Below are 55,705 nucleotides of genomic sequence, written 5' to 3'. Positions count from 1 at the left end.
GGAGGAAGGCATGAGCGCACTCGCACGGGTACTCGTCGTCGATGATTCCCCAACCATGCGCGGCCTGATTTCGGCCGTCCTCAAGGCTGATCCGGAGGTCGAGGTGGTGGGCCAGGCCGGCAACGCCATGGAGGCGCGCGCCGCCATCAAGCAGCTCAATCCCGATGTCGTGACGCTCGATATCGAGATGCCGGAGATGAACGGTCTCGAGTTTCTCGAAAAGATCATGCGACTGCGGCCAATGCCGGTCATCATGGTCTCGTCCTTGACACATCGCGGCGCGGATGCCTCGCTCGCAGCCCTTGAAATCGGCGCCTTTGACTGCGTCGGCAAACCGGCTCCGGGCGATGCCCGCCCCTTCGGTGACCTTGCCGACAAGGTAAAGGCGGCTGCCCGCTCGCAGCACGCGGCCTATCGCGCGGCGCGCCCCGAAACCGTTGCCGCCCCGCAGCCGACCCCGGTCAGCGATTACCGCGCCGGCCGCAAGGTCGTGGCCATCGGCTCCTCCACGGGCGGTGTCGAGGCGTTGATCGCCGTGCTCCAGAAGTTTCCGGCCAATTGCCCGCCGACCGTCATCACCCAGCACATGCCGCCGACCTTTACCAAGAGTTTCGCGGAAAGGCTGAACCGCATCTGCGCACCCGTCGTGGAAGAGGCGACGGACGGTGCACGCCTCCAGACCGGCAAGATCTACCTTGCGCCGGGCGGCGAACGTCATCTGCAGATCGCCAATCGCGCCGCACCCTGCTGCCGCCTGGTCGAGCGCGATCCGGTCAATGGCCATCGCCCCTCCGTCGATGTGCTGTTCGATTCGGTGGCCGAGCTTGCCGGCCGCAACGCCGTCGGCGTCATTCTCACAGGTATGGGCCGCGATGGTGCGGCCGGGCTGCTGAAAATGCGCCATGCCGGCGCACGCACGGTCGGCCAGAACGAAAAAACATGTGTCGTCTACGGCATGCCGCGTGTGGCCTATGAGCTTGGCGCCGTGGAACAGCAATTGCCGTTGGCCTCCATCGGCGAAGAAATCCTGAAACTAACCACTGCCCGTAAAGAAGGTGCTGACTAATGTCTCTCGCAGAAAAGATCAAAGTTCTGATCGTTGACGATCAGGTGACCAGCCGGCTGCTCCTCAGCGATGCGCTGACACAGCTTGGCTTCAAGCAGATCACTGCCGCTGGCGATGGCGAGCAGGGATTGAAGATCATGGAGCAGCAGCCCCATCATCTCGTCATCTCCGACTTCAACATGCCGAAGATGGACGGTCTTGGTTTCCTGCACGCCGTGCGGGCCAACCCGACCACCAAGAAGGCCGCCTTCATCATCCTCACCGCGCAGGGTGACCGCGCGCTGGTGCAGAAGGCAGCCCAGCTCGGCGCCAACAACGTGCTCGCCAAGCCCTTCACCATCGACAAGATGCGTGCAGCCATCGAGGCGGTTTTCGGATCGCTGAAATGATTGAAACTGCGGCCAAGCGCGTACATATCATTCAGGGCGAGTACAAGGTCATCAGCGATCCCGACGTGGTTCTGACGACGATACTCGGTTCGTGCGTGGCCGCCTGTCTGAGAGACCCCGTTGCCGGCCTCGGAGGAATGAACCACTTCCTGCTGCCGGGAACGGGCAATGTGACCGGTGGAGATGCGACGCGTTATGGCGTGCATCTCATGGAATTGCTGATCAACGGCCTTCTGAAGAAGGGCGCCCGCCGCGACCGGCTGGAGGCGAAGGTTTTCGGCGGCGCAAAGACGATCGCCAGCTTCTCCAATGTCGGCGAGCAGAATGCCATCTTCGCCATGCAGTTTCTGAAGGATGAAGGTATTCCGGTCATAAGCTCCTCCACGGGCGGGGAGCATGGCCGCAAGATCGAGTTCTGGCCGGTCTCCGGTCGTGCGCGACAGCATCCGCTGAGCGGCGCGGAAACCCAGAAGACGGTTGCGATGGAAACGCGTCCGGTGCCGGCGCCCAAACCCGTCGCCAACGACATCGAATTTTTCTAGTCACGGAGTTTCCAATGCAGATTGCAGACCACACCGGCACCACTCCGTTCGAAGAAGCCCTGCCGGATGTTCTCATGCGCGTGGTATCGGAGCTGCACGACGTCGCCTATCTCATCGAACGCATCGAGCCGCAATTGCTGGAAGCGACCAGCGGCCAGTTGTCCGGTGACGGCGTCAAGCTGCTGCAGGGCATCGACCTTGCCGTTCAAAAGACCCGCGGCCTTGCCGAGTTCATCGATACCATCACGGGCTCTATCCCCGGTGAGTGGATCGTGGACGTCTCGACCGCACTCAGCCTCGTCAAGCTTGCTGAGATGCAGAAGGCGCTGGGTGCGGCCTTCCGCCACGGCCATTCCCAGCCGCTCGACAAGGCCTCCGGCGACTTCGATCTGTTCTAGACCTCCCCGCATCCATTCACCCTCGCGTTTCCTTCCCCTTCGCGGATAACGGAGAAAGGCAACGCTCGCGCAAGCTTCGCACCCTATTGTCACCACGGGGCCAAAAGGTCTCGGACTCTATGAATGACGGTGCGGAACAGAATGAATCTGTTAAATCAAATCCCTCAGGTCTTGAAGAATGTCGCGGCTCTCGGTCAGACACGGCTTCTGATGCTGGGCGGCGTGGGCGTTCTGTCCATGGCCGTTATCCTTGCAGCGGCACTCTATGTGAACCGTCCCACCTATGAGACTCTCTATGTGGGACTTGAAAAGAGCGACCTCAACAAGATCAGCATTGCGCTTGCCGAATCGGGGCTGGACTTTCAGGTCGGAACCGATGGTTCGAGCCTTCAGGTTCCCGTCGGGCTTACCAGCAAGGCACGTCTGCTGCTGGCCGAGCGCGGCCTGCCCGACAGCGCCAATGCCGGTTATGAGCTTTTCGACAATGTCGGTTCTCTCGGCCTGACCTCCTTCATGCAGGAAGTGACGCGGGTTCGCGCCCTCGAAGGCGAGATCAGCCGCTCCATCCAGCAGATTGACGGGATTGCGGCCGCACGCGTCCATATCGTCATGCCGGATGTCGGCAATTTCCGCCGTGGCGAACAGAAGCCCACCGCATCGGTCATGATCCGCGCCAGTGCCACCGCCGGGCGCAAGGCGTCTGCCTCCATCCGTCACCTCGTCGCCTCGGCCGTTCCAGGTCTTGAAGTCGATGACGTGACGCTGCTCGATTCGACCGGCCAGCTTCTGGCTTCCGGCGACGATGTCACCAATGCCGCCATGAACCGCTCGCTGACGCTGGCGCAGAACGTCCAGCAGGAAATCACCACCAATATCGACAAGGCGCTGGCGCCTTTCCTCGGCATGGACAATTTCCGCTCGAGCGTGACTGCGCAGCTCAATACCGACAGCCGCCAGATTCAGGAAACCGTCTACGATCCGGAATCGCGCGTCGAGCGCTCCGTCCGCACGGTGAAGGAAGACCAGAAGTCCCAGGAAACGCAGCCCGACACGGCAGCGACCGTGGAGCAGAACGTGCCGCAGGCAGCGCCGCAGGGCGGTGCCGGTGGTCCACAGTCTTCCGACCAGTCCGCGAAGAAAGAAGAACAGACCAACTACGAGATCAATTCCAAGACGGTCGCCACGGTCAAGAACGGCTATACCGTTGAGAAAATTTCGGTCGCCGTGGTCGTCAACAAGGGTCGCATTGCCAAGATGGTCGGCGAACCCGCCGATCAGGCAAAGATCGACGCCTATCTCGCCGAAATGCAGAAGATCGTAACCTCGGCTGCGGGCATTTCTTCCGATCGCGGCGATATGGTCACGCTGACGGCCATGGACTTCCTCGAAACGCAGCTGCTCGATGAAGCCGCAAGCGGACCGGGCATCATGGAAGTGCTGAGCCGCAATTCGGCAGGCATCATCAACTCGCTCGCCTTCGTCGCTGTCGCCTTCCTCGTCATCTGGCTCGGTGTACGTCCCCTGGTCCGCTCGGTTGCCGGCAACGGTGCAGCGGCAGGCCAGCTCAGCCAGGAGGCCGCAGGTCTCGAACTGCCTGACTTCTCCCCGGGCATGGATGCCGGCGCAGGTGGTCTCATGGAAGGTTTCGGGGCGGATTTCGGCTTCGACAGCACCGACGACCTTCTGGCTGGCGGCGACAGCGAAGGCACCTTCAACCGCCGCGTTCGCGAAGGACCCGAGCGCAGGCTCTCCCGCATGGTGGAAATCAGCGAGGAAAGAGCAGCCAAGATTCTTCGCAAATGGGCGGTGGAAAAAGCCGCGTGATATTGAAAAAGGCCGGGTTTACCCGGCCTTTTGCGCATTTAGGGGCTTTTTGATATGCTGGCAGGCGCGCGATTGCATTCTCGTTTCAGGACACTGTTTACAAAAAATTCAGCAACGATACAGTTTGCTGGGAATAGGTTGAGAATGCCGTTTATGGATTGGCCAGCTTTTCAGTATGTTTTTTTAGCAATAGACGAGCAGGGAAATACGTGGAAAGGCTGTTGTCAGGTAATGGCAAATTCCGGTCGGTTCCATAAAATGAAGTGATTCGGTCTCCGGGGGTGCGCCATCCCGTTTTGGTAAGCTTCTCGAATGGAATGATTCCATCCCGATGTATAATCTCCCGCTGGGAGCAAGAGGGCGTAGGCGATTGAAAGTCGATGTTGATATCCGCAGGCTGTCTGCCAAGCCTATGGAGGGCATGGGTAAGCCCTTGCCGCGCGACCAGCTTGCCAAAAACGTCGCTGCCACGGCCGCTGCCGGTAACGTTTCAGGCGCGCTGGATCTGCTCGTAACCTACGCCGGCGCCTCGCATTATCTGCTGGCGCGGGATGATCTTCTCGAAGAAACCGGGCTGAAATTTATCGTCACGTCCGACTGGCCCTTCGATCTGGTGCGCAGGCTCGGTGTTGAACTGACGAACAGCCAGAACAGATCAAGCGAAATGGAAAAATGCCTTTCGCTTCTGCGACCGAAATTGCTTTTCCTTCCCGACGACGTTTCCGTTCCCTACGGTATCGACCGGCAATATTCGGCCCTGTCCTTCTGCGTGGGCCGCATCCGGCTTTCGCTGCTATTGCTGTTTCCGGAAAATGCGGTACCGTTACCCGAACGTTTGCGCGAAATCGCCCTGCTGACAGGGTATTGCGTCAGTTTCGGCATCGCCAGCGAAGCAAAAGCGGTGCGGGATATCGATCTTACCGAACGTGAGCTTGAGTGCCTGTTCTGGATCGCCGAAGGCAAGACCAGTGACGAAATTGCGATGATCCTTGGCATTTCTCGCAATACGATCAATAATTACATTACAAGCGTGATGCGTAAAACAGCGACGAAAACCCGCTCGGAGGCAATCGCCTACGCCGTGCGCAACAACCTTGTATAGGCATCGAACGATGGTACAGACGAAGGACAATGAGGGCTTTGGTCAAACGGGGATGTTTCACCGCAGCCCAGTCGTGACAACCCGGTCGGACCTGTTTCCGAAACTCGTCGCCATGCAGAAGGTGGTCGGCGCGCGGAATTTCGTGGTGACGAAGGCCGCCGCTTCCGGTTTCCCCAACAAGAAGAAGATGACCTGCGAGCTGGAAAACTGGGGCATGAATGCCGCAGAACAGAGCACGCAGTTCATCCGCGCTGTCGGCGATATTCTTCTCGATCATATCGAGACCTCGTTGCTTCCGGTCATCTGGCGCAACAAGAATGCCGGCGGCTTTGCCGATCTTCCCGACGTGCCGGCGCTGCTGCGCCGGATCGAGAATGACACATTGCCCTATGCGGGCTTGGCCCTGCCGGTGCGGCTCGGCACCATCGGCAACGGCTACATCGTTTTCTGCGGCAGCAATCTCGTTCTCGACAATGAAGTCGTCATCGAGCAGCACATTAAATGCTGCGAGATCATGGTCGACATGCTGGCGCTGGACGAGCGCAAGGCGGCACCTTCGGAAGCCTTGAGCGAGAGGGAGATCGCCTGCCTGCAACTGGCCGGTGATGGCCGTATCAGCGAAGAGATCGCGGTCAAGCTCGGGCTTTCCGTGCACACCGTCAATGCCTATCTCGGTTCGGCGACGATCAAGCTCGATTCCGTCAACCGCATTCAGGCGATCGCAAAGGCGATCCGTCTCGGTTACATCCATTGATCGCGGACGGGCTTGCCCCGTCCTCCTTGTCCGGCTCGCCTCGCGCAGACCGAGGGTAGTATTTCAGCTGCGGAACGCCTTATTTCGCCGGTCATTTCGCGTTTTTTAACAGTTGCCAACTAGAACTGTCACAGGTTTGGCTTTGGGGAACTGTTTCATGCACAACCGGCTCTTTAAGTCCGTTGCGGGTAAAGTCGTCGCGCTCACGCTTGGTCTGATCATGCTGAGTGTCGCAGCAGTCGGTGTTTCCACCTATATGCGGTTGAAAGACAATATTATCACGACCGCATTGCGCGATACGCACAGTGCAATGCGCGGCATGGCAATCCTCTACGAGATGAAGGTCGGCGGCGTTGCCCTCGACATGGGTGACGGCGAGCTGAAGAGCGTCGGCCGCGCCAGCATCGGAACCTTGCGCGATAACGACCTTGTCGACCGCACGGCGGCTGGAAACGGCGGCATCGCCACCGTCTTTGAAACCAAGGCCGGCGAATACGTTCGTGTCACCACCAATCTGAAAAATGAAAAGGGCGAAAGGGCAGCAGGCACGAAGCTCGCTACCGATCATCCTGCTTTCGAAAAAGTCACCAAGGGTGAAGCCTATTTCGGCCCGGCCACGCTTTTCGGCGTCAATTACATGACCGGTTACATGCCGGTCGTTAACAAGACCGGGGCAACCGTCGGCATCCTTTTTGTCGGCGTTCCGATGGAAGTCTATGAAGCCCAGATATACGGGCTGCGCGACTTGATGCTGATCTGCGGTGGCCTCGCCATGGTTGGTGTGGGGCTGCTCGCTTATTTCGTTATCAGGCGCACCCTGCAGCCGTTGAGCAGGCTTGCCGATGCCGTGAAGTCTCTTTCGGATGGCAATCTCGATACGCCGATCCCCTATGCCACCAACAGCAACGAGTTCGGCAACATTGCCCGTGCTCTTGTGATATTCCGCGAGAATGCGCTTGAGAAGCTCGCGATCGAGGGAAAAAGTGCCGAGGAACGCTCCATGGCGGAATCGGAACGTCACCGCAACGATACCGAGAAGCAGGAGCTGGACGGCCAGATCGAATTTGCAGTCGGGGAAATCGCCTCCGGTCTAGGCAGGCTTTCGCGCGGTGATCTGAGCCGCACCATCGAAACGCCGTTTGCCGGCCGTCTGGACCGGCTGCGCACGGATTTCAACGAATCCCTTCTCAACCTGCGCGATGCGCTGGGCCAGATCCGCGAGCGCACGCTCATCATCCAGCACAGCGGCTTTGAAATCGAGCAATCGTCGGTCGATCTGTCGAAGCGCACCGAAAATCAGGCCGCCTCGCTGGAAGAGACCGCCGCCGCCGTCGACGAAATCACGGTGACTGTCAGGTCCTCGGCCGAGCGTGCGCGGGAGGCCAATGAGGCCGTTCGCATCACCAAGCAGAGCGCCGACAGTTCCGGTTCGGTCGTCAGCAATGCCGTTGACGCCATGGGCCGTATCGAAGGCGCCTCGCGCAAGATCGAGCAGATCATCGAGGTCATTGACGACATCGCCTTCCAGACCAACCTTCTCGCTCTGAATGCCGGCATCGAGGCGGCGCGTGCGGGTGAAGCGGGCAAGGGTTTTGCCGTCGTCGCGCAGGAAGTACGCGAGCTTGCGCAACGTTCCGCCGACGCGGCGCGTGAAATCAAGCAGCTCATCAATCAGTCGACACAGGAGGTCAACTCGGGATCGAAGCTGGTTCAGGAGGCAGGCACCGTACTTTCCGCCATCAGCCGGCAGATCGTCACCGTCAGCCAGCACGTTGAAACCATTGCGACGGCAACGCAGGATCAGTCCTCGGCACTCCACAACGTCAACAGCTCAGTCAACCAGATGGATCAGATGACCCAGCAGAACGCAGCCCTTGCCGAACAGTCAAGCGCAGCGAGCAGGGTACTGTCCGGCGAGGTGGAGGCGCTGCTCGATCTGGTTCAGCGGTTCCAGATGGAGCAGGGCTCTGCGACTGGGAGGAATCGATTGAGCCGCGCGGCCTGACGGGTGCATTCGGAGCATTTCCAGTAAAAGTGCGTAGCGGTTTTACGTCCGGAAAATGCGCTAAAACAAACAGAGAGAACACGTTTAACGGTTCCGTTTAAACTAGACGTGCTCAAGAAAGCAAAAAGCTCCCGGATCGCAAGGTCCGGGAGTTTTTCATTCCGCCGCAGCGCGGGCCGTGCTGGATATCTGGTTGATATAGGCGCGCAGGGCCGCCGGCTTGACCGGCTTGTGCTGGACGGAAATCCCGTATTTCTCCGCATCGCTTCGCACTTCCGGGCTGCGGTCTGCCGTCAAAAGCAGGGCAGGGATCGCCTTGCCGTAAAAAGTCCTGATGAAGCGGATGGCGCTGATGCCGTCGCCATCGTCCAGATGGTAATCGGCGACGATAACGTCAGGTGCTGCGGTCAGGGTCAGGAAGGGTTCCTCCAGCGCCGCAACGGAGCCTGCGGGTAACACCTCGCAGCCCCAGCCCGAGAGCAGGAGGGTCATGCCCTCAAGGATTTTCGGCTCGTTGTCGATGCACAGGACCCTGATACCGTGAAGGCGATCGCTCGCCGCCGGATTGACGATTGCACCACCGGCTTTCGCGGGTGCGATCCGGTCCGCCTCGCGCGGCAGGTGGATGCGGAATGTCGTGCCCTTTCCGGGCGTTGAAATGAGCTGCACCGGATGGTGCAGCATGCGCGACAGCCGATCGACGATGGAAAGCCCGAGCCCGAGGCCGGACGCTGTTTTCGCACCTTCGTCCAGACGGGCGAATTCCTTGAAGACCGTACGGAATTTGGACGCCGGTATGCCGATGCCGGAATCGGTGACCTGAATGACAACCTCGCCGCCCCTGCGGCGCGCGCCGACGACGACCTTGCCCGTCAGCGTATATTTGATGGCATTCGAGACCAGATTCTGTATCAGCCGACGCAGGAGATTGGGGTCCGAGCGCACCGTGAGCGACGTGGGCATGACTACCAGGTCCAGGTTCTTTTCCTGCGCCATCGGCGCGAAGTCGGTGTCGATTCGTTTCAGCAATTCGTTCAGCGGCACCGATGTCATGCGCGCCTTCATCGACCCCGTGTCGAGGCGGGAAATGTCGAGCACTGCGCCGAGAATGGTCTCGACCGATTCGAGCGCTGAATCGATATTCTGCACGAGATCGCTTTCCCCCGACGCGCCAAGCCGCTCGACAAGCGAGGAGGAATAGAGGCGCGCTGCATTCAGCGGCTGGAGGATATCGTGACCGGCAGCGGCGAAAAAGCGTGTCTTGCCGATATTCGCTTCATCGGCGGATGCTCTCGCCTCCGCCAGTTCGCGGTTGACGCGGGTAAGCTCCACGGTGCGTTCCGCCACGCGCTGCTCCAGTGTTTCGTTCGCCTGTTTCAGTGCCTGGTCGCTCGCCACCCTCTGCGTAATGTCGGTGAATGTGGCGACGATGCCCTTGTCAGGCATGGTGTTGGAACGCACCTCGATAATCCGCTCGCCGCCCGCAAGCACCAGCGAAAAGGGCAGGTCCATGGTGAGGAAGCTGGTAATAAGCTCATTCGTATCGCCGGCCGGCATGTCACCGCGTTCCTGCAGCATGGCGACGATATCCGTGAGCGGCACGCCCACCTGACCGAACTGCTCGGGCAAATCCAGAAGGGTGCGGAAGCGCCGGTTCCAGATCGTCAGCTGCTGCGAACTATCGAAGACGGCGATGCCCTGATCCATCTGCGCAAGAGCGGTCTGCAGCATGTCCTGATTATATTGCAGGGCTTCGCTTGCCTGATCCAGCAGCCAGGCCGTGTCTGCGCTGGTATCCTCCGCCTTCTGGAGAATGATGGACAGCACAAGACGGGCGGAGGAGGAGCCGATGGCGCTGCCGAGCAATTGTTCGGAAAAATGGATGAGCGCCATATCCGCCGGCTGGTCGTCATTGAGCTTCCTGCCCGCCGTCTTTTCATAGGTCGCCAGGGAGCGCAGCATGCGCTCTTCGCCGAGATAACGGGCGATCGCGCTTTTGAGATCGCCGACGCTGACGCGGGTTTTCCAGCCGCGCGTGGCAAATTGCGATTTCGAATGGCGCTTGACGAAGATGCCGGACTGGATGCGCTCCACCGGCCGTGGATTGCGCGAGAGCGAGCCCAGCACAAAGGCCAGACTGTTGACGAGCAGGCTGAGAATGACCGCATTTACGAATGGGTCTGCCTCCGGACCGTTGAAGACCGTACTTCCGGAAAACAGGAAGCCGAGAATGTTCGCCGCGACCTCGGAATTGTCAGGCCCGCCGAAGCTTGGCAAAAACAGCAGATAGGCCCAGACAAAAAAGCCCGAGCTGAGACCCGCAATCGCGCCGCGCGCATTGGCCCGCCGCCAGAACAGGCCGCCGAAGAGGGCAGGGGCCATCTGGGCGATGGCGGCGAAGGCCAGAAGGCCGATAGAGGCAAGTCCCGTGGCGCTGTCGGCGGCGCGGTAATAACCGTATCCGAGAAGCATCACCGCAAAGATCGCCGTTCTTCGGATTTTCAAAAGCGTTTTGGCGAAGTTGTCCCGGTGCGGTGAACGGTTCAACAGTTTCTGCCGCAGAAAGATCGGCATGACGATGTCGTTGGAGATCATGATCGACAGCGCGACAGAGGCGACGATTACCATCGCTGTCGCCGCCGAAAACCCGCCGATGAAGGTGATCAGCGACACGACCGGCATCTGATGGGCGAGCGGCAGTTGCAAGACGTAAAGATCGGCATCGCCATTTGCGCCGAGCGTCAGAATGCCGGCAAGCGCGATCGGTAGAACGAAGATGTTGATGGCAATGAGGTAGAGCGGCAGCAGGAACCCCGCCATGCGCAGCTCTTCCGGCGTGCGGTTTTCCACCACGGTGACGTGGAACTGACGCGGCAGAAGGATGATGGCGAAGCCGGAAAGCAGGGTCATCACGATCCAGCGGCTGATGGGCGTATGGTAGGATATGGCCTTCATGGCCTGTTCATTGCCGGAGGCGAGCTGCCACAGATGCGAGGGACCGTTGAAAAGCACAAACAGGACGTAAAAGCCGACCGTGCACATGGCGACGAGTTTGACGAGCGACTCCATCGAAATCGCCAGGATCAGCCCATCCTGATGCTCGGTGGCATCGGTGTGGCGCGTGCCGAACATGACGGCGAAGCCCGCCATGACGATGGTGACGACCAGCGGCAGATCGAGGAAATAGAGATTGCCGCTGCCAATGCCGTAATCGCCGGGATCGACCATCGTCGCCACCGAGTTGGAAACGGCTTTCAATTGCAGGGCGATATAGGGAATGGCGCCGACGAGCGCGATGATGGCGACGATCATCGCCACGGTGGAGTTCTTGCCGTAGCGGGCGGCGATGAAATCCGCAACCGATGTCAGCTTTTCCGTTTTTGCCAGTTCGACGATGCGGCGAATGATCGGCATGCCGATGGTGAAGGCGAGGATCGGCCCGGTATAGATGCCAAGGAACTCCAACCCCCTGTCTGCGGCAAGCCCGACACCGCCGAAATAGGTCCATGAGGTACAGTAGATCGCCAGGCTAAGCGCATAGACGAACGGTCGCCCTTTTTCCGGGGCGTTTCTTTTGCGGCTGTTCCTGTCCCCGTAGCTTGCAACCGCAAACAGCAGCAGGACATAAGCGAAGGCCGAACCGAATATGATCCACCCAGGAAGCACGCATCCTCCCCATGCCAGAATTCCCGAAGAGGAGCATAGGCGAATTCCGGGCCGTTGAGAATGAGTGCGGTCTGATCATAAAGTTCAAGATGAGAGCATTTCCCACTAAAAGCGTGTAGCGGTTTTATGCCCGGAAAATGCGCAGAAACAGGGTGCTGGCGTACAAAAAAGCTAATAAATGCAATCTTGACGAATTCCAAATGGGGTAAGGAAGCTATATGGTTGAGCGTGTAGGGACAGTCACATAGCTTCAGCTCGCGAAGCAGGAGAGAGGGACAACTGAATGCTTAATGAATTTAAAACCTTCATTGCCCGCGGCAATGTCATGGATCTGGCCGTGGGTGTGATCATCGGAGCGGCTTTCAGCAAGATCGTCGATTCCGTCGTCAACGATCTCATCATGCCGATCGTCGGCGCGATTTTCGGCGGCTTCGACTTCTCGAACTACTTCCTGCCGCTGAGTTCCAGCGTCACCGCCCCCTCGCTCGCCGCCGCCCGCGATCAGGGCGCCGTTTTCGCCTATGGCAACTTTCTCACGGTTCTTATCAACTTCCTCATTCTGGCCTGGATCATTTTCCTGATGGTCAAGGGCGTCAACAAGCTGCGGGCCTCGGTCGAGACCAAGAAGGTCGAGGAGAAGGCGGAAGCAGCGCCGCCGCCGGAAGACGTCAAGCTTCTCACCGAAATCCGCGATCTGCTCAAGACGCGTTAAAATCGGAAGTATCCCCGGCCTGATTGCTGGCCCATGTGGGCGGCGATCTCCGGCCGGGGATCGATCCATAAAGAAAATCCATGACCGCCTCACGGAATATCATGCATATCGGCTGCTCCATGGGATAAGAAGACACCAAACGGAGTGTCTTTAATGTCCATTTTGAACAGTCTGAGTGCACGCTCTCTGGCGGCTCCCGAGAGCGGCATTGTCGAGGTCGTGAATTATGCCCGGGGACGGGACAATCTTCTGCCCCTTTGGGTCGGCGAAGGTGATCTGCCGAGCCCCGACTTCATCAACAAGGCTGCCATCGACGGGCTCAACAATGGCGAGACCTTCTATACCTGGCAACGCGGCATTCCAGAATTGCGACAGGCGCTCAGCAGCTATTACGAGCGTCACTTTGCAGCCTCTCTCTCCCCTGAACATTTTTACGTAACAGGTTCCGGCATGCAGGCGATTGCGCTTGCCGTGCAGGCGTTGACGTCGCCGGGCGACGAAATGGTCTATCTCACGCCGACCTGGCCGAATATCGTCGCTGCCATCGGCGTGGCGGGCGCAAAGGCCGTTCCTGTCGGCATCGATTTTCACGATGGCCGCTGGGATCTCGATATCGGCAAGCTGGAAAGCGCGATCACCGGCAAGACCAGGGCGTTGTTCATTAACACGCCGTCTAACCCGACCGGCTGGACAGCGACACGCGACAATCTGCGCGATGTTCTGGCGCTTGCCCGCAAACATGATCTGTGGATCGTGGCGGATGAGATTTATGCGCTTTATCACTATGCCGGCACCCGTGCGCCGTCGTTCCTCGACGTCATGGAACCGGATGACAAGATCGTCTTCGCCAACTCCTTCTCGAAGAACTGGTCCATGACCGGCTGGCGCGTCGGCTGGCTCGTGGCGCCGCCCGCCATCGGGCAGGTGATCGAGAACCTCATTCAATATTCCACCTCCGGCGTGGCGCAGTTCATGCAGCGTGGCGCAGTCGCCGCCCTCGATCATGGTGATGGTTTCGTCCGCGAAAACTATGAGCGCGCTTTGACCTCCCGCGACATACTCTGCGACGCCCTGATTGCAACGAACCGTGTCGAAACCCTGAAGCCGGACGGCGCCCTTTATGCCTTCCTCAAGATAGACGGCGTGACGGACAGCCGCGCCACGGCGCTGGATATCGTCGACAAGACCGGCGTCGGCCTCGCGCCTGGCACCGCCTTTGGCGAAGGCGGAGAACTGTTCCTGCGCGCCTGCTTTCTGCGCAACCCCAAGCAGATCGAAGACGCAGCCGATCGGCTGGCGTCTTACATTCTCGGCCGGTAAATCTTTGCCCTGCCGCGCCGCGCATCATGCTGCGCGGCAGGTGCAAATCTGCCCCAGAAATCACGATGAGCTGCGAAAACTACAACCCCACGGCGTAGCCATCGACGTGAGCGCATTTCTATGCTATGCGCTGATTGTTCCTTTTATGAGAACATTTTCATCTAATAAATAAAAAGCACTTTATTGCGCTAACCAATCGTAAGCCACCTTTTCAGAGGGCTGAGGGTTTGATGGCGTATTCGCTGTGCAAGTAATCAATGATGAAGAATTATTGGCTTTGATGGGATCAAGAAAAGCAAACAGGGAAGTAATGTCATGGCTGTTCTTGTTACCGGTGGGGCCGGTTATATTGGAAGCCACATGGTGTGGGCTCTGCTCGACGCCGGGGAGGAGGTCGTTGTTGTCGACCGGCTTTCGACGGGATCGCGCTGGGCGATAGCGCCGGCGGCGCGTTTCTATCTGGGCGACGCGGCGGATCGCACATTGCTTGGCCAGATTTTCGAAGAAAACCAGATCGAGACCATTTTCCATTTCGCCGGCTCCGTCAGCGTTCCTGAATCGATCAGCCGGCCACTCGAATATTACGAAAACAATACTGGCACGACCCGCGCCCTCGTTGCGGCAGCGGTCGGCCATGGCATTCGCAATTTCATCTTTTCCTCAACAGCAGCCGTCTACGGAAACCAGCCCTTTGATGGCCCGGTTCCCGAAACGGCGATCCTCAGCCCGGAAAATCCCTACGGCCTGTCGAAACTCGCCTCCGAAATCATGCTGCGCGATGTCGTGCAGGCGCATGATTTCAACTATGTGGCGCTGCGCTATTTCAACGTTGCGGGCGCTGACCCGCAGGGCAGGGCAGGGCCTTCCCCCACCGGTGTTGCGAACCTCATCAAGGTAGCGTGCGAAGCCGCGACCGGCCGACGCGACCAGGTCGAGGTTTACGGAACGGATTACCCGACCGCGGATGGCACGGGTGTTCGCGACTATATCCACGTCAGCGATCTGATTGACGCACATATGCTGGCCATGGCGCATCTGCGCGCCGGTGGCGGCACAAGAACGCTCAATTGCGGTTATGGTGTGGGTTATTCGGTGCTGGATGTGCTGCACACGGTGCAGCGGCAATCCGGGCATGATTTCCCGATCATCCATTGTCCGCGCCGTGCGGGTGATATTGCGACGATGGTGGCGGATTCCGCTCGCATCCAGTCGGAGCTGAACTGGCGTCCGCGCTTCAACGATCTGGAAACCATCGTTCGCACCGCGCTTCAATGGGAAGCCAAGCGCCAGGCACAGCAAAATGACAGAATCCCGCCGGTCCGCCGCAAACTGGCGGCGATAGGCTAAGCCATCTTGCACTGACAGGTGTGGTTATCCTACGGCCGATAGAGTGTCGGATTATCCGAAACGGTTGCGGCGGGAAGCCATTTCTCCGTGTCGAAAAAGCTGCGTGTCAGCTTCAGCCCCGGGGATTGTTCTGTTGCCAGCAAAATGATGTTCAGGCGATGCGGCGCAACCGGTTCCGGCTTTATGGAGACCGAAATACCAAAGTGCTGTGCCTGATAAGGCTGCCTGCTGCGTGCGGGTTCAAGGATGCTGGCTAGGTCGGCCCAGCGGGTTTGCCTGATGATCAGGGCCAGCGCCTCTTCAAGCTTTGTCAGAATAGCGCTGCCGTCCGGTGTCTCAGGCGCAACGGCCTTCATCCTGATGGAGCGAACCTCGCAGGAGGCCCCACCTCTGATGTCAAGGAAAAGCGATGCCCGTTCGGCAGACCCTGCCGTATTCTCCATCACGAGTTCGGCCATGCATTCGAAATTGCGGGTGTTCACCGTGCTGACGTGCCAGCCTTGCGGGGTGGAAAAACCCTGCGCGATAAAGCGGTCGCAGAGGTCTTTGCCGGAAAGAACGAAGTCGCGTGCAAAGGATGCCCTGCCGCCGGCTTGCTCGAATTTCAGCAGATGGGGTGGTAGATCGAGCTTCGGCGCGGCGAGCTTTTGCCGCTTGACGGGCTTCATCCGGGCAGGCTGCTCGACGGCACGAGTGGCAGGAACAAGGTTGAGATAGGTCAGCAGGTTTTTGAGGTGCTTTTTGTCATTGGCAAGCAGCACCGTCGCCGATATGGCGAGACAGACGGCCAGCACCGCAAACAGCAGCGCGCCATGGCTCACTCTTTTTTGCAAGCTCGCGTCCATCGGGGAACCTTAATGGCTGCCGGGGGAGGACGCCAGCCGGGTTTCAATATGGCTTTTCGGGCTATGAGTGGCCCTGTGAATATATTGCGGGCGAAAGCCCTGAAAATAATATGCAATTCACCGCCGGAACTTCCGGCGGCGCGTGATGTTATTCGGACGTATTCTTGCCGGTATCCTGTCCACCGGCGCTGCTCTCATCATCCGCGACGGGAATGGCATAGGAGCCGTTCAGCCAGCGGGAGAGATCGAGCGAACGGCAGCGATCGGAACAGAATGGATAATCGTCCCGGGTCGAGGGTCGCCCGCATTCCGGGCATGGCTGTGATTTCCGAAGCGGCGTGACATTTCCCACGCCTTCCTGGGATGGTTTTGCCATGGTCTATCCTTCGAGCCAGCCCGACGTCACCTCAAATCCTTCACCGGAAAGAAGCGACATGGTCTCGTAGAGCGGCAGGCCGACGACATTGGTGTAGGAGCCGGTCAGTTTCTGAACGAACGAACCGGCAATACCCTGGATGCCATAGGCACCCGCTTTGCCGCGCCATTGCCCGGAGGCGATATAGGCTTCGATCTCACGCGTGGAGAGGCGTTTGAAGCGCACCTTGGTTTCCACAACCTTCTGACGGATTTTGCCGCCGGGTGTCACAAGGCAAATGCCGGTATAGACCCAATGGCTGCGCCCGGAGAGAAGATGCAGCGCCGCCGAGGCTTCCTCGGTATATTCCGCCTTGCCCACAATGCGGCGCCCCACGGCTACAACCGTGTCGGAACCGAGAACGTAAGCGTCTTTCCAGGCCTGCTCGCTTTTCAGCGCCGCATGGGCCGCCTCGGCCTTCTGCTGCGACAGGCGACGACACAGCGTGCGCGGATGCTCAAGCTTCGCGGGCGTCTCATCGATGTCCATCGGCATCAGACGTGCCGGCTCGATGCCGATCTGATGCAGCAGTTCCAGCCGCCGCGGCGAGCCGGATGCCAGAACGAGCTTTTGTTTTGATATTGTCATTGCGCTGCCCGGGCGTCCGATGCTGAAACGGATTACTTGAAGCGGTAGGTGATGCGGCCCTTGCTCAGGTCGTAAGGCGTCATTTCGACCAGAACCTTGTCGCCCGCCAGAACGCGGATACGGTTCTTGCGCATGCGGCCCGCGGTGTGGGCAATGATTTCGTGCTCATTCTCAAGCTTCACGCGGAATGTTGCGTTCGGCAGCAATTCGGTTACGATGCCCGGGAATTCAAGGACTTCTTCTTTTGTCATGTAAGGGTTTTCTTCCTGTTGATAGTGCCGGACATATCGAGTCCGGGAAAATTGCGCGGAAACTACACAATCCCGGCACATTTGTGAACCTCTAAAGCATCGGCTTGAAAATCGCGATTGATTTTAACAGGCCGAGGCAGTTTTCAGTCTTTTGAAAGCGTATCCGCCACCGGCTGCTGCCGCCTCGGCAGTCGTTCCGAGATCAGCTTTGCCAGATGGTCCCGCACCTCGCGATAGGCGTCGAGAATCTGCTCGCGCGTGCCGGTGATCACCGTCGGGTCCATGGTCGGCCAATAGACCACATCGAGCGAATTCGAGCGGGTCAGTTCCAAGGCTGCGTGATGGGCTTCGGGTGTTAATGTAATGATCAGATCGAAAAAATCATCCTCGATCTCGTCCAGAGTGCGCGGCTTGTGCTTGCCGAGCGAGAAACCCTGTTCTTCCAGCACCGCATCCACGAAGGGATCGCGCTCTCCCGCCCTCACACCGGCCGACTGTATATAGATGCCGGGCGCCACCAGCCGTTTGGCGATGACCTCGGCCATGGGAGAACGGATGGAGTTCATGCCGCACATGAAGAGAACCGATTTGGGCGCTCTTCCTTCATTTGGCGCTGCGGCAGGATCGCTCATCTCTAACCCCGCCAATAAAGCACGCAGACAAGGGTGAAGAGGCGGCGCGCCGTGTCGAAGTCCACTTTGATCTTGCCGGAAAGCCGGTCCATCAGTGTCTGCGACCCGTCATTGTGAATACCCCGCCGGCCCATGTCGATCGCCTCGATCTGGCTGGGCGTGGAGGAGCGTATCGCCTCGTAGTAGCTTTCGCAGATCAGGAAATAATCCTTGATGATGCGGCGGAACGGCGTCAGCGACAGGATATGGGTCGAGACATCCTTTTCGTCTTCGGTTTTGATCGAGAAAACCAGCTTGGCGTCGACCAGCGATATATGCAGCCGGTATGGACCGCCTTCATGGCCGAACGGTTCGAACGTGTTTTCCTCGATCAGATCGAAGATGGCGACGGCGCGTTCATGCTCCACGTCGGGCGTGGACCGGCCGATGCTATCGTCCAGAACCACATCGCAGAGCCGGAAATCGCCTGAAGCCATCTCTTAACTTTCCGGGTTGAGGCGAATGGAGACGGACCGCGCATGCGCGTCCAGCCCTTCCGAACGGGCAAGGGTGATCGCTGCCGGCGCAAGCTGCCGCAGCTGCTCGGGACCGAGGCGCAGGATCGAGGTGCGCTTGACGAAATCCAGCACCGAAAGGCCGGAGGAGAAGCGCGCCGAGCGTGCCGTCGGCAGAACGTGGTTGGAACCGCCGACATAATCGCCGATCACCTCAGGCGTATGGCGTCCGACGAAGATCGCGCCTGCATTGCGGATGTGGGCCATCAGCGCATCCGGGTCATCGACGGCAAGTTCCAGATGCTCGGCGGCGATGCGGTTGGCCAGCGGGATCGCGTCGGTGAGCTTGTCGACCAGAATGATCGCGCCGAAATCGGCCCAGCTTGCCGCCGCCGTCTCGGCGCGTGACAGGCGTTTCAACTGACGCTCCACTGCCGCTTCCACCGCCTTGCCGAGTTCGGCATTGTCGGTGATCAGGATGGATTGCGCGCCACGGTCATGCTCCGCCTGCGCAAGAAGATCGGCGGCCAGCCAGTCGGGGTCATTGTCCCTGTCGGCGATGACAAGCACCTCGGAAGGCCCGGCGATCATGTCGATGCCGACGGTGCCGAAGACCTGCCGTTTTGCGGCCGCCACGTAGGCATTGCCGGGACCGACGATCTTGGCGACCGGCGCGATGCTTTCGGTGCCATAGGCAAGTGCGGCGACAGCCTGCGCGCCGCCGATGCGGTAGATTTCCTCAACGCCCGCGATGCGCGCAGCGGCAAGAACAGCAGGGTTTATCACGCCGCCATTTGCCGGCACGACCATGACGATGCGCTCGACACCGGCAACCTTGGCCGGCACGGCATTCATCAGCACTGAGCTTGGATAGCTGGCGGTGCCGCCGGGCACATAAAGGCCAACGGCTTCAATGGCGGTCCAGCGCGAGCCGAGACCCACGCCGATATCGTCCTCGTAGATATCGTCCTTCGGCATCTGCCGCGCATGGTGTTTTTCGATACGTCGGGCGGCGAGTTCAAGCGCCTCGATCACACTCTTGTCGACGGCGGCAAAGGCCGCATCGATCTCATCCGCCGTCACCCGCATCGAGACCTTGGAAAAATCGATGCCGTCGAATTTCAGGGAATAATGGGCAAGGGCCGCATCGCCGCGATGGCGGACATCGTTGATGATGTCGCGAACGGTCGCGTTGACGTCTTCGGAAACTTCTCTCTTGGTTGTCAGGAAGGCAGCGAATTTCTGTTCGAAATCAGCCGATGCCCGCTCCAGCCAGATTGCCACGCCATTACCCTTTCATTGTCCCCGCGGGTGATCCCCGCGAGGTGCACGAACTTACCGCAGCAATATTGCGGCTCTGGTATGTGGCATAGATCGAAACGGTGACGAAAGGCAACCGTTGCAGTGGCGTGGAGCGCTTATTCGCTATCCGGATGATGCGGTTTGGCGGCCGTTTCCCAGGCACCGCTCACATCGGTCAGCTGGGCCTCGATGCATTCCACGTCGAGCGCGATTGCGCCGCCGCCCGAAAGCGTCAGTTCGACAGCGCCATCCGGCCCTTCGCCATTCTGCACGAAGCGGATGGCGAGAAGCGAAAGCACCTGTTCCTTGTCGTCGCGGTTGATGCCGTGCGAACGCACCGCCGAAACCCGCTTCAGGAAAACCACGCTGCGGCAGCGCTCTGGCGGCAGGCTCTTTTTCTCGGTGCTTTCCCAGACGAAGCGGTTGGCGGACAGCGAAAATTGGCCGTGCTTCGGCTCGAAGGAGACATCCTTCAGCTTGAAGACGCTGTCCTGCATATGCGTCGAAATGACGGAGAGATCTTCATTATCCAGCGCGAGCAATTTCAGGCCGCTCATCGTTTCTTTCCTTTTCCGCGGGCCACGGCCCGCAATGTCTATTCCTTACTACTGGAAATAGGCAGTCGAGGCCCGTTCTGCAACGGGTAGAAACGGATGAGCGGCGATGAAGGGATTAATCGCTGACGCGTTCAACCAGTGCACCGCAGCGGGTGAGCTTTTCTTCGAGGCGTTCGAAGCCGCGATCGAGGTGGTAGACGCGCGAAACCATGGTCTCACCTTCCGCCACCAGACCAGCGATCACCAGCGACACCGAGGCGCGCAGATCGGTCGCCATGACAGGCGCACCCTTCAGGCGGGAAACGCCTTCGATCCGCGCCATCTGTCCGGAGAGCGAAATCTTCGCGCCGAGACGGGCCAGTTCCTGCACATGCATAAAGCGGTTTTCGAAGATCGTCTCGGTGATGTGGGAAACGCCCTGCGAACGGGTCATCAGCGCCATGAACTGCGCCTGCAGATCGGTTGGGAAGCCGGGGAAGGGCTCGGTGACGATATCGACCGGCTGAATGCCGTTGCCGTTGCGCACGACGCGCAGGCCGGTTTCCGTGTCGCTGATGCCAACGCCCGCAAGCCGCAGCGTGTCGAGCGCATTGTCGAGCAGCGAGGCGCGCGTGCCTTCCAGCACTACGTCGCCGCCGGCCATGGCAACGGCCATGGCATAGGTGCCGGTCTCGATACGGTCAGGCAGAACCCGGTGCCGTGCGCCGGAGAGCGAGGTGACGCCTTCAATGGTGATGGTGGAGGTGCCGGCACCCTCGATCTTCGCGCCCATGGCCGTCAGGCACTGCGCCAGATCGACCACTTCAGGTTCGCGGGCGGCGTTATGGATGACGGTGGTGCCCCGTGCAAGGCTCGCTGCCATCAGCATCACATGCGTCGCGCCGACAGAGACTTTCGGGAACGTGTAGACAGCGCCGATCAGGCCACCTTTTGGAGCACTGGCGTTGATGTAGCCGCCGTCGATCTCCATCGTCGCGCCGAGCGCCTCAAGACCCTCGATGAACAGGTCGACCGGGCGCGTGCCGATGGCGCAGCCGCCGGGCAGAGAAACGCGGGCGCGGCCTTCACGGGCCAGAAGCGGGCCGATGACCCAGAAGCTGGCGCGCATCTTGGAAACCAGCTCGTAAGGGGCGGTGGTGTCGACAATGGTGCGGCACGTGAAGTGCACGGTGCGGGAATAGGCCTCGCCTTGGCTTTCGCGGCGGCCATTGACGGAAATATCGACGCCATGATTGCCGAGGATGCGGATGAGCTGCTCCACATCAGCCAGATGCGGCACGTTTTCAAGCGTCAGCGTATCGCTTGTCAGAAGCGATGCGATCATCAACGGCAAGGCGGCGTTTTTCGCGCCGGAGATGGGAATGATGCCGTTGAGCTTGTTGCCACCCGTAATTCTGATGCGATCCATGCGTCCCTACGGGCCTGCGCCCGCCTTTCTTTATCTGCCTTGCGGAAAGGCGCGTCCTTAGACGAGTTTCCGCGGCGTTTCAATTTTATGCTCGTGAATTCTCTATGAGGATGATTCGTCCGTTTTTGCGGCAGGCAGGCCAATCGTTTCATCCGCATCGCCGGCGCGGCGCGCACGAACTTGCTGTTTGCGCTTCTGAAGGTTTTCACGCAGCTTCTTTGCCGCCCGCGCCTTGCGCTCCGCCTCGCGCTGGCGCGCCTTCTCGCCGGGACCAGCCTGCGCGTTGCCGTTTGCCGCAAAGGCGGATGGCTCTGCGGAAGCATCCGCGGAAACCGCTGCCTTTGCCTGTTTGTCATGATGTTCGTTCATAAATTCAGCAATATCCGAAAAATACCTTTTTCAACAGGGGGCACGCTTTTTTGCCCCGCTTGATCAAGAATATCGTTTTGCGACTTGCGCTCGTCAAAAACCTATGGCAATAGGCCGCCACGCTTGATGCTGAAGCAAACGCTTCGGCACCGGATGCTGCTATAGCTCAGGGGTAGAGCACTCCCTTGGTAAGGGAGAGGCCGAGAGTTCAAATCTCTCTAGCAGCACCATTTTATCCCAGTAAAATCAAATATTTACGTGCGAATTTATCTCCCGTGACCGACGCCATTCGCGGTAGCTGCGTGCCCTTGTGCGCACGCCGGACAGCTTTCGGCGAACGGGAAAACCGCGCCTCTTGCGAAGCGCGGTTTCCGTATCCGAATATTCTGTTGCTGCCAGAGCGGGACGAAACCGCCCGTAGCCAACGGGCGCCGCTTACTGACGGAATAGCGACAGGATATTTTCGGAGCTGGTATTGGCGATGGAAAGCGACTGGATACCCAGCTGCTGCTGTGTCTGCAATGCCTTGAGGCGGGTTGATTCCTCGTTCATGTCCGCATCCACCAGGCGGCCGATACCACTGTCGATGGAGTCGGTGAGTTTCGAGATGAAGTCTTCCTGCAGTCCGATGCGCATCTTGATGGAGCCGAGGGCGGAAGATGCGCTGCTCAACGCTTGAAATGCAGTTTCAACATCCGTCAACAGATTGCCAATCGTATAGGCTGGCGGTGTCGCGGAATCGAAGAGTTTAAGATCGATGTCCCATACCGAAATGCCCGAGGCTGTCCCGACCTGGCCAATGATGCCCTTTGTTGTGTCAACCGTTGCAGGTGCGCCGGTTAGCCCGAAAATCACGTTGGCCGTTTCTGTAGCGGTCGTCGTGTCAATCAGGGTGTAGTCGGTTTTGCTAACGCTGACGGAACCGCTACCGTCACGGACGAAGCCGGAGACGACGGTCTTGGCGCCTGTGCCCAGCAACCAGTTCTCTCCACTGAAAGAGGCGCCTTGCGCAATCGATTCCAGCTGCTTTTTCAGCTGGTCAATTTCTTCCTGGATTTTGGTCTTGTCGACACCCTCTTCGGTCGCCGCAACGATTTTCGACTTGATTTCCTTCACAACTTCGACGGCGCTTTCCATCGCGGAATAGGAAACGTCAATCTTCGCGGCACCCAGACCCAGTGCATCCTCGACCGCGGAGAGCGCCATGTTGTCAGAACGCATGGTTGTGGCAATCGACCAGTAAGCGGCGTTGTCGGACGCCGTTTTGACCCGCAATCCCGAAGACACTCGGGATTGTGTTTCTTCGAGCTGGCCGCTGATTGCGCGGAGTGTTTGAAGCGCCGACATGGCGGCGACGTTTGTCATAATACTTGTCATGGGTGCTGCCCCTTTGAGCTGGCTAAATGGGAAGGGACATTCCGGGATCGCCGGAAACGACTGCGCGGCGTGATGCCTGTTAACCTCTTTTTCGTCTTGGTTAACGAATCGTTTCGATGATCCGATTTAGCGGTGATTTGGTTAATAAAATGTTAAGCAAGAATTTTCGAAAATGAGTGTAATTAGCGCGCAAACAAAAACCGCGCCTTTCGGCGCGGTTGATTTTTTCGGCTGAAGCTTTCGATTAACGGAAGAGCGACAGAATGCTTTCGGAGTTGCTGTTGGCGATCGAAAGAGCCTGAACGCCGAGCTGCTGCTGGGTCTGCAGGGCCTTGAGGCGGGTGGACTCTTCGTTCATGTCAGCGTCCACGAGGCGGCCGATGCCCTTGTCGATGGAGTCGGACAGCTTGGAGGCGAAGTCTTCCTGCAGGCCGATACGCATGGAAAGCGAGCCTAGCTTGGCAGCGGCGCTCGTCATCGCCTTCAGGGAGTTTTCAACCAGCGTCAGTGCTTCGGCCATATTGGTGGCGCGGTCTGCAGCTGCATACTGCGTGATGTCCAGGGTGTAGACAGACTGAGCGGTAACGGTCGTGAACGTTCCGACCGTGCCGAGAATGCCGGTCGTATCGGGGGCACCGGCGGAGTCAACCGAGCCAAAAAGAGTGTTGCCGGTAGCGGTGTTGTCGAGGGCATATTTCGTGGTCGTGACGTTGACGGCGCCACCGGTGGAACGAACGAAGCCGGCAACGACCGACTTGTCCGGGTCCGTGCCGGGGGTCGCTGCACCGAGCGTCGAAACGCCGACGAGCCAGTTTTCACCGTAGAAGGAAGCGCCCTGTGCGATCGATGCGAGCTGCTTCTGGAGCTGGCCGATTTCTTCCTGAACCTTGGTGCGGTCGACGCCTTCTTCGGTGGCGGTAACCAGCTTTGCCTTGATTTCCTTGACGACTTCGATTGCCGATTCCATACCGGCGGAAGCGGTGTCTACCTTGGCGGCGCCGAGGCCGAGAGCGTCGGAAACGGAGGACAGCGCCATGTTGTCGGAGCGCATCGTGGTTGCGATCGACCAGTAAGCAGCGTTGTCAGCGGCTTCGCCAACGCGAAGGCCGGAGGAGACGCGTGCCTGGGTGGATTCCATGTTCTGGCCGATGGAGCGCAGGGTCTGGAGCGCAGACATTGCTGCGACATTCGTAATAATGCTCGTCATAGTAGTGTGCCCCTTGAATGGCTGATTAAAGAAGGGACATTCCGGTTTCACCGGGAACGGCGCACAGCATCATGCCTGCTAACTGGCTGATTTTTAACGTTAGCTCGCCGTTTCGATGAGCTTAGGTAACGCGAACTTGGTTAATGAATTGATAAACGGGAGGAGAAAATCGGCATGGTCAAAAATCAAATTTGCAACTCTCGCGCGCACGCGCGCGTATCCCGAAATGTTTAAAAAACAGATAAGGCCACACCCATTTTCTGGATGCGGCCTATCTGATGCATTCAGTCCGATTCAGCCTCTCGGACCTTTATGCTTTCTGCCCGGAATGCATTTGGTCAGCCCCCGAATGCATATGGGAAGAAAAGGATCCCCCAGCCCCGAAGGGCTATGAGACGTTCAGCTCTTAACGGAAGAGCGAGAGGATGTTCTGCGAGTCGCTGTTGGCGATCGACAGAGCCTGAATTGCCAGCTGCTGCTGTGTCTGCAGAGCCTTCAGCTTGGTGGACTCTTCGTTCATGTCGGCGTCAACGAGACGGCCAACGCCCTTTTCGATGGTGTCGGACAGCTTGTCGGCGAAGTCGGTCTGCAGGTCGATACGGGCAGACAGCGAACCGAGCTTGGCGCCGGCGCTGGTCATCTTCGTCAGAGCGGTTTCAACGGAGTAGAGGGCGTTGTCGAGATCGTCGGTGGTGACGTTCATGTCGAGAACGGAGATCTGGGTGTAGGTCTTGGCGCCGACAGTCGTCGTCGCACCGGTAGCGTTCAGGATACCGGAGTTTGCGTCGATCGTGCCGGGCGTAGCTTCCGTGTAAAGCATGGAGGTGGCGTCGAGAGCGTAGTCCGTCGTCTTGACGCTAACGTTGCCGCTGGCGTCACGAACGAAGCCGGAAACAACCGTCTTGGTGGCGTTGGCGCTGGAAACGAGCCAGTTTTCACCGTTGAAAGACGCGCTTGTACCGATCGACTTCAGCTGGTCGAGCAGCTGCGTGACTTCTTCCTGAACCTTGGCCTTGTCAACGCCCTGTTCCTTGGCGGCAACGACCTTTGCCTTGATGTCGGTCACAACCTTGATGGCGGCGTCCATACCGGCAGATGCGGTGTCAACCTTGGCCGCGCCCATGCCCAACGCGTCGGAGACTGCGCCGAGAGCCTTGTTGTCGGAACGCATGGTGGTCGCGATCGACCAGTAAGCAGCGTTGTCCGAAGCCGAGCCAACCTTCAGGCCGGAAGAGATACGGTCCTGCGTGGTGGACAGGTCGGAAGCGATCGAACGCAGCGTCGACAGGGCGGCCATTGCGTTGTTGTTGGTCAAAATGCTTGCCATAATAGATGTGTCCCTTGTTTTTACGAGATACTGGAGTGGGGACATACCGGGCTTCGTATTACCGGTCACAACGTTTCGGCTTCATGCCACTCGGTTCAGAAATAACTAGTTTCGGAAACCAAACCCGCTGCGTGTGGAGAGAATGTCGCAGCGAAGAATTGCGCATTTATTAATTTGATCACTAAGAAATACTCGAAAATATCTATGGTTACTTTTGCGTATATTTAAATGGTAAGCTTTTTATTGAGAAATATAGTTACCAATTTGTCAGAAAAACTGGTAACTAAAGCGTTAAAACGCAAAAACCCCGCGGCCATGGGCACGCGGGGTAAAAGAGCTGGGTTAAGCGGTATCAGGCCGGCACAAATGCCGTCAGTTGAAAGATCTGACGAGGCTGCCGACAAGCAGGTTCCAGCCGTCGATCAGCACGAAGAACAGGATCTTGAACGGCAGGGAAATCGAGGTGGGCGGCAGCATCATCATGCCCATGGCCATGGTGATGGTGGCGACGATCAGATCGATGACCAGGAAAGGCAGGATGATCAGGAAGCCGATCTCGAAACCGCGCCGGATTTCCGACAGCATGAAGGCAGGAACCAGCACGCGGTAGTCGACGACATTGTTGGTCATCACTTCCTGCCCGCGCTCGCGGGCGATATCGACGAAGAGCTTCAGATCCTTGTCACGCGTATTGGCGTTCATGAAGGTGCGGAAGGGTTCGGCGATGCGCTCGACCGCCTGCTGCTCGTTGATCTGGTTCTGCAGAAGTGGCTGCACGCCGTCCGTCCAGGCTTTGTCGAAGGTGGGAGACATGACGTAGAAGGTCATGAACATCGCCATCGACAGAAGGATCATGTTGGACGGGGTCGACGCAAGTCCCATGCCGGAGCGCAGGATCGAAAATGCGATCACGAAGCGCGGAAAGCTCGTGACCATGATCAGGATACCCGGCGCGACGGAGAGAACCGTCAGAAGGCCGAAGGTGCGGATGATCCATGCCGCGACGGACCCGTCTATCTGCGTATTGAACAGATCGGACGGAAATTGCTGGGCATTGGCAAGGCCCGGCAAAGCAAGGAGGACAGCGATGGTAACAAGAAATCGAATCATTCGATGACAAAGGTCCGGAACATGACCTTGGATACGCGCCCTTGAGAGCGCAGGTCAACTCGTTCCTGAATGTCATCCTTAAGATATTGAAAGCCGCGTGGCCCTTCCAGCTGCTGCAGGGAAACGGTGCGGACATAGGCCATGATGTCCTGGTGGATATCTTCCGCCAGACCCACCTCGACCGGCCCCTTGAACATCAGCGCCACTTCCAGCCGCACCCAGTTCGTCGCCGGGTAAGCGAGGTTGGTGGTGATGGGGTCGAGCTGGACGATGCCGTTCGCTTCGGCCGAGATTTTCTCGATGCCCTCACCGCCCTTGCCACCCTTTTCACCGGCGGCTTCCGACGCTTTTGCGGCCGTCTCGGCACCGGCGATCTTCGGGGCGACCATGCCGCCCACGAACCAGCCGCCACCCGCGCCGAGCAGCGTGAGGATCGCGACGCCAGCGATCGTCATCACCAGCGACGAGGACTTCTTTTTGCTGTCAGCCTGTTCGTTTTCCATGGGTCAGTCCCGCTCCCGCATACCGGCGTCAGAGTGGCGAGAACAGGTCGACGACCTGCTGACCGACCGGGGGCTGCTGCACTTCCGTCAGACGGCCGCGGCCGCCATAGGAGATGCGTGCTTCGGCGATGCGCTCGTAGGAGATCATGTTCTGCGCATCGACATCCTGCGGACGCACGATGCCGCCGACATTCAGGATACGGATTTCGTGGTTGACGCGCACTTCCTGCGAACCGCTGATGATGAGGTTGCCGTTTTCGAGAATGCCCGTCACCACGGCGGCCACGAGGAGTGTCAGCTTTTCGGAACGCTTGGTCTTGCCCTTTGCCTGGGTGTCGGTATCGGAACCGTAGTTGATGCTGGAATCGGCCTTCGGGTTCCAGCCAAGGATCTCCGCATTGGCCTTCCAGTTCAAGCCGCTGGAATTCGTGCGGTTACGCTCCGTTTCATTGTCGAAATCGGCCTTGTCGTTGATCTGGATATTGACGGTCAGGATGTCGCCGATATTCAGCGCGCGCAGATCCTTGAACAGTGCGCCCTGGCTGTCGCTCCACAGCGAATAGCCGCTGGCCATATGTTTTGGCTGCTTGGGATACATGCCCATCTGCGGCGTCTGGCTGAATTGCAGGCCGCTGCCGATCGGGCTCATCGCGGGCGCATTGCCGATTTCCTTCAGGGTCTGGTTGTTCTGGCAGCCGGCCAGCAGGGCGAGCGGCAGGAGGAGGGCCGGAAGACGCGGGGTCATGAAGGATCCTTCGAAGTGTTTTTGTCGGTTGCCTGCGACATGATGCCGGCGACGGTTGCGGCTTTCTGCGCATCCATCTCGCTGAGGATGAGGCCGGATTGGCGCGGCGGCAGCTGCATGATGATGGCGGCGGCAATCTCCACATGCATCTTTTCGAGCTGGGGTGCTGCGGCATCCGCCTTCATCGTCTTGTAGATGTCGACGAGATTGCTTTTCGCCTGGGCGAGGAAATGCTCGCGGCGCGCCAGCCAGTCCTCATATTCCGCCTTGCGGTCTTCCAGCACGGAGATGCGCTCGTTGACGTCCGCCTGCAGCTTTTCAAGCTCCTGCTTCTGCATGAGATAACGCTGGTCGCGGGCCGCATCGGCAATGTTGGTACAGAATTTCTGGATTTCATCCTGCGTGCTGAGCTCGGAGACCACGTTCTGCTGGCTCTCAGCACCGGCGGCCGGCAGCAGGAACAGCAGCGAGGCGACGGCCGCGAAGCGGACGAGGCCATTCGAAAGCGGGTTTTTGATCTGAATTTCCATCATTGCAGCACGAGCTCCGCCTGAAGGGCGCCGGCGGATTTGATGCCTTGCAGAATGGCGATGATGCCATCCGCCTTGAGCCCGATGCTGTTGAGACCGGCAACCAGCGTGCGAAGGTCTGGGCCTTCGACGATGGCGACCTTGCTGCCTTCCTGCATTGCCATGATATCGGTCTGCGGCTGCACGGCCGTCTGTCCGCGCGAGAAGGGCGCCGGCTGGATGACCTGCGGCGATTCGGTAACCTGCACGGTCAGCGTTCCGTAGCTCACGGCAACGCGGGAAATGCGCACATCCGCACCGATGACGATCGTGCCCGTCCGTTCGTTGATCACAACTTTTGCCGGTGTATCCGTCTCGACGGTCAGGTTCTCGATTTCCGCCATCAGGCGGGTCAGATCGACGGTACGGGGTTTCTGCACTGCGATTTCCTGCGAATCGCGCGGCTCGGCGATCGGATCGCCGTAACGGGCGCGGGCAAAGGCGTTGACGACATCGGCGACCCTGACCGCAGTCGAAAAATCGGGATTGCGCAGCTGAAGCACCAGATTGACCGAATCCTTGAACTTGGACGGCAGTTCGCGCTCGATGATCGCGCCGTTCGGCACGCGTGCGGAAGTGGTCACGCCCTGCGTCAGTGTCGCAGCGTCACCCTGGGCCGAAAAGCCGTTGACGATCAGCGCCCCCTGGGCAACCGCATAGATCTGGCCGTCCGCGCCGGAAAGCGAGGTCATGATGAGCGTGCCGCCGCGAAGCGAGTTGGCGTCGCCCAGCGAGCTGACGGTCACGTCGACGCGGCTGCCGGGGCTTGCGAATGGCGGCAGATTGGCCGTCACCATCACGGCGGCAATGTTCTTGGCGTTCGACTGACCGCCCTGCGTGGTGATGCCAAGGTTCTGCAACATCGCGCGCATGGATTGTTCGGTAAAGGGTGAGGATCGCAGGCTGTCGCCCGTGCCCTGCAAACCGACGACGAGACCGTATCCGATCAGCTGGTTGTCGCGTCCGGCCTGCAGCGATGCGATATCCTTGATGCGGGAGGTATCGGCATGGGCTGCGGGGACGGAAAGGAACGGCTGGGCCGAAATCAGAATGGCCGCGGCTATGATACGAAGCATTCTCATTTCGCCATCACCTGAATGGTTCCGTCCCTCATGACAGTGCCGCTGACCATCACGCCGGAATCGATATTGCGCACGCGCACGACCTCGCCGAGCGAACCGTCGGTCATCGGCGTTCCCGAAGCCATCAGCGTCATGTTGCCTATCGTGAAGACGAGTTTGACGCTCGTTCCGCGTACCACCAGCGAGGGTTCGCGCAGTGCGGCGACGGGGATGGTGCGGCCGGGAAGCAATGTCTGTTTGGAGATCATGCCTTCGACTTCGCTGATGTCGGTCGCATAACCCGAGGAAATGTTGGGATTGGTCACTTCCACCGGCTTCACCTGTTCCGGCGTGATCGTTTCGCCGGGATAGATGGTGCGCGTGGGAACCAGCGCCATCGGCGCCTGAGCAAGAGCGGGCGCCAGTGCACCCAATGAAAAGGCAGACGCCAGGCACATACGGACGAGCGCCGTTCTGTAGCTGTTATGTTTCCGGCCAAACCTCATGTTCGCCTGCCTTTCCGTTCTTACTTCAGGTTCTTGCTGACAATCGAAGCCATTTCGTCAGCGGTGGTGATGACCTTGGAATTCATCTCATAGGCGCGCTGCGCCGTGATGAGGTCGGTGATTTCCTTGACGGCGTCGACGTTCGAGCCTTCAAGGTAGGATTGCTTGATGTAGCCGTAGCTCGGATCGTCGGGCACGCCGATGACCGCGTCGCCGGAAGCCGGCGTCTGGGAGAAGAGGTTGTCGCCGAGCGGCTTCAGGCCGGCCTCGTTGGCAAAGTTTGCGATGGTGAGCTGGCCGAGTTCCGTGAAATCGGCGGCGTTGCCGATACGAGCCGTCACCTGACCCGTGCGGGTGATGGTGATGTCCTGCGCGTCGGTCGGGATATTGATGTTGGGAATGACATTGTAGCCATCGACCGTCACCAGATTGCCGTCGGCATTCTTGTTGAAGGCGCCGGCGCGGCTGTAGAGCGTCGAACCGTCAGCCGCTTCGATCTGGAACCAGCCCTGACCGATGATCGCCACGTCGAGCTTGTTGCCGGTCTCGATCAGGTTGCCCTGAGTGTGGATGTTGCGCACGGCAGATGTCTGTACGCCGAGGCCGATATTGGCGCCTTCCGGCACGATTGCCTGGTTGGCCCGGTTCGGCACGCCCTGCATGCGCTCGGTCTGGTAGAGCAGATCGGTGAACTCCGCACGCGCGCGCTTGTAGCCGGTGGTGTTGATATTGGCGATGTTGTTGGCGATGACTTCCAGATTGGTCTGCTGGGCGTCCATACCGGTGGCAGCGATGGCAAGAGCTCTCATGTCAATATTCCTGCTGGGCTAGATCTGCATCTTGGTAATGTCGAGATAGGCCGACACGATCTTGTCGCGGAGCGCGATGGCGGTCTGCAGCGATTGTTCGGCCGAAAGCATGGCATCGACCACTTCACGCGTATTCGCCTTGCCCTGAATGCCCTCGAAGGAAGCGACTTCCGCCTTCTTCAGATTGTTCATCGCGTCAATCGATACGTTGCCGAGAACGCTGGCGAAGCTTGCGCCCGTCTGCTGCGCGGGTGTCGTCTGCTGCTGGCCGCCAAAAAGGCTTTCCGTCAGCGAGGAGACGCCGCTTGCGCCGCGGGTAAGCGAAAGGGAACTGACTTGCTTGATACCGTCGATCATTGCGATGCCTTCAGAAGGTCGATTGTGGAGGCGACGAGGTCGCGTGTCTGGCGGATCACCTGAAGGTTGGCGTCGTAGCTGCGGTTGGCTTCGCGCATGTCAGCCATTTCGATCAGGATGTTGACGTTCGGCATCTTCACCATGCCGTTGCTGTCGGCGGCCGGATTGCCGGGGTCGTATTCGTTGACGAAGTCGCCACGGTCGACGCCGAGTTTCTTCACCGTCACGCGCTCCACGCCGCTTGCGCGGTCGAGCTCCGAGCCGAAGGTAACCGTCTTGCGGCGATAGGGGTCTGCACCGGGCGTGTCGCCCGTCGATCTTGCGTTGGCAATGTTTTCCGAAACGATGCGCAGTCTGGTGGACTGCACTTCCAGGCCGCTGCCCGCGATCTTGCTGGCCGCACTCAAGGGATCCATGGCTTACCTCTTTACCGTCATCAGCATCATGCGATGGAAGGATTTGACGAGATTGGCGTTCAGGTCATATTGCCGCTTGATCTCGCCGGTCTTGGTCATTTCTTCCGCAAGCGCGACCGAATTGCCGGATTCCTGCATGCCGATCTCGTTATTGACCGGGTTGTCGCGCAGAGCGATGTTTTCGCTGAGCGCGCTCGCACCGAAATGGGCGGGATGGGTCTTCGCCATACCGACCTGCTGGTCGGTGGCCTGCATCACGGCTTCAAAAGGGCTGACATCCTTGGCGCGGAACTTCGGTGTGTTGGCGTTGGCGATGTTGGTCGCCACGACTTCCTGCCGCACGCTCAGCCATTCCGCTTGGCGGGATGCCAGATCGAACAGTTGAATCGGTTGCATAGACTTCTCCATCTCGTATGGCCCGAACCTACGGCGCTAATCTTGCGTCAGACTTGCGGGGAGGGCGAAGATGCGGAGAAGGGGAGAATGTGATCTCGAAGGCTGTCGTGGAAACGAAAAAGGCACACCGCAGATGCGGTGCGCCTTGGGATATCAAACCTCCCCGTCATGCCGGACTAAATCCAGCATCCAGCCCGGTGTGCGGATGCTAAATCATTGCCAAATCTGACAGCAATACAGGCTGAATGATCTGACTATTTCTCGGGATGATAGGTCTTCCCGGAAGAGGTCTCTATCAGCCATTGGCCACCGCGCTGCTCGATCTTCGTCAGGCGCGCATTGTCCGGCAATGTCGAACCCACCCGCACCACATACATTCCCGATCCATCCTCGATGAGCGCGCGGCCGTTGGAAACATGCAGCAGACGGAATGAGGTCTGGCCGGGGAAGGGCTGGTCTTCAAGCCCGGCGGCGAGATTGTTCTGTTTTTCCTTGCCGTTCCCGCTGACTGTTGCCGTCGTCAGCATATCCGGCAGTTCGGCCGGTGGCGGCATGTCTTCCTTGTTGCGGTTGGTCATGGCCATCGGCGAAACGCTGAAGACTTCACGCGGGCCGGTATGGGGCAGGTCGCGCGTGCGATCGCCGCTCGCGACCTTTATTCCGAACTTGTCCTCGTTGAAGAACACGTACCAGGGAAAGAAGGCGGCGGCGGCGGCAAGTCCGATTCCCGTCCATGCCAGAATGCGGTCGAGTGTGAAAAACGGAGGCTGCGGCCGTACGTCCCCGACATCGCCATTGTCGATCTGTTTCTTCTTCACGGGTCAGCCTCTCATTCTCGGATTTACCTGCGGCTGATTATTTTGCGCTCCGCCGCGCAGCGCAGTTGCCAGATCCGCGTAGGCGTCCTGCGCCGCCGGTTCGTTCGGAAGCTGTTTCAGCGTTTCATAGATGATCGGAACCTGCTTGATCGCCATGTCGAGATCGGGATCGGTGCCCGGGCGATAACCGCCGATCAGCCGCAAATCCCGGGTTTCCTCGAAGCGGTGCACCAGCGCTTTGAGGCGCGAGACCAGCTTTTCCTGATCCGGGGTCCAGGCCTTTTTGGCAAGACGCGAGATCGAGGCCAGAGGATTGATCGGCGGATAGCGGCCTTCTTCCGCAAGGCTGCGGTCAAGCACGATATGGCCGTCCAGAATACCACGGGTCGAATCGGCAATCGGATCGTTGTGATTGTCGCCGTCCACCAGAATGGAGACGATGGCGGTGATGGTGCCGGTGCCTTCGGCGCCCGGTCCCGCCCGTTCCAGCAGGCGCGGCAGCTCGGTGAAGACGGAGGCGGGATAACCGCGCGCCACCGGCGGCTCGCCCGAGGCGACCGCCACTTCACGGATCGCATGGGCGAAACGGGTTACGCTGTCGATGATGAGAAGGACGTTATCGCCCTGGTCGCGAAAATGTTCGGCAATGGTAACGGCGGATAGCGGGGCCATCTTGCGCAGCATCGGGCTTTCGTCGCTGGTCGCAACGACCGCGATCGACTTGCTCATATTGTCGCCCATCGTATCTTCGATGAATTCGCGCACTTCACGTCCGCGTTCGCCGACAAGCGCAATCACCACCTTGTCGAAAGCGTCGGCCTTGGCGAGCATCGACAGCAGCGTGGATTTGCCCACACCTGAACCGGCGAAAATGCCGAGACGCTGCCCGAGGCACAGAGGTGAGAAGATATCGATTGCGCGCACGCCGGTTTTAAAGGGTGTTTCCACCCGCTTGCGCGTCATCGACGGCGGCGCATTGTTTGAAATCGAACGGCGCTCGATGCCGGCGGCAAGCGGTCCCTGATTATCAATCGGCTCGCCAAGCGCATTGATGGTGCGCCCGCACCAGCTGTCGTCGGGCGCGACGCGGAAAGCGCCCTTCCTTATGACGGTGTCGTGGATACCGATAGGCTCGCCCGGTTCGATGGGGCAGACATAGCAGATCTCCGGCTCCACGCGCACCACTTCACCGAGATGAATGCCGGTCGCGCTGCGATGGGCGACGAATTCACCGAGCCGCACATGCCGCGAAAGACCGGACACCGTGTAGTGCCCGGCGGCAATGGTGCGGACGTGCCCGCCCGGCGCCACCGAAAATTCCGGATCGGCATAGTGACCGGCGAGGCTCGCCAGCTGGGCGAGCTTCGGTGAAATGGCTCCAGCCGAGAGCATGGATTCCGGCATTTTCATTACTCAGTTCCTCAACGCGCGCCGCCAAGCGTCTTGATCCCCTCGCCGAAGGTGGATTCGGTTTCGCGCATCATCGACGAAATGCTCTCAAAGGCCCGGTTGACCTGAATAAGCTGCGTCATCTGCGAAATGCCGTTGACGTTCGATTGTTCGAGATAACCCTGAACGACGCCAACCTCGTGGTCGTTCACAACAGGTGTCGGCTGGGCCACGGGCTTCACGCCGCTATTGGGATGACGCAGGAACCCCTGCGAGAAATCCGCCTGGAAGATGCCGAGCGTGGCGACGATGTTTTCATTCTGGCGAATGGCGCCATCGAGACCGACGGTGATCGGGCCGCCATTCGCATTGAGCTGGATGGGACCGCCGCCGGCATCGAGAACCGGATAACCGCTCGAAGAGATGAGCGCGCCGTCCGGGCGCATGGTGAAGCGGCCGTCGCGTGTCAATATCTGGCCATCGGGCGTATCCAGCGAGAACCAGGCATCGCCCTTGATGGCGAAATCGAAGGAATTGCCGGTCTGTTCGAAGGCGCCCTGACGGGTCGAGAGATAGTCGTTGCCCTGCGAAACGAACGCCACCTTGGCATTCATGTCATTGTGGTTCTTGGCGACCATTTCGTCGAATTTCACTTCGGAGCCGCGAAAGCCGACCGTGTTCACATTCGCCATATTGTCGGAAATGGTGGTGAGACGGCGCTCCAGCGCGATCTGCGAGGACAGGGCGACGTATAGTCCGGATTGCATATCATTTGCCTCCGAGTTTCAGGGAGTTGATGGAGATCAGCAGATCAGGGGAAATACCGTAGCCGCTGGAGGAGCCGAAAACGGCCAGGGGATCATAGGTCGTCGAGGGGTTTTGCATTTCCCACATGATGGTGAAACGCTCGAGCAGCTTGCCGACCTTTTCGGGATCCTGCAGATCCTTGATCTTGATGGTTTTTTCGATGAGGGCAGCCTGTTTCTCGACATCCGCTGCGGCAAATTCGTCGGGCAGGTTGTAGGCGGTGCGGAAAACCTGCGCGAGCGCGTCATCGGCCAGAAAGTCGAGACCCGATTTGATCGTCGGCGCCTTGCGTTCGAAATAAAGGGCAAGGCGGACGCCGTTATTGTCGTCGCCCGCTTCCTGTTCAAGCGTTTGGCGGGTGTATTTGGTAATGATGCCGGACTTGGCCGCGTCAACCGAAGTCGCCGCCGCGCCAAGCCCTGCAAAATCCAGCGATTTTGCAAAATCCGCATAACGGCTGTCGGAAAGCTTGTTGGCGAAAGCGTTCTTGTCGGTCGTGCCTTCCGTCAACACCTTGCGGATGAAGGCTTTCGCATAGGCCATGTCCTCGAGGCCGTGGGCTTTCAGCGCATAATTGTAAAGACGGGTATCGGCCATGAAATCGTCGATGGATTTCACATCGCCGATCTTTGCCCGGTAATATTCGGTCTCGCGCGCCACATCGGGCTGCTTCGACACGCGCTCAAGCGACTTGCCGATGTCCTGACTGATCAGTCTGTAGCTGGTGTAGGTGGAAGTCACTGAACCGCCGCTCTCGTTTGATCCCGATCTCAAGGCGCACGTCCGCCTTTGTCGGGATAATGCCGCAGGTTGCTTGCGCGAAACTGGCTGCCGGGGAAGCGTGAAAGAGGCCTCGCGGACAGGTTCACGCAAGCCACATTTTCTAGAGATGGCGGCATGGAACACTGTTCGGGCGTGGTCGATCAATGAATATTGTAATTGGACTTATAATCACCTTCGGCTGCATCATCGGCGGCTACATGGCGATGGGCGGCCATCTGGACGTGCTTGTGCAGCCGTTCGAACTGGTGATCATCGGCGGGGCGGGTCTCGGCGGTTTCATCATGGCGAACCCGATGAAGGTCGTGAAGGATTCGGGCAAGGCGCTCGGCGAGGCCTTCAAGCACTCGGTGCCGAAGGAGCGCAACTATCTCGACGTGCTCGGCGTGCTTTATTCGCTGATGCGCGATCTGCGCACGAAATCGCGCAACGAGATCGAAGCGCATATCGACAATCCCGAGGAATCCTCGATCTTCCAGAGCGCACCCTCGGTCCTGAAGAACAAGGAGCTGACGTCGTTCATCTGCGACTACGTTCGCCTGATCATCATCGGCAACGCCCGCAGCCACGAAATCGAAGCGTTGATGGATGAGGAAATCGAAACCATCCTCAACGACAAGCTGAAGCCGTATCACGCGATCACCACCATGGGCGATTCCTTCCCCGCCATCGGTATCGTCGCGGCGGTTCTCGGCGTCATCAAGGCCATGGGCAAGATCAACGAATCGCCTGAAGTTCTGGGCGGCCTCATCGGCGCGGCCCTGGTCGGCACCATGCTCGGTATCATCCTGTCCTATTCGATCTGCAACCCGCTCGCTTCGCAGGTGAAGATCGTCCGCACCAAGCAGCACCGCCTCTACATCATCGTCAAGCAGACGCTGATTGCCTACATGAACGGCTCGGTGCCGCAGGTCGCGCTTGAATACGGCCGCAAGACCATCTCCAACTATGAGCGGCCGTCCATCGATGCCGTCGAGCAGGAGATGATGAATCCCGGCGGCGAAAACAAGGCGGCATGATCATGGCAAAAGCTGCAGCGCAGAAAGCCCCGGCCATCGACACCGCCCTGCTCGCGAAACTCACGGGAGGGCTTTCCGACCGCAAGACGATTGCGAAGATCGGTTCGGATATCGGCCATCTCTACGGCGAATTCCTGCCGGACATCTTCCACAGCGAAACGGGCATCGCGATAGACGTCGAATATATCGGCTCCGAATCGGGGCTGATGACGGATCTCATCGCCAATGCCGGCCAGAATGTCTCGGTCGCCGATTGTTCCTTGCGCAACTGGTGCCCCAATTTCATGATGACTGTCGGCAACGGCTTCGTCATTGCGCTCATGGAACGCATGCTCGGCGCGGCCCCCGAAACGATCGGCGAGCCGGACGAGCGCAGCCTGTCCCATATCGAACTCGACCTTGCAGCCATGGTTCTCGGCCGTATCGCCGGTGTCCTGCGCTCCGGCGTCAACGCACCGGGCGGCTTTGAGGCGACAATCGATCCGCCTTTTAACGCCAACGGAAAAAGCGCCTTCGAGGAAATGATCGCCGGCCTTTACGGCGTAACCATCCGCATGAAGATCGATATCGGCAAGGTCTCGTCGGAATTCTCTCTCATCGTGCCGCAGCGTCCGCTGCTCAAGACCTCCATCGTCGCTCCCAAGGCTTCGGCCCAGGCGCTGAAGAAGCAGGAGGAATGGATGGAGATGATTTCGCAGCAGGTGAAGAGATCGCAGGTAACGCTTGAGGCGCGCATCAAGCTCGAAACGCTGACCCTGCGGACGATCTCCCGATTGGTGGCCGGCGATGTCATTCCGTTTCAGGATCTGAAGCAGGACGATATCGGCGTCGAGGTCAGCGCCAACGGCTCCAAGCTTTATAATTGCGAATTCGGCAAGTCCGGCGACCGCTACATGGTTCGGGTGAAGAACAATGTCAGCACGGACGACGAGATTCTGCGACATTTGATGGGTTAAATCCTGCCCGCCCTCTTGGGGTTTTGGGCAGGCTGACGCAAGTTTCAAAGGGAATAATCAGCGCATGGCTACGAAGAAAACACCTGTGACCGATGACGCGGCGCTGCCGTCGCTTGAAGATGGCGGCGACATCGATCAGGCTATCGGCGATCTGCGTGGCGTCCTCAAGACGGATGCGGAAGGTTCGCTGTCCGATTTTGGCGACTTCGGCGATTTCGGAAGCGTGGACGATGCTTCTGCGGAGAACGACCTTTCCGCCTTTGGTGGCGGAGCGGCCGATTTTGCGATGGACGATTTCGCCGCCGCCCCGCAGGTCGCGGGCGTAAGGGCGCCGCTCGGCAGCGGATTGTCCGACAATATGGACCTGATCATGGATATCCCGATCGATGTCCAGATCGTTCTCGGCACCAGCCGGATGCTGGTTTCGGGTCTGATGAGCCTTGAAGAAGGTGCGACGATTGCGCTTGACCGCAAGATCGGCGAGCCGGTGGAAATCATGGTGAATGGCCGCCGTATTGCGCGCGGTGAAATAACAGTACTTGAAGACGACGATACGCGCTTCGGCGTAAAATTGATTGAAGTAATGAGTACGAGAAAAGCCTGATCCCTGTGGGGACGGAGAGGAAAGACCATGATGGACTTTGAGGATTTCGGTAACCCCCTGGCAGGGAAGCCGTTGTCTCAGACTGACAAGGCGGCCGCGGTGCTTCTTGCCATGGGCAAGGGCGTCGCCGGCAAGCTGCTGAAGTTTTTCACGCAGCACGAATTGCAGATGATCATTTCCTCGGCCCAGACCCTGCGTGTCATTCCCCCAGACGAACTCGCCCAGATCGTGGCGGAATTCGAAGACCTGTTCACGGAAGGAACGGGTCTGATGGACAATGCCAAGGCAATCGAAAGCATTCTCGAAGAAGGCCTGACACCGGAAGAGGTGGACAGCCTTCTTGGCCGTCGCGCCGCCTTCCAGGCTTATGAGGCGTCGATCTGGGACCGCCTGCAGGAAGCGGAGCCGGAATTCGTCGGCAAGTTCCTGCTGCGCGAGCACCCCCAGACCATCGCCTATATCCTCTCCATGCTGCCTTCCTCCTTCGGTGCCAAGGTTCTTCTTACCATTCCTGAAGAACAGCGTGCAGACATCATGAACCGCACGGTGAACATGAAGGAAGTCAGCCCCACGGCTGCGCAGATCATCGAGAAGCGCGTGGTCAACCTCATCAACGAAATCGAGGCCGAGCGGAATGCGGGTGGTTCGACAAAGGTTGCCGATCTGATGAACGAGCTGGAAAAGCCGCAGGTGGACACGTTGCTCAGCTCGCTCGAAACGCTCAGCAAGGAAGCCGCCAACAAGGTCAAGCCGAAGCTCTTCCTCTTCGACGACCTTATGTTCATGCCGCAGCGCAGCCGCGTTCTGCTCCTCAACGATGTTTCGGCGGATGTTCTGACCATGGCCCTGCGCGGCGCCACGATGGAAATCAAGGAATGTGTCCTGTCCAGCATCAGCCCGCGCCAGCGCCGCATGATCGAATCGGATCTTGCGGTACCGCAGGCCTCGCTCAACACCCGCGAAGTGGCGATCGCGCGCCGCGCCGTGGCGCAGGAAGCCATCCGGCTGGCCAATTCAGGCCAGATCCAGCTAAAGGATGTGTCCGCAGACGAACAATCTGCGGCGGCCTGAGCGGAAGCCGGTTGATAACCCGCCCTTACGCCAGGGCCGGCCATTGCGACGGTCGGCCGCGGGCGTTAGTTTCGGGATGACGGCCTGCCGGGATCGGCGGGCCTTTTTCATTCCGGGAACGTGCCTTGGCAGACGATCAGGACAAGGACAGTAAAACAGAAGACCCGACGGAGAAAAAACTCCGTGATGCGGCAGAGAAGGGCAACCTTCCCTTTTCGCGCGAAGTGCCGATCTTTGCCTCGTCGCTCGCCTTTTATTGTTACCTGGTTTTCTTTCTGCCCGATGGCGCCGGCCGCATCGGCGTGACGCTCAAAGACCTGTTCGGCCAACCTGAGCAATGGGACCTCAGCACCCGGCCGGATGCCCTGTCGCTGCTTTATTTTCTCGGCACGTCGATGGCTTATCTGCTGATGCCGGCCATGATCATGTTCATCGTCTTCGGCCTTGCCTCGTCGTTTTTCCAGAACCTGCCGTCACCGGTGCTCGAAAGGGTGCGTCCGCAATGGTCGCGCATCTCGCCGGCGAAGGGGTTCACACGTATCTACAGCAAGCAGGGTTTCGTTGAATTCGGCAAATCGCTGTTCAAGATATTGATCGTTTCGGTGATCATGTTCCTCTCCCTGCGCAGCGATTTCTACGGTCTCATCGACCTGATGTTTTCCGATCCGCAGGTGATTTTCGTCAAGGTTGTCGAGATCGTCAAAAAAATGATGGTCGTGATCCTGCTTTCGACCGCGCTGCTTGCCGCAGTCGACCTCTTGTGGACGCGACATCACTGGTTCAGCCAGCTGAAAATGACGAAGCATGAGGTGAAGGAAGAATACAAACAGTCGCAGGGCGATCCCGTCGTCAAATCCCGCCAGCGCTCGATTGCCCGCGATCGCGCCCGCCGCCGTATGATCAATAATGTGCCGCGCGCGACGCTTGTCATCGCAAACCCGACACACTTTGCGGTGGCGCTGCGATATGTCCGGGAAGAAAGCGACGCGCCCATCGTCGTCGCCAAGGGCCAAGACCTTATCGCATTGAAAATCCGCGAGATTGCGGAAGAAAACAATATCCCCGTTTTTGAAGATCCGCCCCTCGCACGCTCCATGTTTGCGCAAGTCTCGATCGATAGTGTGATTCCACCAGCTTTTTACAAGGCTGTGGCTGAGCTCGTTCATCGGGTTTACGCCATGAAGTCATCGAAAATACGGGTTCAATAAAACCAATGAAAAAATCCGCCTATTCTGAACAGCGGGAAATGATCGTCGCAGAGGCGATCAACCCGATCGCCACCGAACTACGCCTGCTAGACCCGGCCGACCTGATTTCGCTGCTCAGATTCGAGTGCAATGGCAGCATCGCTGACCTCGTCTCGTCTGCCGCGGAACTTTATTATCATCCCGGTACGATCAATTTCGGTGCGGGTGGCGAATATAAGCTCGAATGGGAAGGGGCGCCGGAGATCGTTCTTGATCTGGAGATCAAGCCGAAGGGCGTCACGATCTATGCGCGCCTCATTCTGGCGAATGAACATGCGGCGGTCGAGATCAACCATGTTTCGTTTCAGAACCCTTCGGAAAACCCGGACGAAAATACCGAATTCCTGCGCCAGAGCCTGAGGGCCGCGCGATTCGTGCCAACCCGTCAGGGCGAAGCAGCCTGAACAAGGCTATCAAACATGTCATCGACTATCCGTCGCGCCTGCGAAAATCACTGGCGCGACGGCTTCTTTGCGGCACTTTTTTGCCCGAGCTTGCCTGAAGCCTGCCGGTTTATGCAAAACCGTTCTGTGAAGCAAAGGAACGCCTTGCAAATCAGCGTTGTTGTTTGTTACCTATCAAATTAACGATTTGTTAACGAACGACAGGTCGCGGTGGCCGGTTTCAGCCACTGCCGATGCGCATGATGCCCCTGCTCGTTTTCGGCGAAGCGCCGGATTTTTTCTTACATTTTGAATTGGGTGGAACCCATGACCAGTATTTTGACCAATGCGGCGGCAATGGCCGCGCTGCAAACCCTGCGTATGATTGACAAAAGTCTGGAAACCACGCAGGCGCGCGTGTCGTCCGGCTACCGTGTCGAAACCGCAGCGGACAATGCTGCCTACTGGTCTATCTCGACGACGATGCGCTCCGACAATGCAGCGCTTTCGGCGGTGCAGGATGCATTGGGTCTGGGGGCCGCGAAGGTCGATACGGCATACGACGCGCTTGAAAGCACGATCGAGGTCGTCAAGCAGATCAAGTCAAAGCTCGTCGCCGCCTATGGCGTCGGGGCTGACCGCGGCAAGATCCAGGATGAAATCAAGCAGCTTCAGGAGCAGCTGAAAAGCATCTCCGAATCGGCTTCCTTCTCCGGTGAAAACTGGCTGCAGGCCAGCATCAGCAACGGCGGCACACCTCCGGCCGAAGAGCCCATTACGAAAAAGGTCGTTGCATCCTTTACGCGTACGGGCTCGGGCAATGTCGGGGTCACGACGGTCGATTATGTGCTCGACGGCAGCACCGTCCTTTTCGACCTCAGTGGCGGAAAGCTCGGGATTCTCGATAAGAACGCTGTTTTTGTCGCCAAGACGGAGCATGAGGTCACTCAGAGTTCAACGACCGCCGGGAAGGTGACGGAGACGGGTTATGTCGTCCCGAAGCTCACCGATGCGCAAGTTGGCGCGCTGAATGCCACGACGGCGGATACAAATACCGATCCGAACGTCTATAGTGATGGAACCGATACTTACCTCCGCCTTGCGGAAAATGCCTGGGTCAAAGTAACGGCGACAGACCCATCGAGCGGTGGAACGGCCGTCGCTCCAGCCTATCGCGATACCGGTGGCAATGACTGGTTTTACGATACCAGCAGCGGTCAGACTTCAGTCGCTCGTTCCCTCGGTTTTTCCGTCTCCACTCTCGACCTCGGTAAGCTCGATATCGTCGCCGCAGCCATGGGCGGGTTTGCAGGCGCTGGCACGACCTATACCGACGCCGACGCCATCGACATGATGATGTCCTTCGTCGACAAGCAGCTTGAAGCGATGACCAGCACGGCTTCCAGCCTCGGATCGCTGCAGAGCCGCATCGACATGCAGGAAAACTTCGTATCCAGCCTGATGGACGTGATCGACAAGGGCATAGGCCGTCTCGTCGACGCGGATATGAACGAGGAATCCACCAGGCTGAAAGCGCTGCAGACGCAGCAGCAGCTGGGCATCCAGGCGCTCTCCATCGCTAACGCCAATGCGGAAAACATCCTCCAGCTCTTCAAATAATGGCTTCGGTGGGCGTGGGCGCGCGGATGATCGGGCGCATGCTTCCTGATCAAGGCCGCCTTCATCCTCGCACAAGTTTGAACGCCTAACGTCGGGGCAATATCGGGTGGATCGCATGGCGTGATCCGCCCGGAAATCACGGAAGAGACGGGCAGGGTAGCAAGGATGACGGTGGTGCCGCCAAACGGCTTAGAGCATTTCCAGGAAAAGTGGACACCGGTTTTCCGCCCGGAAATGCGACAGAACGCTCTGGATCGCAGGCAGCGAAACATGTCTTGCCCCTTTGGTCTGTTTTGCCGGGGGCGCGCATGAGCGCGTCCATTGCACGATACCTCAAGGATTTCGGTGACACGCAGCCCGCGGGGCTGGCGTTTGGCGATCCTCTGGCAGATGCCGAACAGGTTTCCGGTTTTGATGATCTTGCCGCCGGTTTCGATGAATTCGCGACTGTCGACGTGGAAAGTGAAAAACAGGCGGCCTATGCCCGTGGCCACGACGACGCCACCCGCGAAATAACCGAAAAGATGCAGGCTGAGCGGGAAGAACTTCTGGCGGCCCACAAGGCCGAGCTTGAAGACCTGCGTTCGGTCTATCTCGAAGAGACCGCCGTTTTCCTGTCCCGCCGTCTGCGCGATGGCATCGACGCGATCGCCGCTAATCTCAGCGAACAGACAGCCAATATCCTTGCGCCGCTTCTGACGGAAAAGCTGTCGGTCAAGGCGGTCTCGGCGCTGGCGGATGTGGCGCGGTCTTCCATGCCGGATGGCGAGGCGGTCACGATTGTCGTGAAAGGCCCGAAAGATTTGTTCGAGAAGCTGAAAACACAGCCGGGCTTTGAAGAAGAGACGATGAAATTTACCGAGACCACGGACATCGACCTTACCGTCGAGTTGGGTGAAAGCGTGTTCGTCACGCGCATGTCCGCCTGGGCATCCAGTCTTCGCAAGGTGATGAAATGAGTGAAGGCGAAAATCACCACCACGGCAAAAACGAGATCATCATCGTCAAGCGCCACAAGGGCGGGCACGATGGCGCCCATGGCGGCGCGTGGAAGATTGCCTATGCCGACTTCATGACGGCGATGATGGCGTTCTTCCTCGTCATGTGGCTGGTCAATGCCGCGAATGAGGAGACCAAGGCCTCGGTCGCCAGCTATTTCAATCCGATCAAGCTGTCCGACGAAAAACCCTCTTCAAAGGGGCTGGAAAAGCCGGCGGACAAGGAAGAGGGCGTCCAGAAGAAGGACCAGTCCAACATCCAGGCGGAAAAGACCACCAAAGGCTCCGCCGCGGCGACGGGCGAGGACCTGACCTCCCAGACCGGAGAGCAGTCGAACTTTTCGGAAGCCGACTTCTTCGAGAACCCCTATTCGGTGCTGGCGGAAATCGCCCAGCAGGTTGGGCAGCAGGCCAATGTCAGCGCCAAGGGCGAGGGCGGGGCAGCCGATTCCGGCCCGGCGACGGGCGCGAGCGGCGGCGAAGCTTACCGTGATCCTTTCGATCCCGATTTCTGGACGCAGCAGGTGAAGATCACCCGCGCCGACCAGCAGCAAAATCCGGTTGAGCCTCAGCAATCTGCCGAGAACAGGAAGGATACGGAAGCGAAGGATGGAAAAGCGATTGAAACTGTTCAATCGCAGACACCGGCCGACAAGGCGCAGGACGGCAAACCGATGGAGGTTGCCGCCGTTGTACCGCAGCAGCGTCCGGATGCCGCAGAGCAGGCAGCGCTCGCCAAACCCACCATGCCGGATCAGCAGCAAGCCAGCGAAGCCGAGTGGCAAAAGGCGGACACGCTGCGCGAAGAGATCGAAAAGCAGATATCGGGAATAACCGGCAAGCTCTCCGAAGGTCTGGTGGTGACACCCGCAGAAGGCGGATTGCTGCTCACCATTTCCGACCAGACGGAAACGCCGATGTTCAATGTCGGATCGGCCGTGCCCCGGGGCGAATTGGTTCTGGCCATGGAAAAGATCGGCAAATTGCTTCAGGAGCGGGGCGGCAGCGTGGTTATCCGCGGCCATACCGATGGACGGCAGTTCAAGGGCGGCGCCAATGACAACTGGCGGCTTTCCATGGATCGCGCGCACAGCGCCTATTACATGCTTGTGCGCGGTGGCCTTTCCGAAGAGCGGGTGAAGCAGGTCTCTGGTTTCGCTGACCGCAGATTGCAGGTGCCGGCTGATCCCCTGGCGGATGCGAACCGCCGTATTGAAATCCTGCTTGAGGCCGATCGGGGGTGAGTGTGACGAAATCCTCGAAACGCTGGCTTCTTCTTGCGGCGACGCTTTGCGGTCTCGGCTCCGAGCCGAGCAAGGCGTTTTCGCAATCGCAAGACAATCTCATGCCCTATGCCATGTTGCGTTCCCTGCAATTCGTGCAGGATTCGGTGGCCATGGGAGACCACTCCGCGACTGAGATGCAACGGTTCCTGCTCCAGACCATCGACGAGCGGCTGAAAAGCGCCCCCTCGGCGATCTTCAAGGATCCGCGCAATGTCGATGCGGCGCTTATCTATGCGATGAGCGGCGGCAATCCGGCCACGCTCGAATTGCTGGTCGCGCGCGATGTGGATGGTAATTTCGACAGCCGCGTTGCCGATATCCTGCGCAAATATCTCTCCGGCAAGGGAACGCTGGTCGCCCAGAGCATCGCCGCCATGGTGCCCGAATATCGCGGCACCCGGATTGGCGCCTATCTTGCATTGATCGGCGGTAACGTGACCATCCCGCGCGATCCGCTGGCTGCTCTTGGTTTTTATGACATTGCACGGCTGGAAGCGCCCGGCACCATCGTGGAAGAGGCCGCACTTCGCCGCTCGCTGGCGATTGCCGTCGAAGACGGCGATGCCGGACGCGGTGTCGAATATGCGCAGCGTTACGCGCGGCGGTTCCTGCATTCGCCCTATGCCAGCCAGTTCGCGGACCTCCTGGTTGCCTTGGTGGTCAAGCGCGCCGATTCCATCGGCGAAGAAACGGTGCAGGAAACATTCGCCATGATGGACGCGGAGAGGCAGAAGGAAGCCTATCTGCGTCTATCGCGCCTTGCGGCGATCAGTGGCAAGGATTCGCTGGCGCGTATGGCGGCACTGAAAGCGAAAGCATTGTCGCCCGCCATGCCGGATCAGCCGGAAGTCCAGGCAAATCTCTATGAAAGTCTCTCCAACATCGGCACGCCCGACGTGGTGAGCGCGATCGAAGCAATCGGACAAATTCCCGAAGCACAGCTTTCGGATCGCGACAGGGCCTTGCGAGATGCGGCAAGGGCAATCGCCGAACAGGTGGTTCGCCCTCCCTCCCTGCAGCCGGGCGCGGATGCCGGCGTTGCAGCAGGAGCGGGTGCGCACGATGCGCCGCCAAAAGAGGCGGGCAATGCCGAGGCGAAGAGCATATGGCGGGTTGAAACCCATAAGGTTGACGATGAGAGCGACAACGTCCGGCAGCTCGTAACGAGTGGCCGCAGCAAGCTCGATGAAATCGACAGCCTGTTGAAGAAAGGCGAGGGGGCACCATGATCGACGGAACCACTAACGCGATGGTGAATGCACCATATTCGGATCCACGCGCCGGCAGCGCCGGTGTGAGGGACGATGCTAAAAGCGGAAGCTTCGGCGATGCCCTCTCCACCGTCCGCGACGAGCGGCCGCCGCAGGCACCGCATTCGCGGCATCATGAAGCAGGATCGTCCGAGGAACAGCACGCACAGCCCGATGGCGACGCGGAGAAGACCGATACGCCGATCAAGCGGCCCGGGACCTTTCTGAATGTGATCGTCAAGAACCATTCCGGAGAGGGCCGTGGCCAAGAGGCGTTGGCCGATCTTGAGAACGCGGTCAAAAAAGCGCATGCATCGCCTGAAAACGGCAAGCCCGGCAAGAAGGTCAAGAACGAGACCGACAAGGACGGCGAGACGGCGGCGGATGCGATTGATCCGAAGCTTTCCGATATTGAAGCGGTGACGGCCAATGCCGGCAATATCGCCACTGCCAAGACGCCCCTTGAGGAAATCGCGCAGGCGATCGCCGGCAAGGCCGATCCGGTGAAATCCGACAGGCTCGAGACCGTCCGTGGCAAGGCTGAGCCTTCCAAGGACATGCCGACACGGGCCGAACTTGCCGGCAACGAGGCTGAATCCGGCTCGGACAGCGAAGGCGATGCTTCGGCATTCCGCTTCGCTTCTTCGCGTCCCGGCACGGCCCGCGCGCTCGATATCAGCACGGTTCAGCGTGAAGGCCGCGTCGAATTCGAAGCCCGGGAAAGCACCGGCAAGTCTGCTGAGACCATCACGGTTCTCGATTCACGACGCTTCATCGGCCTCGCGCCCTCGACCAATGCTTCCGCCCTGACCGGCCTGATCGCGAACGATCCCGAATGGGTCAGCGCCATGCAGCCCGGTTCGTCGCTCTCCAACGCGGCAGCCCAGAGCAGCACCGGCAAAGTCGTCCATACGCTGAAGCTGCATATGACGCCAATCGAGCTGGGATCGGTGACGATGTCGCTGCGTCTTGCCGGCGATGAGCTCGCGGTTCACATGACCGTGGAGAGCATGGCGGCCTATAAAAAGCTCCAGGAAGACAGCAAGAGCATCCTTGACGGGCTGAAGGCGCAGGGTCTGACGGTCGATAACATCACCATCAGCATCGCTTCTTCCGACAAGAGTGACCAAACGGGCACACAAGGCAACAATCAGCAAAATCAGCAGGCGCAGCAGCAGGGCCAGCAGGCCGCCGCAGGGCGCAACCGTGACGAGTCCGGCGCACGGGGCGGCCGTCAGGGCAATGGTGATAATTTGGGGGTACATAATGAAGGCATGGATGGCGCTCTCGGCTCTGGCCGTTCTTCTGCTGACAATGGCGTCTACCTCTGAAAACGCACAGGCTTCCGCAACGTCCGGCGCCTGCGAAAGGGAAATCCAGTCCGCTGCACGCAAATATGGTGTGCCGGAGGGAATTCTCTATTCCGTCGGTCTGACAGAGACGGGCCGCAAGGGGAAGCTGGACCCCAACGCCATGAATATCGAAGGAAAACCAGTATTTGCCGCATCCACGGAGGAGGCGCTGACCACTTTCGAGGCGGCAAAGCGTAACGGCGCCAAGCTGATCGACCTCGGATGCATGCAGATAAACCATTATTTTCACGGCGAAAACTTCACCTCCACGCGTGAAATGTTCGATCCGCGCCGTAATGTCGAATATGCCGCCATGTTCCTGCGCAATCTCCACAACAGGCATGAAACCTGGACCATGGCCGTTGCCCGCTACCATGCCGGCCCCAACAATGACCCGGCGCAGAAGAAATATGTCTGCCGGGTCATCGCCAACCTGGTGGCGACGGGCTATGGGAAATGGACTCCCAACGCGAAAAACTTCTGCGATGGCTAGCAATCTTTGGTTGCGTTAACCGCGCCGAGACTCGCAATCTGAAATGTGGCGAGAGATTGATCGAAAAAAGGCGCTTCAAGCGATTTTTTCGGAATTTTAAAATTTTTACACAAAAATTTTGTACCATATATGGTTAATAACCACTATATGTAGATCAAATCGGCACAAAATGGTTAATCAATTATTAATAACTATCGATGATTTCCTACAGTTGTCGCTGAATCCTCCGATTCGTACCAATGCCACATTGGAAAACACCACACTGATTCGGAGGCGGACGAATGATCGTAGTGGTTGATGAGCGCGAGCTCGTTAAAGACGGCTATACTTCTCTATTTGGGCGCGAGGGCATCCCCTCGACCGGTTTCGATCCGGTCGAATTCGGGGAGTGGGTCTCGACGGCGGCGGACAGCGATCTGGCGGCCGTGGAGGCCTTCCTGATCGGCCAGGGCGACCGGAGCTTCTCCTTGCCGAAAGCGATCAGGGATCGCACGACGGCACCGGTGATCGCGGTCAGTGACCAGCCCTCGCTGGAATCGACCTTGGCGCTGTTTGACAGCGGCGTTGACGATGTCGTGCGCAAGCCGGTTCACCCCCGTGAAATCCTGGCGCGTGCGGCGGCGATCCGTCGCCGGCTGCAGGTCATTTCGAACTTCACCGATGCGGGCCAGATCAGGGTTTTCTCTGACGGTCGCGATCCCGAAGTCGGCGGCGAAGTCTTCCCCTTGCCGCGCCGCGAGCGACGCATCCTCGAATATTTGATTGCCAATCGCGGACGTCGCGTTTCCAAGGCGCAGATTTTCAATGCGATCTACGGCATCTTCGATGATGACGTCGAAGAGAACGTCGTTGAAAGCCACATCAGCAAGCTGCGCAAGAAGCTGCGCAAGAAGCTCGGCTACGATCCTGTCGATTCCAAGCGTTTCCTTGGCTACAGCATTGATTGGCAATGATCTTCATTGACCCGCGTGGTCTTTTTCAAACGCGGTATTTCAGACAGCTTCACGCAAGCCAAACGCTTTACCTTCTCCCTGAAGATGACCACGAGGGTTTTTGAATGAGTATTTTCGGCACTATGCGAACCGGTGTGTCCGGCATGAATGCGCAGGCGAACAAGCTGGGCACCGTTGGCGACAACATCGCCAATGCGAGCACCACCGGCTACAAGCGCGCATCGACGTCGTTCTCCTCGCTCGTTCTGCCCTCCTCGTCGGGCAGCTACGCTTCTGGCGGTGTGCAGTCCAACGTTCGTTACAGCATTTCGGAACAGGGCAACCTGTCCTACACCACGTCGAGCACCGACCTTGCCATTCAGGGCAACGGCTTCTTCGTGGTTCAGGACGGCGCGGGCACGCCCTATCTCACAAGAGCGGGATCCTTCCAGAAGAACTCGGAAGGATATTTGCAGAATGCGGCAGGCTTCCTGCTGATGGGTTACCCCTATGGCGCCAACCCGCCGGCAGCCGTCGTCAACGGCTTTACCGGCCTTGAAGCCATCAACATCAATGATTTCGGCCTGACGGCATCTCCTTCCACGCAGGGCAGCTTCCCGGCCAACCTTAATCGCGACGAAGCAATTGTCGCTGTGGGATCACGTCCGAGCGACAACGTCGCGACGTCGACGATTGGTGCCAAGACCTCGCTCACGGCGTTCGACAGCGGTGGCGCCAAGGTTCTCTACGACTTCTATTACACGCGGATCGATAATGATGCTTCCGGCAATCCCCAATGGGAAGTGTCGGTCTATCGTCAGGATCAGTCAACCAATGGCGGGTTCCCATACACGGCAACTCCCCCCGCCACCGATCCCGTGAAGGCCACGGTTCAGCTGACGTTTGATCCGGCTACAAACAAGCTCACGACCACGTCGCCGAAGTCCATCACGATCAACGACAGCACCAGCGGTGTGGCGCAGGCGATCGAGATCGACTTGTCCCAGATGACGCAGTTCTCCTCGAAGTTCACACCTGGTACCGCTGTTCTGAACGGTAACGGTCCGAGCCAGATCAAGGACGTCGAAATCGGCAAGGATGGCCTGGTAACGGCAGTCTATCAGGATGGCGGCCGCCGCAACATCTACCAGCTGGCGCTGGCCACGGTGCCGAGCGTCGACAACCTCAGCCCGCAGAATGGCAACGTCTATCTGCCGAGCAACGAGTCTGGCGTTGTCACCATCGGTTTCGCGCAGACGGGTAGCTTCGGCTACATCCAGAAGGGCGCGCTTGAAGGGTCGAACGTCGACATCGCCAGCGAACTCACCGACATGATTGAATCCCAGCGTATCTACACAGCGAATTCGAAAGTCTTCCAGACCGGTTCGGATTTGATGGACGTCCTGATCAATCTGAAGAGATAAGAATTCTCACGAGGACAGATGAATGTCGCTCACGTCAGCAATGAATACTGCGCAGTCGATTTTCAATAATACAGGTAAGCAGACGGACGTTACCTCCAAAAACATTGCCAATGTCGGCAATGCGAACTACGTCAAGCGAACCGCCATTCTCGGCACGACCATGGCAGGAGCGAGTATCGTCTCCAATGGCCGTGCCCAGAATGAAAGTCTTCTCAGGCAGACCATCTCCAGCTCCTCGCTTGCTTCCGGTCAGAGCACCGTTCTGGCCGGCCTTGAGCAGATCAAGAGCCTTTTTGGCGGCAACGATTACGAGACCTCGCCGGCCACCTATATGAAGGAACTGCTGAAAAGCCTTGACGGTTATGCCGCCAAGCCGAGCGATGCCGCTCTTGCGGCGACGGCAGTGACTGCGGCCAGCGATGTTGCCAATTCCCTGAATACAGCATCTGCCGAACTGCAGGCCATGCGGCTTCGTGCCGACAAGGACATCTCCCTCCAGGTCGACAAGCTGAACGGTCTTCTTGCAAAATTCGAGGAAGCCAATAACGAGGTGAAGGCGCAGACCGCTATCGGTGGCGATCCGAGCGATGCTCTCGATCAGCGCGAGACCTTGCTGAAGGACATCTCAGCCATCATCGGCATCAATGTCGTCAACCGCGAAAACAACGATGTGGCGCTCTATACGACGGAAGGCGCGACACTGTTTGAGGTCGTGCCGCGCAAGGTGACCTTCAACGCGCAGCCCGGCTACGATGCGACCACCACCGGCAACGCGATTTATGTCGACGGCGTGGCCCTCAAGGCAGGCAGCGGCAGCAACACGACGGCGGCGGGTTCGCTTCAGGGTCTGATGCAAATTCGCGACGATCTGGCGCCAACCATGCAGAGCCAGCTCGATGAAATCGCGCGCGGCCTGATCACCATGTTCGCGGAAAAGCCGGCGGATGCGACAAGCGGCCTGCCTGACATGCCCGGTCTCTTCACCTACGGCTCGCCTGCGGCAACCACCATTCCGGCGGCGGGTGTTGTCTCGCCCGGGCTCGCCGCGAGCATTACCGTCAACCCGGCGTTAATTATTTCCAAAGGTGGCAACCCGGAATTGTTGCGTGACGGGGGCATCAACGGTACCGATTATGTGATCAATACTACTGCGACGGGCGGAACTGGCTTTTCCGCTTTGATACGCAGCTATGTGACCGCATTTGACGCGCCCATGAGCTTTGCCGCGTCGACACGTATCGATACGAATACCAGCATCCTGAAATACGGCACCAACTCCATGGGTTGGCTCGAACAGGAACGCTCCGGTGCAACGTCGGCAAACGAGGCGAAGAGCGCGCTCTATGAGCGCTCCGCCACCTCCTATTCCAACAACACCGCCGTCAGCCTGGATGAGGAGCTTTCGCTGCTCATGGATATCGAGCAATCCTACAAGGCGGCGACGAAGCTGGTGACCACCATCGATGAAATGCTCAAGTCGCTGATGGATATGGTGAGGTAACAGATGAAAACGTCCTTCATTTCATCGCTGGCGATGCAGAACAGCATGCGCAGCACCATCCTCAAGGCCCAGCTGGAGATGACCAATCTCAACACTGAGCTCACGACCGGCAAGCATGCGGATATCGGTGCCACGCTCGGTGCCAACACCGCCCGCAGTCTCGATCTCAATCGCGATATCGATCGTATTACTTCTCTGGTCAGCGTCAATTCCATTGCCACCCAGCGCCTCAAATCGTCACAGACGGCACTTGATGGCATGGCCAAGGCTGCGCAGGAAATCCAGAAGGTTCTCGTTCCCAATACCAGCAGCGAAGCGCCGACACTGACGACGGTCGCCAAAACCATCTCGAACGCCTTCAACAACTTCACAAGCTTCGCCAATACGGCGGTCAATGGCGAGTTTTTGTTCTCCGGCATCAATACGGATGTGAAGCCGGTCGACGACTACTTCGCCGAAGGGTCGACATTGAAGGCAGCCTATGAGGTGGAGCTGAACGCGTTCATGGCGGCGCAGACGCCGCCGGTTGGCAATGTCGAGAGCTTGTCGAAAGATCAGGCTACGGCATTCATGAGCCACATCGAAGGTGTATTCAACGGCACCACGACCGTGACGAACCCGCCACACGCCGATCTGACGGCCGGCCAGAACTACGATTTCTGGACGACCTATGGTTCCAAGGCGAGCGACACGAACATGACGAGCCGCATCAGCCAGAATGAAGTTGTCGAGACATCGACCAACAGCAATTCCCAGGGCATGCGTTATTTTGCAATGACGGCCATGACTGCGATGACATTCCTTGACGAAAAGGTCAGCAGCGACGTCCGCGAAATGGTGGCGACCAAGTCTGTGACCAATATCGGCACTGCGATTAGTGGTTTGAACCAGCAGCAGAGCCAGCTCGGCCTCTCTGAAAGCCGTGTTTCGAAAGCCAACGATTCACTGGCGGCGCAGAAGAAGATCATCGAAACGCATCTGCTGGATATCGAGGGGATCGATACTTACGAGGCGAAGACCCGCCTTGATCTGCTGCAGCAGCAGATTGAAATCGCATACAGTCTCACGTCGCGTCTGCAAAAAATGAGTCTGGTTAACTACCTCTGATGAACAGGGGTGGCGGCAGATAAAGGATACATGAATGTACCAGTTTTCCTACGCCGAAATCATGGAGGATGGTGTCGCCAACGCGAAGGATCGCGAGCGGCAGGCGTTGACAAAATCGATCGAACTTCTGGTGGAGGCAAAGGATTCTTCTTCGCAGCGCCATACGATCGAAGCGCTTTTTTACACTCGAAGGGTCTGGATCCGCTTCATTGAGGACCTCAAGCAACCCGATAACCAGCTGGCCATGGAACTCAGAGCCAATCTGATCTCGATCGCGATCTGGATATTGAAAGAGTGCGAACTGATCCGGAAACGTCAGTCGACGAATTTCCAGGGCATTATTGACGTGACAACCATCATCAGGGATGGACTGAAATGAAAAGTACACTTCGAATTTCGCTGAAATCGGGCGAAAAGATTTTCATCAACGGGGCGGTTTTGCGTGTGGATCGCAAGGTGGCGCTCGAATTCCTGAACGATGTCACGTTCTTGCTCGAAAACCACGTTCTGCAGCCGGAACAGGCGACCACGCCGCTGAGGCAGCTCTATTTCATCGCGCAGATGATCCTCATCAATCCGGAAGGGCGCGAACAGTCGACGAACATGTTCCGCAAGTCCGTAAGCATGTTGCTGAATTGCTTCCAGCACGATGAGGTCCTGGCCGAACTCAAGCGGATCGACGGGCTGGTTGCCTCTGGCAAGGCTTTCGAGGCGCTGAAGGCCATTCGCGGGCTCTATCCGCTCGAGGAAAAGATCCTCAACAATCAGGAAATGACCCCTGCAACCATCGAACACATTCGCAAGGAGATAGCACCATGGCGGTAGATGCAGTCAGTTCGGCAGCGTCAAATCCCTGGGCCAATGCAGGGGCGAGCAGCACCGACGGAAACGCGGCATCGCTCAACTACGACAGCTTCCTGAAGCTCCTCATCGCCCAGATGAAGAACCAGGATCCGACCAGCCCGATGGATGCCGGCCAGCAGATGTCGCAGCTGGCAAGCTTCTCGCAGGTCGAGCAGACGATCAAGACCAACAGCCATTTGAAGAGCATGCTGCAGGCCGAAGCCCTGACGCGCGCTTCCGATCTGGTCGGCAAGACGGTCAAGAGCGCCGACGACAAGGTCACCGGTGTGGTGAAGGAAGTCGAAGTCTATTCGGATGGCATTGTCGCCATCACCGAAGCTGGTGACAAAGTGCTGCTGCAGGCTGGTGTGACCTTCTCGAACGGCCCGATCGCGACTACACCTGATAGCGATGGCGATTCGGATAAATCAGCCGGTTCGTGATATAAAAGGGCGGTATGATGCCGCCCTTCTGAATAAAGGATGCGACGATGAACGAGGCCGATGCGCTTGATATCATGCAGGCTGCAGTCTGGACGGTTCTCGTCGCGGCCGGTCCGGCCGTTCTGGCCGCCATGATCGTCGGCGTCGTCATCGCCTTCATCCAGGCCCTGACCCAGGTTCAGGAAATGACGCTGACCTTCGTCCCCAAGATCGTCACGATCATGCTCGTTCTCGGCGTCGCCGCCCCTTTCGTGGGCGCGCAGATCGCCCTTTTTTCCAATCTCGTCTTCTCGCGCATCCAGTCCGGTTTCTGACCGCTACCGGCGTCACATGCCATCCTCGCGCAAGCTTCGGTAGCTAGTGATAGGCTGAAGCATCGGACCGAAATGCGTGGAAATCCTCGGAGCCCGGTGCCGCGAACCGTGCGGCGGCTTTTCCGTCGCCCTTCTCATGAAGAGACAGGACGATTTTTATGGCGCAACCACCAGTCATCTCCTTGCCCAAAGTAACGCCGAGCATGCGCGATGTCGGTTTCGCATTGGGTATCGTGGCGATCCTTTGCGTTCTGTTCCTGCCCATTCCGGTCATTCTGGTGGATATCGGGCTTGCGTTTTCGATCGCCCTTTCGGTTCTCATCCTCATGGTGGCGCTCTGGATCCAGCGTCCACTGGATTTCTCGTCTTTCCCGACCGTGCTGCTGATCGCAACCATGATCCGTCTGTCGCTGAACATCGCGACGACGCGCGTCATCCTTTCGCATGGCAACGAGGGTCCGACGGCTGCGGGCGGGGTGATCGCCGGTTTCTCCAGCCTCGTCATGTCCGGCGACTTCGTGATCGGTCTGATCGTCTTCATGATCCTGATCACCGTCAACTTCATCGTCATCACCAAGGGTGCGACGCGTATCGCCGAAGTTGGCGCGCGTTTCACACTGGACGCCATCCCCGGCAAGCAGATGTCGATCGATGCGGATCTGTCCGCCGGCATCATCGATGAAAAGGAAGCCCAGCGCC

At 58.7% G+C, this 55,705-nt stretch carries 61 protein-coding genes and 1 tRNA gene (2 of these 62 only partly in view); 34 read left to right on the top strand and 28 right to left on the bottom strand.

The window, feature by feature from the left end; genetic code table 11:
• The 9 genes from cheR to OK142_RS06265 form a co-directional block, all read left to right on the top strand.
• Positions 1–14, top strand: the 3' portion of a protein-coding gene (gene cheR / locus OK142_RS06305; protein WP_082183695.1) for a protein-glutamate O-methyltransferase CheR. It extends 895 nt beyond the left edge of the window; the window shows 14 of its 909 coding nt (coding positions 896–909); the start codon falls outside the window, past its left edge; it ends in the stop codon at positions 12–14.
• Complete coding sequence (cheB, locus tag OK142_RS06300; protein ID WP_082183696.1) at positions 11–1,066, top strand: protein-glutamate O-methylesterase CheB; 1,056 nt, start codon at positions 11–13, stop codon at positions 1,064–1,066. The genes cheR and cheB overlap by 4 nt, the downstream gene beginning before the upstream one ends.
• Positions 1,066–1,455: a chemotaxis response regulator CheY2 gene (cheY2, locus tag OK142_RS06295; protein WP_003493781.1), complete on the top strand. Its 390-nt coding sequence runs from the start codon at positions 1,066–1,068 to the stop codon at positions 1,453–1,455. Before cheB ends, cheY2 begins: the two co-directional genes overlap by 1 nt.
• Complete coding sequence (gene cheD, locus OK142_RS06290) at positions 1,452–1,997, top strand: chemoreceptor glutamine deamidase CheD (protein WP_498681635.1); 546 nt, start codon at positions 1,452–1,454, stop codon at positions 1,995–1,997. The genes cheY2 and cheD overlap by 4 nt, the downstream gene beginning before the upstream one ends.
• A 14-nt stretch (positions 1,998–2,011) precedes the next feature.
• Entirely contained in the window at positions 2,012–2,395 is a 384-nt protein-coding gene (gene cheT, locus OK142_RS06285; RefSeq protein ID WP_082183700.1) for a chemotaxis protein CheT, read from the top strand.
• Positions 2,396–2,536: 141 nt separating this feature from the next.
• Positions 2,537–4,219, top strand: coding sequence for a flagellar basal-body MS-ring/collar protein FliF (gene fliF / locus OK142_RS06280; RefSeq protein WP_318283507.1), 1,683 nt, complete (start codon positions 2,537–2,539; stop codon positions 4,217–4,219).
• Between the two features lie 370 nt (positions 4,220–4,589).
• Entirely contained in the window at positions 4,590–5,321 is a 732-nt protein-coding gene (gene visN, locus OK142_RS06275; RefSeq protein ID WP_035241582.1) for a transcriptional regulator VisN, read from the top strand.
• A gap of 52 nt (positions 5,322–5,373) precedes the next feature.
• The gene (gene visR, locus OK142_RS06270) at positions 5,374–6,075 is read left to right on the top strand and encodes a transcriptional regulator VisR (protein WP_003493793.1); all 702 of its coding nucleotides are present in this window, start codon (positions 5,374–5,376) and stop codon (positions 6,073–6,075) included.
• Positions 6,076–6,232: 157 nt separating this feature from the next.
• Positions 6,233–8,080 (top strand): methyl-accepting chemotaxis protein, encoded by a 1,848-nt coding sequence (locus OK142_RS06265; RefSeq protein ID WP_498681633.1) that lies wholly within the window; start codon positions 6,233–6,235, stop codon positions 8,078–8,080.
• 156 nt (positions 8,081–8,236) lie between these two features.
• Here OK142_RS06265 and OK142_RS06260 read toward each other — a convergent pair whose 3' ends face one another.
• A complete protein-coding gene (locus OK142_RS06260) occupies positions 8,237–11,746 on the bottom strand; it encodes a PAS domain-containing hybrid sensor histidine kinase/response regulator (protein ID WP_498681632.1) in 3,510 nt (1,169 codons plus the stop codon).
• A gap of 283 nt (positions 11,747–12,029) precedes the next feature.
• On the opposite strand from OK142_RS06260, the gene mscL reads away from it, so the two are divergent.
• From mscL to galE, 3 genes are all read left to right on the top strand, one after another.
• Positions 12,030–12,458 (top strand): large conductance mechanosensitive channel protein MscL, encoded by a 429-nt coding sequence (gene mscL / locus OK142_RS06255; protein WP_082183707.1) that lies wholly within the window; start codon positions 12,030–12,032, stop codon positions 12,456–12,458.
• A 153-nt stretch (positions 12,459–12,611) separates the two neighbouring features.
• Positions 12,612–13,778, top strand: a complete 1,167-nt coding sequence (locus OK142_RS06250) for a pyridoxal phosphate-dependent aminotransferase (RefSeq protein ID WP_216330695.1) — start codon at positions 12,612–12,614, stop codon at positions 13,776–13,778.
• A 315-nt stretch (positions 13,779–14,093) separates the two neighbouring features.
• The gene (gene galE, locus OK142_RS06245; RefSeq protein WP_035241584.1) at positions 14,094–15,125 is read left to right on the top strand and encodes a UDP-glucose 4-epimerase GalE; all 1,032 of its coding nucleotides are present in this window, start codon (positions 14,094–14,096) and stop codon (positions 15,123–15,125) included.
• 29 nt (positions 15,126–15,154) lie between these two features.
• Here the strand turns inward: galE and OK142_RS06240 are convergent, their stop codons facing one another.
• The 10 genes from OK142_RS06240 to OK142_RS06195 all read right to left on the bottom strand — a co-directional run bounded on the left by OK142_RS06240 (position 15,155) and on the right by OK142_RS06195 (position 21,986).
• Positions 15,155–15,970, bottom strand: coding sequence for a DUF6030 family protein (locus tag OK142_RS06240; protein WP_498681630.1), 816 nt, complete (start codon positions 15,968–15,970; stop codon positions 15,155–15,157).
• 148 nt (positions 15,971–16,118) lie between these two features.
• Entirely contained in the window at positions 16,119–16,346 is a 228-nt protein-coding gene (gene yacG / locus OK142_RS06235) for a DNA gyrase inhibitor YacG (protein ID WP_003493810.1), read from the bottom strand.
• Positions 16,347–16,349: 3 nt separating this feature from the next.
• A complete protein-coding gene (locus OK142_RS06230; protein ID WP_313614365.1) occupies positions 16,350–16,973 on the bottom strand; it encodes a Maf-like protein in 624 nt (207 codons plus the stop codon).
• 32 nt (positions 16,974–17,005) lie between these two features.
• Positions 17,006–17,224, bottom strand: a complete 219-nt coding sequence (infA, locus tag OK142_RS06225; protein ID WP_003493814.1) for a translation initiation factor IF-1 — start codon at positions 17,222–17,224, stop codon at positions 17,006–17,008.
• A 143-nt stretch (positions 17,225–17,367) separates the two neighbouring features.
• Positions 17,368–17,856 carry an arsenate-mycothiol transferase ArsC gene (locus OK142_RS06220; protein WP_003493816.1) on the bottom strand — a complete coding sequence of 163 codons (489 nt, stop codon included), beginning with the start codon at positions 17,854–17,856 and terminating at the stop codon, positions 17,368–17,370.
• A 2-nt stretch (positions 17,857–17,858) separates the two neighbouring features.
• Positions 17,859–18,332 (bottom strand): UPF0262 family protein, encoded by a 474-nt coding sequence (locus OK142_RS06215; RefSeq protein WP_003493818.1) that lies wholly within the window; start codon positions 18,330–18,332, stop codon positions 17,859–17,861.
• A 3-nt stretch (positions 18,333–18,335) separates the two neighbouring features.
• Positions 18,336–19,634, bottom strand: coding sequence for a histidinol dehydrogenase (gene hisD / locus OK142_RS06210; RefSeq protein WP_498681628.1), 1,299 nt, complete (start codon positions 19,632–19,634; stop codon positions 18,336–18,338).
• Between the two features lie 134 nt (positions 19,635–19,768).
• A complete protein-coding gene (locus OK142_RS06205; protein ID WP_313607304.1) occupies positions 19,769–20,209 on the bottom strand; it encodes a DUF2948 family protein in 441 nt (146 codons plus the stop codon).
• Between the two features lie 115 nt (positions 20,210–20,324).
• On the bottom strand, positions 20,325–21,617 hold the full coding sequence (murA, locus tag OK142_RS06200; RefSeq protein ID WP_137037081.1) for a UDP-N-acetylglucosamine 1-carboxyvinyltransferase: 1,293 nt from the start codon (positions 21,615–21,617) through the stop codon (positions 20,325–20,327).
• A 102-nt stretch (positions 21,618–21,719) separates the two neighbouring features.
• Entirely contained in the window at positions 21,720–21,986 is a 267-nt protein-coding gene (locus OK142_RS06195) for a hypothetical protein (protein WP_082183718.1), read from the bottom strand.
• A gap of 155 nt (positions 21,987–22,141) precedes the next feature.
• On the opposite strand from OK142_RS06195, the gene OK142_RS06190 reads away from it, so the two are divergent.
• Positions 22,142–22,216: transfer RNA gene (locus OK142_RS06190), tRNA-Thr, on the top strand.
• Positions 22,217–22,421: 205 nt separating this feature from the next.
• Here OK142_RS06190 and OK142_RS06185 read toward each other — a convergent pair.
• From OK142_RS06185 to OK142_RS06105, 17 genes are all read right to left on the bottom strand, one after another.
• Complete coding sequence (locus OK142_RS06185) at positions 22,422–23,363, bottom strand: flagellin N-terminal helical domain-containing protein (RefSeq protein ID WP_498681627.1); 942 nt, start codon at positions 23,361–23,363, stop codon at positions 22,422–22,424.
• Positions 23,364–23,607: 244 nt separating this feature from the next.
• Positions 23,608–24,570 (bottom strand): flagellin N-terminal helical domain-containing protein, encoded by a 963-nt coding sequence (locus tag OK142_RS06180; RefSeq protein ID WP_498681625.1) that lies wholly within the window; start codon positions 24,568–24,570, stop codon positions 23,608–23,610.
• Between the two features lie 406 nt (positions 24,571–24,976).
• Positions 24,977–25,897: a flagellin N-terminal helical domain-containing protein gene (locus OK142_RS06175; protein WP_020010418.1), complete on the bottom strand. Its 921-nt coding sequence runs from the start codon at positions 25,895–25,897 to the stop codon at positions 24,977–24,979.
• Positions 25,898–26,269: 372 nt separating this feature from the next.
• Entirely contained in the window at positions 26,270–27,007 is a 738-nt protein-coding gene (gene fliP / locus OK142_RS06170) for a flagellar type III secretion system pore protein FliP (protein ID WP_003493833.1), read from the bottom strand.
• Positions 27,004–27,510 (bottom strand): flagellar basal body-associated FliL family protein, encoded by a 507-nt coding sequence (locus OK142_RS06165; protein ID WP_003493835.1) that lies wholly within the window; start codon positions 27,508–27,510, stop codon positions 27,004–27,006. Before OK142_RS06165 ends, fliP begins: the two co-directional genes overlap by 4 nt.
• A gap of 28 nt (positions 27,511–27,538) precedes the next feature.
• The gene (gene flgH, locus OK142_RS06160) at positions 27,539–28,255 is read right to left on the bottom strand and encodes a flagellar basal body L-ring protein FlgH (protein WP_313611178.1); all 717 of its coding nucleotides are present in this window, start codon (positions 28,253–28,255) and stop codon (positions 27,539–27,541) included.
• Positions 28,252–28,788: a MotE family protein gene (locus tag OK142_RS06155; RefSeq protein WP_137037109.1), complete on the bottom strand. Its 537-nt coding sequence runs from the start codon at positions 28,786–28,788 to the stop codon at positions 28,252–28,254. The genes flgH and OK142_RS06155 overlap by 4 nt, the downstream gene beginning before the upstream one ends.
• On the bottom strand, positions 28,785–29,900 hold the full coding sequence (locus tag OK142_RS06150) for a flagellar basal body P-ring protein FlgI (protein ID WP_003493841.1): 1,116 nt from the start codon (positions 29,898–29,900) through the stop codon (positions 28,785–28,787). The genes OK142_RS06155 and OK142_RS06150 overlap by 4 nt, the downstream gene beginning before the upstream one ends.
• Positions 29,901–29,902: 2 nt before the next feature.
• Positions 29,903–30,391 carry a flagellar basal body P-ring formation chaperone FlgA gene (flgA, locus tag OK142_RS06145; RefSeq protein ID WP_080600153.1) on the bottom strand — a complete coding sequence of 163 codons (489 nt, stop codon included), beginning with the start codon at positions 30,389–30,391 and terminating at the stop codon, positions 29,903–29,905.
• A 20-nt stretch (positions 30,392–30,411) separates the two neighbouring features.
• Positions 30,412–31,200 (bottom strand): flagellar basal-body rod protein FlgG, encoded by a 789-nt coding sequence (gene flgG / locus OK142_RS06140; protein WP_003493845.1) that lies wholly within the window; start codon positions 31,198–31,200, stop codon positions 30,412–30,414.
• Between the two features lie 18 nt (positions 31,201–31,218).
• On the bottom strand, positions 31,219–31,557 hold the full coding sequence (gene fliE, locus OK142_RS06135) for a flagellar hook-basal body complex protein FliE (protein ID WP_003493846.1): 339 nt from the start codon (positions 31,555–31,557) through the stop codon (positions 31,219–31,221).
• Positions 31,554–31,973, bottom strand: coding sequence for a flagellar basal body rod protein FlgC (gene flgC / locus OK142_RS06130; RefSeq protein ID WP_003493849.1), 420 nt, complete (start codon positions 31,971–31,973; stop codon positions 31,554–31,556). The genes fliE and flgC overlap by 4 nt, the downstream gene beginning before the upstream one ends.
• Positions 31,974–31,976: 3 nt before the next feature.
• A complete protein-coding gene (gene flgB / locus OK142_RS06125) occupies positions 31,977–32,369 on the bottom strand; it encodes a flagellar basal body rod protein FlgB (protein WP_003493850.1) in 393 nt (130 codons plus the stop codon).
• Between the two features lie 254 nt (positions 32,370–32,623).
• Positions 32,624–33,187 (bottom strand): hypothetical protein, encoded by a 564-nt coding sequence (locus OK142_RS06120; protein ID WP_137037110.1) that lies wholly within the window; start codon positions 33,185–33,187, stop codon positions 32,624–32,626.
• A 3-nt stretch (positions 33,188–33,190) separates the two neighbouring features.
• The gene (gene fliI / locus OK142_RS06115) at positions 33,191–34,597 is read right to left on the bottom strand and encodes a flagellar protein export ATPase FliI (RefSeq protein WP_003493855.1); all 1,407 of its coding nucleotides are present in this window, start codon (positions 34,595–34,597) and stop codon (positions 33,191–33,193) included.
• Between the two features lie 11 nt (positions 34,598–34,608).
• Positions 34,609–35,343, bottom strand: coding sequence for a flagellar basal-body rod protein FlgF (flgF, locus tag OK142_RS06110; RefSeq protein WP_003493857.1), 735 nt, complete (start codon positions 35,341–35,343; stop codon positions 34,609–34,611).
• Between the two features lies 1 nt (position 35,344).
• Entirely contained in the window at positions 35,345–36,124 is a 780-nt protein-coding gene (locus OK142_RS06105; protein ID WP_137038569.1) for a DUF1217 domain-containing protein, read from the bottom strand.
• A gap of 185 nt (positions 36,125–36,309) precedes the next feature.
• On the opposite strand from OK142_RS06105, the gene motA reads away from it, so the two are divergent.
• The 21 genes from motA to flhA form a co-directional block, all read left to right on the top strand.
• Entirely contained in the window at positions 36,310–37,182 is an 873-nt protein-coding gene (gene motA, locus OK142_RS06100; RefSeq protein ID WP_003493861.1) for a flagellar motor stator protein MotA, read from the top strand.
• Entirely contained in the window at positions 37,179–38,138 is a 960-nt protein-coding gene (locus OK142_RS06095; RefSeq protein ID WP_164056244.1) for a FliM/FliN family flagellar motor switch protein, read from the top strand. The genes motA and OK142_RS06095 overlap by 4 nt, the downstream gene beginning before the upstream one ends.
• Positions 38,139–38,202: 64 nt before the next feature.
• A complete protein-coding gene (gene fliN / locus OK142_RS06090; RefSeq protein WP_035241597.1) occupies positions 38,203–38,742 on the top strand; it encodes a flagellar motor switch protein FliN in 540 nt (179 codons plus the stop codon).
• A gap of 27 nt (positions 38,743–38,769) precedes the next feature.
• Positions 38,770–39,813, top strand: a complete 1,044-nt coding sequence (fliG, locus tag OK142_RS06085) for a flagellar motor switch protein FliG (protein WP_035241600.1) — start codon at positions 38,770–38,772, stop codon at positions 39,811–39,813.
• A gap of 125 nt (positions 39,814–39,938) precedes the next feature.
• Positions 39,939–41,021, top strand: a complete 1,083-nt coding sequence (gene flhB, locus OK142_RS06080; protein WP_082183722.1) for a flagellar biosynthesis protein FlhB — start codon at positions 39,939–39,941, stop codon at positions 41,019–41,021.
• 5 nt (positions 41,022–41,026) lie between these two features.
• Positions 41,027–41,464 (top strand): BspJ family T4SS effector nucleomodulin, encoded by a 438-nt coding sequence (locus tag OK142_RS06075; protein WP_003493871.1) that lies wholly within the window; start codon positions 41,027–41,029, stop codon positions 41,462–41,464.
• 306 nt (positions 41,465–41,770) lie between these two features.
• Positions 41,771–43,063, top strand: a complete 1,293-nt coding sequence (locus OK142_RS06070) for a flagellin N-terminal helical domain-containing protein (protein ID WP_003493874.1) — start codon at positions 41,771–41,773, stop codon at positions 43,061–43,063.
• A 308-nt stretch (positions 43,064–43,371) separates the two neighbouring features.
• Positions 43,372–44,022, top strand: a complete 651-nt coding sequence (locus OK142_RS06065; protein WP_003493878.1) for a hypothetical protein — start codon at positions 43,372–43,374, stop codon at positions 44,020–44,022.
• Positions 44,019–45,305 carry a MotB family protein gene (locus tag OK142_RS06060; protein WP_137037111.1) on the top strand — a complete coding sequence of 429 codons (1,287 nt, stop codon included), beginning with the start codon at positions 44,019–44,021 and terminating at the stop codon, positions 45,303–45,305. Before OK142_RS06065 ends, OK142_RS06060 begins: the two co-directional genes overlap by 4 nt.
• Positions 45,302–46,576, top strand: a complete 1,275-nt coding sequence (gene motC / locus OK142_RS06055; RefSeq protein WP_498681620.1) for a chemotaxis protein MotC — start codon at positions 45,302–45,304, stop codon at positions 46,574–46,576. The genes OK142_RS06060 and motC overlap by 4 nt, the downstream gene beginning before the upstream one ends.
• Positions 46,573–47,928 (top strand): flagellar hook-length control protein FliK, encoded by a 1,356-nt coding sequence (gene fliK / locus OK142_RS06050; RefSeq protein ID WP_498681617.1) that lies wholly within the window; start codon positions 46,573–46,575, stop codon positions 47,926–47,928. Before motC ends, fliK begins: the two co-directional genes overlap by 4 nt.
• Positions 47,876–48,442, top strand: a complete 567-nt coding sequence (locus OK142_RS06045) for a lytic transglycosylase domain-containing protein (RefSeq protein ID WP_035241606.1) — start codon at positions 47,876–47,878, stop codon at positions 48,440–48,442. Before fliK ends, OK142_RS06045 begins: the two co-directional genes overlap by 53 nt.
• Before the next feature lie 281 nt (positions 48,443–48,723).
• Positions 48,724–49,395: a response regulator transcription factor gene (locus OK142_RS06040; protein ID WP_003493888.1), complete on the top strand. Its 672-nt coding sequence runs from the start codon at positions 48,724–48,726 to the stop codon at positions 49,393–49,395.
• A 104-nt stretch (positions 49,396–49,499) separates the two neighbouring features.
• Entirely contained in the window at positions 49,500–50,798 is a 1,299-nt protein-coding gene (locus OK142_RS06035; RefSeq protein WP_498681615.1) for a flagellar hook protein FlgE, read from the top strand.
• Between the two features lie 22 nt (positions 50,799–50,820).
• Positions 50,821–52,299, top strand: coding sequence for a flagellar hook-associated protein FlgK (gene flgK / locus OK142_RS06030; RefSeq protein WP_035241612.1), 1,479 nt, complete (start codon positions 50,821–50,823; stop codon positions 52,297–52,299).
• Positions 52,300–52,302: 3 nt separating this feature from the next.
• Positions 52,303–53,406 (top strand): flagellar hook-associated family protein, encoded by a 1,104-nt coding sequence (locus tag OK142_RS06025; RefSeq protein WP_003493895.1) that lies wholly within the window; start codon positions 52,303–52,305, stop codon positions 53,404–53,406.
• Between the two features lie 34 nt (positions 53,407–53,440).
• The gene (gene flaF / locus OK142_RS06020) at positions 53,441–53,785 is read left to right on the top strand and encodes a flagellar biosynthesis regulator FlaF (protein ID WP_003493897.1); all 345 of its coding nucleotides are present in this window, start codon (positions 53,441–53,443) and stop codon (positions 53,783–53,785) included.
• On the top strand, positions 53,782–54,231 hold the full coding sequence (flbT, locus tag OK142_RS06015) for a flagellar biosynthesis repressor FlbT (RefSeq protein ID WP_003493899.1): 450 nt from the start codon (positions 53,782–53,784) through the stop codon (positions 54,229–54,231). The genes flaF and flbT overlap by 4 nt, the downstream gene beginning before the upstream one ends.
• Entirely contained in the window at positions 54,222–54,692 is a 471-nt protein-coding gene (gene flgD / locus OK142_RS06010; protein WP_003493901.1) for a flagellar hook assembly protein FlgD, read from the top strand. The genes flbT and flgD overlap by 10 nt, the downstream gene beginning before the upstream one ends.
• 47 nt (positions 54,693–54,739) lie before the next feature.
• Positions 54,740–55,006 carry a flagellar biosynthesis protein FliQ gene (gene fliQ / locus OK142_RS06005; protein WP_003493903.1) on the top strand — a complete coding sequence of 89 codons (267 nt, stop codon included), beginning with the start codon at positions 54,740–54,742 and terminating at the stop codon, positions 55,004–55,006.
• Between the two features lie 158 nt (positions 55,007–55,164).
• Positions 55,165–55,705 carry the start of a flagellar biosynthesis protein FlhA gene (flhA, locus tag OK142_RS06000; RefSeq protein ID WP_035241615.1) on the top strand. The gene runs 1,547 nt beyond the window's last position, so 541 of the gene's 2,088 nt are visible here — the first part of the coding sequence; it begins with the start codon at positions 55,165–55,167; its stop codon lies off the right edge, out of view.

It is taken from the genome of Agrobacterium sp. BT-220-3 (assembly GCF_025910175.1).
In the GTDB taxonomy this organism is placed as follows: Bacteria; Pseudomonadota; Alphaproteobacteria; order Rhizobiales; family Rhizobiaceae; genus Agrobacterium; species Agrobacterium oryzihabitans.
The sequence above is the reverse complement of the archived record's forward strand: the minus strand, read 5'-3'. Positions and strand labels throughout refer to the sequence as shown.

What these genes read in the sequence shown, in the direction of transcription:
- cheB (WP_082183696.1), top strand. Translation starts at nt 11, where the DNA reads ATGAGCGCACTCGCACGGGTACTCGTCGTCGATGATTCCCCAACCATG.
- cheY2 (WP_003493781.1), top strand. Translation starts at nt 1,066, where the DNA reads ATGTCTCTCGCAGAAAAGATCAAAGTTCTGATCGTTGACGATCAGGTG.
- cheD (WP_498681635.1), top strand. Translation starts at nt 1,452, where the DNA reads ATGATTGAAACTGCGGCCAAGCGCGTACATATCATTCAGGGCGAGTAC.
- cheT (WP_082183700.1), top strand. Translation starts at nt 2,012, where the DNA reads ATGCAGATTGCAGACCACACCGGCACCACTCCGTTCGAAGAAGCCCTG.
- fliF (WP_318283507.1), top strand. Translation starts at nt 2,537, where the DNA reads ATGAATCTGTTAAATCAAATCCCTCAGGTCTTGAAGAATGTCGCGGCT.
- visR (WP_003493793.1), top strand. Translation starts at nt 5,374, where the DNA reads ATGTTTCACCGCAGCCCAGTCGTGACAACCCGGTCGGACCTGTTTCCG.
- OK142_RS06265 (WP_498681633.1), top strand. Translation starts at nt 6,233, where the DNA reads ATGCACAACCGGCTCTTTAAGTCCGTTGCGGGTAAAGTCGTCGCGCTC.
- mscL (WP_082183707.1), top strand. Translation starts at nt 12,030, where the DNA reads ATGCTTAATGAATTTAAAACCTTCATTGCCCGCGGCAATGTCATGGAT.
- OK142_RS06250 (WP_216330695.1), top strand. Translation starts at nt 12,612, where the DNA reads ATGTCCATTTTGAACAGTCTGAGTGCACGCTCTCTGGCGGCTCCCGAG.
- galE (WP_035241584.1), top strand. Translation starts at nt 14,094, where the DNA reads ATGGCTGTTCTTGTTACCGGTGGGGCCGGTTATATTGGAAGCCACATG.
- OK142_RS06240 (WP_498681630.1), bottom strand. Translation starts at nt 15,970, where the DNA reads ATGGACGCGAGCTTGCAAAAAAGAGTGAGCCATGGCGCGCTGCTGTTT.
- yacG (WP_003493810.1), bottom strand. Translation starts at nt 16,346, where the DNA reads ATGGCAAAACCATCCCAGGAAGGCGTGGGAAATGTCACGCCGCTTCGG.
- OK142_RS06230 (WP_313614365.1), bottom strand. Translation starts at nt 16,973, where the DNA reads ATGACAATATCAAAACAAAAGCTCGTTCTGGCATCCGGCTCGCCGCGG.
- infA (WP_003493814.1), bottom strand. Translation starts at nt 17,224, where the DNA reads ATGACAAAAGAAGAAGTCCTTGAATTCCCGGGCATCGTAACCGAATTG.
- OK142_RS06220 (WP_003493816.1), bottom strand. Translation starts at nt 17,856, where the DNA reads ATGAGCGATCCTGCCGCAGCGCCAAATGAAGGAAGAGCGCCCAAATCG.
- OK142_RS06215 (WP_003493818.1), bottom strand. Translation starts at nt 18,332, where the DNA reads ATGGCTTCAGGCGATTTCCGGCTCTGCGATGTGGTTCTGGACGATAGC.
- OK142_RS06205 (WP_313607304.1), bottom strand. Translation starts at nt 20,209, where the DNA reads ATGAGCGGCCTGAAATTGCTCGCGCTGGATAATGAAGATCTCTCCGTC.
- murA (WP_137037081.1), bottom strand. Translation starts at nt 21,617, where the DNA reads ATGGATCGCATCAGAATTACGGGTGGCAACAAGCTCAACGGCATCATT.
- OK142_RS06195 (WP_082183718.1), bottom strand. Translation starts at nt 21,986, where the DNA reads ATGAACGAACATCATGACAAACAGGCAAAGGCAGCGGTTTCCGCGGAT.
- OK142_RS06185 (WP_498681627.1), bottom strand. Translation starts at nt 23,363, where the DNA reads ATGACAAGTATTATGACAAACGTCGCCGCCATGTCGGCGCTTCAAACA.
- OK142_RS06180 (WP_498681625.1), bottom strand. Translation starts at nt 24,570, where the DNA reads ATGACGAGCATTATTACGAATGTCGCAGCAATGTCTGCGCTCCAGACC.
- OK142_RS06175 (WP_020010418.1), bottom strand. Translation starts at nt 25,897, where the DNA reads ATGGCAAGCATTTTGACCAACAACAACGCAATGGCCGCCCTGTCGACG.
- fliP (WP_003493833.1), bottom strand. Translation starts at nt 27,007, where the DNA reads ATGATTCGATTTCTTGTTACCATCGCTGTCCTCCTTGCTTTGCCGGGC.
- OK142_RS06165 (WP_003493835.1), bottom strand. Translation starts at nt 27,510, where the DNA reads ATGGAAAACGAACAGGCTGACAGCAAAAAGAAGTCCTCGTCGCTGGTG.
- flgH (WP_313611178.1), bottom strand. Translation starts at nt 28,255, where the DNA reads ATGACCCCGCGTCTTCCGGCCCTCCTCCTGCCGCTCGCCCTGCTGGCC.
- OK142_RS06155 (WP_137037109.1), bottom strand. Translation starts at nt 28,788, where the DNA reads ATGATGGAAATTCAGATCAAAAACCCGCTTTCGAATGGCCTCGTCCGC.
- OK142_RS06150 (WP_003493841.1), bottom strand. Translation starts at nt 29,900, where the DNA reads ATGCTTCGTATCATAGCCGCGGCCATTCTGATTTCGGCCCAGCCGTTC.
- flgA (WP_080600153.1), bottom strand. Translation starts at nt 30,391, where the DNA reads ATGAGGTTTGGCCGGAAACATAACAGCTACAGAACGGCGCTCGTCCGT.
- flgG (WP_003493845.1), bottom strand. Translation starts at nt 31,200, where the DNA reads ATGAGAGCTCTTGCCATCGCTGCCACCGGTATGGACGCCCAGCAGACC.
- fliE (WP_003493846.1), bottom strand. Translation starts at nt 31,557, where the DNA reads ATGATCGACGGTATCAAGCAAGTCAGTTCCCTTTCGCTTACCCGCGGC.
- flgC (WP_003493849.1), bottom strand. Translation starts at nt 31,973, where the DNA reads ATGGATCCCTTGAGTGCGGCCAGCAAGATCGCGGGCAGCGGCCTGGAA.
- flgB (WP_003493850.1), bottom strand. Translation starts at nt 32,369, where the DNA reads ATGCAACCGATTCAACTGTTCGATCTGGCATCCCGCCAAGCGGAATGG.
- fliI (WP_003493855.1), bottom strand. Translation starts at nt 34,597, where the DNA reads ATGAAAATGCCGGAATCCATGCTCTCGGCTGGAGCCATTTCACCGAAG.
- flgF (WP_003493857.1), bottom strand. Translation starts at nt 35,343, where the DNA reads ATGCAATCCGGACTATACGTCGCCCTGTCCTCGCAGATCGCGCTGGAG.
- motA (WP_003493861.1), top strand. Translation starts at nt 36,310, where the DNA reads ATGAATATTGTAATTGGACTTATAATCACCTTCGGCTGCATCATCGGC.
- OK142_RS06095 (WP_164056244.1), top strand. Translation starts at nt 37,179, where the DNA reads ATGATCATGGCAAAAGCTGCAGCGCAGAAAGCCCCGGCCATCGACACC.
- fliN (WP_035241597.1), top strand. Translation starts at nt 38,203, where the DNA reads ATGGCTACGAAGAAAACACCTGTGACCGATGACGCGGCGCTGCCGTCG.
- fliG (WP_035241600.1), top strand. Translation starts at nt 38,770, where the DNA reads ATGATGGACTTTGAGGATTTCGGTAACCCCCTGGCAGGGAAGCCGTTG.
- OK142_RS06075 (WP_003493871.1), top strand. Translation starts at nt 41,027, where the DNA reads ATGAAAAAATCCGCCTATTCTGAACAGCGGGAAATGATCGTCGCAGAG.
- OK142_RS06070 (WP_003493874.1), top strand. Translation starts at nt 41,771, where the DNA reads ATGACCAGTATTTTGACCAATGCGGCGGCAATGGCCGCGCTGCAAACC.
- OK142_RS06065 (WP_003493878.1), top strand. Translation starts at nt 43,372, where the DNA reads ATGAGCGCGTCCATTGCACGATACCTCAAGGATTTCGGTGACACGCAG.
- OK142_RS06060 (WP_137037111.1), top strand. Translation starts at nt 44,019, where the DNA reads ATGAGTGAAGGCGAAAATCACCACCACGGCAAAAACGAGATCATCATC.
- fliK (WP_498681617.1), top strand. Translation starts at nt 46,573, where the DNA reads ATGATCGACGGAACCACTAACGCGATGGTGAATGCACCATATTCGGAT.
- OK142_RS06045 (WP_035241606.1), top strand. Translation starts at nt 47,876, where the DNA reads ATGGCGCTCTCGGCTCTGGCCGTTCTTCTGCTGACAATGGCGTCTACC.
- OK142_RS06040 (WP_003493888.1), top strand. Translation starts at nt 48,724, where the DNA reads ATGATCGTAGTGGTTGATGAGCGCGAGCTCGTTAAAGACGGCTATACT.
- OK142_RS06035 (WP_498681615.1), top strand. Translation starts at nt 49,500, where the DNA reads ATGAGTATTTTCGGCACTATGCGAACCGGTGTGTCCGGCATGAATGCG.
- flgK (WP_035241612.1), top strand. Translation starts at nt 50,821, where the DNA reads ATGTCGCTCACGTCAGCAATGAATACTGCGCAGTCGATTTTCAATAAT.
- OK142_RS06025 (WP_003493895.1), top strand. Translation starts at nt 52,303, where the DNA reads ATGAAAACGTCCTTCATTTCATCGCTGGCGATGCAGAACAGCATGCGC.
- flaF (WP_003493897.1), top strand. Translation starts at nt 53,441, where the DNA reads ATGTACCAGTTTTCCTACGCCGAAATCATGGAGGATGGTGTCGCCAAC.
- flbT (WP_003493899.1), top strand. Translation starts at nt 53,782, where the DNA reads ATGAAAAGTACACTTCGAATTTCGCTGAAATCGGGCGAAAAGATTTTC.
- flgD (WP_003493901.1), top strand. Translation starts at nt 54,222, where the DNA reads ATGGCGGTAGATGCAGTCAGTTCGGCAGCGTCAAATCCCTGGGCCAAT.
- fliQ (WP_003493903.1), top strand. Translation starts at nt 54,740, where the DNA reads ATGAACGAGGCCGATGCGCTTGATATCATGCAGGCTGCAGTCTGGACG.